General features: G+C 43.2%; 49 protein-coding genes and 1 other annotated feature. Of the genes, 42 read left to right on the plus strand and 7 right to left on the minus strand.

Annotation, left to right across the window (positions count from 1 at the left end):
• Together J7E32_RS18405 and comER are read right to left on the minus strand one after the other, a co-directional pair.
• A partial coding sequence (locus J7E32_RS18405; protein WP_214910497.1) for a hypothetical protein occupies positions 1-215 on the minus strand: 215 nt, incomplete at its 3' end.
• A gap of 12 nt (positions 216-227) precedes the next feature.
• Positions 228-1,049, minus strand: coding sequence for a late competence protein ComER (gene comER / locus J7E32_RS18410; RefSeq protein WP_214910499.1), 822 nt, complete (start codon positions 1,047-1,049; stop codon positions 228-230).
• Between the two features lie 88 nt (positions 1,050-1,137).
• Here comER and J7E32_RS18415 point away from each other — a divergent pair, with 88 nt between their 5' ends.
• The 3 genes from J7E32_RS18415 (at position 1,138) to J7E32_RS18425 (ending at position 4,636) form a co-directional block, all read left to right on the plus strand.
• Complete coding sequence (locus tag J7E32_RS18415; RefSeq protein ID WP_214910501.1) at positions 1,138-1,755, plus strand: helix-hairpin-helix domain-containing protein; 618 nt, start codon at positions 1,138-1,140, stop codon at positions 1,753-1,755.
• 100 nt (positions 1,756-1,855) lie between these two features.
• The gene (locus tag J7E32_RS18420; protein WP_214910503.1) at positions 1,856-2,269 is read left to right on the plus strand and encodes a deoxycytidylate deaminase; all 414 of its coding nucleotides are present in this window, start codon (positions 1,856-1,858) and stop codon (positions 2,267-2,269) included.
• 21 nt (positions 2,270-2,290) lie between these two features.
• On the plus strand, positions 2,291-4,636 hold the full coding sequence (locus J7E32_RS18425; protein WP_214910505.1) for a DNA internalization-related competence protein ComEC/Rec2: 2,346 nt from the start codon (positions 2,291-2,293) through the stop codon (positions 4,634-4,636).
• Between the two features lie 107 nt (positions 4,637-4,743).
• On the opposite strand, the gene J7E32_RS18430 is transcribed toward J7E32_RS18425, so the two are convergent.
• Positions 4,744-4,878: a YqzM family protein gene (locus J7E32_RS18430; RefSeq protein ID WP_023627242.1), complete on the minus strand. Its 135-nt coding sequence runs from the start codon at positions 4,876-4,878 to the stop codon at positions 4,744-4,746.
• A gap of 350 nt (positions 4,879-5,228) precedes the next feature.
• On the opposite strand from J7E32_RS18430, the gene holA reads away from it, so the two are divergent.
• Positions 5,229-6,251: a DNA polymerase III subunit delta gene (gene holA, locus J7E32_RS18435; RefSeq protein ID WP_214910507.1), complete on the plus strand. Its 1,023-nt coding sequence runs from the start codon at positions 5,229-5,231 to the stop codon at positions 6,249-6,251.
• 60 nt (positions 6,252-6,311) lie between these two features.
• Here holA and rpsT read toward each other — a convergent pair whose 3' ends face one another.
• The gene (rpsT, locus tag J7E32_RS18440) at positions 6,312-6,572 is read right to left on the minus strand and encodes a 30S ribosomal protein S20 (RefSeq protein WP_035209610.1); all 261 of its coding nucleotides are present in this window, start codon (positions 6,570-6,572) and stop codon (positions 6,312-6,314) included.
• Between the two features lie 226 nt (positions 6,573-6,798).
• On the opposite strand from rpsT, the gene gpr reads away from it, so the two are divergent.
• The 12 genes from gpr to mtaB all read left to right on the plus strand — a co-directional run bounded on the left by gpr (position 6,799) and on the right by mtaB (position 21,836).
• Complete coding sequence (gene gpr / locus J7E32_RS18445; protein ID WP_214910509.1) at positions 6,799-7,923, plus strand: GPR endopeptidase; 1,125 nt, start codon at positions 6,799-6,801, stop codon at positions 7,921-7,923.
• A 106-nt stretch (positions 7,924-8,029) separates the two neighbouring features.
• Entirely contained in the window at positions 8,030-9,235 is a 1,206-nt protein-coding gene (gene spoIIP, locus J7E32_RS18450) for a stage II sporulation protein P (protein WP_214910511.1), read from the plus strand.
• A 33-nt stretch (positions 9,236-9,268) separates the two neighbouring features.
• The gene (locus J7E32_RS18455) at positions 9,269-9,589 is read left to right on the plus strand and encodes a YqxA family protein (protein ID WP_483297619.1); all 321 of its coding nucleotides are present in this window, start codon (positions 9,269-9,271) and stop codon (positions 9,587-9,589) included.
• A 772-nt stretch (positions 9,590-10,361) separates the two neighbouring features.
• The gene (lepA, locus tag J7E32_RS18460; protein ID WP_214910515.1) at positions 10,362-12,197 is read left to right on the plus strand and encodes a translation elongation factor 4; all 1,836 of its coding nucleotides are present in this window, start codon (positions 10,362-10,364) and stop codon (positions 12,195-12,197) included.
• A gap of 118 nt (positions 12,198-12,315) precedes the next feature.
• Entirely contained in the window at positions 12,316-13,449 is a 1,134-nt protein-coding gene (gene hemW, locus J7E32_RS18465; RefSeq protein ID WP_214910517.1) for a radical SAM family heme chaperone HemW, read from the plus strand.
• Between the two features lie 76 nt (positions 13,450-13,525).
• The gene (gene hrcA, locus J7E32_RS18470) at positions 13,526-14,557 is read left to right on the plus strand and encodes a heat-inducible transcriptional repressor HrcA (protein ID WP_214910570.1); all 1,032 of its coding nucleotides are present in this window, start codon (positions 13,526-13,528) and stop codon (positions 14,555-14,557) included.
• Between the two features lie 161 nt (positions 14,558-14,718).
• Positions 14,719-15,294, plus strand: a complete 576-nt coding sequence (grpE, locus tag J7E32_RS18475) for a nucleotide exchange factor GrpE (RefSeq protein ID WP_214910519.1) — start codon at positions 14,719-14,721, stop codon at positions 15,292-15,294.
• 117 nt (positions 15,295-15,411) lie between these two features.
• Positions 15,412-17,244 carry a molecular chaperone DnaK gene (gene dnaK, locus J7E32_RS18480; RefSeq protein ID WP_214910522.1) on the plus strand — a complete coding sequence of 611 codons (1,833 nt, stop codon included), beginning with the start codon at positions 15,412-15,414 and terminating at the stop codon, positions 17,242-17,244.
• Positions 17,245-17,508: 264 nt separating this feature from the next.
• Positions 17,509-18,636, plus strand: coding sequence for a molecular chaperone DnaJ (gene dnaJ, locus J7E32_RS18485; RefSeq protein ID WP_214910523.1), 1,128 nt, complete (start codon positions 17,509-17,511; stop codon positions 18,634-18,636).
• A gap of 19 nt (positions 18,637-18,655) precedes the next feature.
• Positions 18,656-19,594, plus strand: a complete 939-nt coding sequence (prmA, locus tag J7E32_RS18490) for a 50S ribosomal protein L11 methyltransferase (protein ID WP_214910525.1) — start codon at positions 18,656-18,658, stop codon at positions 19,592-19,594.
• Positions 19,595-19,728: 134 nt separating this feature from the next.
• Positions 19,729-20,478 carry a 16S rRNA (uracil(1498)-N(3))-methyltransferase gene (locus J7E32_RS18495; protein WP_214910528.1) on the plus strand — a complete coding sequence of 250 codons (750 nt, stop codon included), beginning with the start codon at positions 19,729-19,731 and terminating at the stop codon, positions 20,476-20,478.
• A gap of 5 nt (positions 20,479-20,483) precedes the next feature.
• A complete protein-coding gene (mtaB, locus tag J7E32_RS18500; RefSeq protein WP_214910530.1) occupies positions 20,484-21,836 on the plus strand; it encodes a tRNA (N(6)-L-threonylcarbamoyladenosine(37)-C(2))-methylthiotransferase MtaB in 1,353 nt (450 codons plus the stop codon).
• Here the strand turns inward: mtaB and J7E32_RS18505 are convergent, their stop codons facing one another.
• From J7E32_RS18505 to J7E32_RS18515, 3 genes are all read right to left on the minus strand, one after another.
• Complete coding sequence (locus J7E32_RS18505) at positions 21,837-22,001, minus strand: hypothetical protein (RefSeq protein WP_214910532.1); 165 nt, start codon at positions 21,999-22,001, stop codon at positions 21,837-21,839.
• 94 nt (positions 22,002-22,095) lie between these two features.
• Positions 22,096-22,281: a hypothetical protein gene (locus J7E32_RS18510; protein ID WP_214910534.1), complete on the minus strand. Its 186-nt coding sequence runs from the start codon at positions 22,279-22,281 to the stop codon at positions 22,096-22,098.
• 3 nt (positions 22,282-22,284) lie between these two features.
• Positions 22,285-23,208, minus strand: a complete 924-nt coding sequence (locus tag J7E32_RS18515) for a Na/Pi symporter (protein ID WP_214910536.1) — start codon at positions 23,206-23,208, stop codon at positions 22,285-22,287.
• Positions 23,209-23,418: 210 nt separating this feature from the next.
• Here J7E32_RS18515 and rpsU point away from each other — a divergent pair, with 210 nt between their 5' ends.
• The 26 genes from rpsU (at position 23,419) to J7E32_RS18645 (ending at position 49,251) form a co-directional block, all read left to right on the plus strand.
• Positions 23,419-23,592 (plus strand): 30S ribosomal protein S21, encoded by a 174-nt coding sequence (gene rpsU / locus J7E32_RS18520; protein ID WP_015595024.1) that lies wholly within the window; start codon positions 23,419-23,421, stop codon positions 23,590-23,592.
• Positions 23,593-23,609: 17 nt separating this feature from the next.
• Positions 23,610-24,056 carry a GatB/YqeY domain-containing protein gene (locus J7E32_RS18525; RefSeq protein WP_214910538.1) on the plus strand — a complete coding sequence of 149 codons (447 nt, stop codon included), beginning with the start codon at positions 23,610-23,612 and terminating at the stop codon, positions 24,054-24,056.
• Positions 24,057-24,296: 240 nt separating this feature from the next.
• Positions 24,297-25,589 (plus strand): NfeD family protein, encoded by a 1,293-nt coding sequence (locus tag J7E32_RS18530; RefSeq protein ID WP_483297620.1) that lies wholly within the window; start codon positions 24,297-24,299, stop codon positions 25,587-25,589.
• 154 nt (positions 25,590-25,743) lie between these two features.
• On the plus strand, positions 25,744-26,739 hold the full coding sequence (gene floA / locus J7E32_RS18535) for a flotillin-like protein FloA (RefSeq protein ID WP_041966898.1): 996 nt from the start codon (positions 25,744-25,746) through the stop codon (positions 26,737-26,739).
• A gap of 34 nt (positions 26,740-26,773) precedes the next feature.
• The gene (locus J7E32_RS18540) at positions 26,774-27,328 is read left to right on the plus strand and encodes a hypothetical protein (protein ID WP_214910540.1); all 555 of its coding nucleotides are present in this window, start codon (positions 26,774-26,776) and stop codon (positions 27,326-27,328) included.
• Between the two features lie 110 nt (positions 27,329-27,438).
• Complete coding sequence (gene yqfC, locus J7E32_RS18545; protein WP_214739368.1) at positions 27,439-27,723, plus strand: sporulation protein YqfC; 285 nt, start codon at positions 27,439-27,441, stop codon at positions 27,721-27,723.
• 15 nt (positions 27,724-27,738) lie between these two features.
• A complete protein-coding gene (yqfD, locus tag J7E32_RS18550) occupies positions 27,739-28,977 on the plus strand; it encodes a sporulation protein YqfD (RefSeq protein WP_214910542.1) in 1,239 nt (412 codons plus the stop codon).
• On the plus strand, positions 28,928-29,887 hold the full coding sequence (locus J7E32_RS18555) for a PhoH family protein (protein ID WP_214910544.1): 960 nt from the start codon (positions 28,928-28,930) through the stop codon (positions 29,885-29,887). Before yqfD ends, J7E32_RS18555 begins: the two co-directional genes overlap by 50 nt.
• Before the next feature lie 633 nt (positions 29,888-30,520).
• Entirely contained in the window at positions 30,521-32,704 is a 2,184-nt protein-coding gene (locus J7E32_RS18560; protein WP_214910546.1) for an HD family phosphohydrolase, read from the plus strand.
• The gene (gene ybeY / locus J7E32_RS18565) at positions 32,701-33,171 is read left to right on the plus strand and encodes an rRNA maturation RNase YbeY (RefSeq protein ID WP_214910547.1); all 471 of its coding nucleotides are present in this window, start codon (positions 32,701-32,703) and stop codon (positions 33,169-33,171) included. Before J7E32_RS18560 ends, ybeY begins: the two co-directional genes overlap by 4 nt.
• Positions 33,149-33,541 carry a diacylglycerol kinase family protein gene (locus tag J7E32_RS18570; RefSeq protein WP_214910549.1) on the plus strand — a complete coding sequence of 131 codons (393 nt, stop codon included), beginning with the start codon at positions 33,149-33,151 and terminating at the stop codon, positions 33,539-33,541. Before ybeY ends, J7E32_RS18570 begins: the two co-directional genes overlap by 23 nt.
• A gap of 256 nt (positions 33,542-33,797) precedes the next feature.
• The gene (gene era / locus J7E32_RS18575) at positions 33,798-34,727 is read left to right on the plus strand and encodes a GTPase Era (protein WP_214910551.1); all 930 of its coding nucleotides are present in this window, start codon (positions 33,798-33,800) and stop codon (positions 34,725-34,727) included.
• A 170-nt stretch (positions 34,728-34,897) separates the two neighbouring features.
• A complete protein-coding gene (locus J7E32_RS18580; protein WP_084135511.1) occupies positions 34,898-35,041 on the plus strand; it encodes a YqzL family protein in 144 nt (47 codons plus the stop codon).
• Between the two features lie 31 nt (positions 35,042-35,072).
• Positions 35,073-35,825, plus strand: a complete 753-nt coding sequence (recO, locus tag J7E32_RS18585; protein WP_214910553.1) for a DNA repair protein RecO — start codon at positions 35,073-35,075, stop codon at positions 35,823-35,825.
• Positions 35,826-35,934: 109 nt separating this feature from the next.
• Positions 35,935-36,106: a binding site (T-box leader), on the plus strand.
• 137 nt (positions 36,107-36,243) lie between these two features.
• Entirely contained in the window at positions 36,244-37,134 is an 891-nt protein-coding gene (glyQ, locus tag J7E32_RS18590) for a glycine--tRNA ligase subunit alpha (protein ID WP_213369560.1), read from the plus strand.
• Complete coding sequence (gene glyS, locus J7E32_RS18595; protein ID WP_214910555.1) at positions 37,127-39,202, plus strand: glycine--tRNA ligase subunit beta; 2,076 nt, start codon at positions 37,127-37,129, stop codon at positions 39,200-39,202. Before glyQ ends, glyS begins: the two co-directional genes overlap by 8 nt.
• A gap of 437 nt (positions 39,203-39,639) precedes the next feature.
• Positions 39,640-40,269, plus strand: coding sequence for a transcriptional regulator CcpN (gene ccpN, locus J7E32_RS18600; protein WP_214910574.1), 630 nt, complete (start codon positions 39,640-39,642; stop codon positions 40,267-40,269).
• A gap of 30 nt (positions 40,270-40,299) precedes the next feature.
• A complete protein-coding gene (locus J7E32_RS18605; RefSeq protein WP_214910557.1) occupies positions 40,300-41,118 on the plus strand; it encodes a pyruvate, water dikinase regulatory protein in 819 nt (272 codons plus the stop codon).
• Between the two features lie 319 nt (positions 41,119-41,437).
• The gene (locus tag J7E32_RS18610) at positions 41,438-41,839 is read left to right on the plus strand and encodes a DUF188 domain-containing protein (protein WP_353654070.1); all 402 of its coding nucleotides are present in this window, start codon (positions 41,438-41,440) and stop codon (positions 41,837-41,839) included.
• 39 nt (positions 41,840-41,878) lie between these two features.
• The gene (gene dnaG / locus J7E32_RS18615) at positions 41,879-43,687 is read left to right on the plus strand and encodes a DNA primase (protein WP_214910559.1); all 1,809 of its coding nucleotides are present in this window, start codon (positions 41,879-41,881) and stop codon (positions 43,685-43,687) included.
• 43 nt (positions 43,688-43,730) lie between these two features.
• Positions 43,731-44,861 carry an RNA polymerase sigma factor RpoD gene (rpoD, locus tag J7E32_RS18620; protein WP_214910560.1) on the plus strand — a complete coding sequence of 377 codons (1,131 nt, stop codon included), beginning with the start codon at positions 43,731-43,733 and terminating at the stop codon, positions 44,859-44,861.
• 112 nt (positions 44,862-44,973) lie between these two features.
• Positions 44,974-45,504: a hypothetical protein gene (locus J7E32_RS18625; RefSeq protein ID WP_214910562.1), complete on the plus strand. Its 531-nt coding sequence runs from the start codon at positions 44,974-44,976 to the stop codon at positions 45,502-45,504.
• Between the two features lie 98 nt (positions 45,505-45,602).
• A complete protein-coding gene (locus J7E32_RS18630) occupies positions 45,603-46,742 on the plus strand; it encodes an acyl-CoA dehydrogenase family protein (RefSeq protein ID WP_214910564.1) in 1,140 nt (379 codons plus the stop codon).
• Positions 46,743-46,927: 185 nt separating this feature from the next.
• On the plus strand, positions 46,928-47,290 hold the full coding sequence (cccA, locus tag J7E32_RS18635) for a cytochrome c550 (RefSeq protein ID WP_214910578.1): 363 nt from the start codon (positions 46,928-46,930) through the stop codon (positions 47,288-47,290).
• Between the two features lie 138 nt (positions 47,291-47,428).
• A complete protein-coding gene (locus tag J7E32_RS18640; protein ID WP_214910566.1) occupies positions 47,429-48,139 on the plus strand; it encodes a tRNA (adenine(22)-N(1))-methyltransferase in 711 nt (236 codons plus the stop codon).
• On the plus strand, positions 48,136-49,251 hold the full coding sequence (locus tag J7E32_RS18645; RefSeq protein ID WP_214910568.1) for a Nif3-like dinuclear metal center hexameric protein: 1,116 nt from the start codon (positions 48,136-48,138) through the stop codon (positions 49,249-49,251). Before J7E32_RS18640 ends, J7E32_RS18645 begins: the two co-directional genes overlap by 4 nt.
• Positions 49,252-49,318 lie beyond the last annotated feature (67 nt).

Consider the following 49,318-nt stretch of genomic DNA (forward strand, 5'->3'; position numbering starts at 1 on the left):
TTTCTGGGCAGTCGGCTATACATTTCAATTTCGGTCCGCCCAATGAAGTCAAAGAACGACTTCATCGGTCGGCCCTCCGAGGCACAGGACGTGCTAGACCCGCCAGCCACACGAAGTGGCGTTTCAGGCGGGCAGCGCTTGTCGGGGCTGAACGAGGCGCTTGCGCTTTTTGTTCTAAATTTGTCACATTTATATAGAAGGATTATAAAGGCCAATAGCGAAATCTTTTAGGGACCGAATTGTTCCTTCGTTTTTTCCAGTTCTTCTGCAAATTTTTTATGTGTAGCCTGAAATATCTTTTCAAACATATCTCCCGTTTCACTTTCAAGCACCTTGATTCCTTCTCCTGTTATGCCGCCTTTAACGCAAACCTTTTCCTGTAAAGTCTGTAAAGTATAATGATTTTGACTCAACAATTCTCCTAAACCAATTAGCATCTCACTTGATAGTTTGGTGGCAGTTTCCTGATCAATTTCCGTTTCCTTGACCGCTCCATTGATAAAACTCTGGACAAGATGACTGAAGAAAGCTGGACCGCAGCTGACAATATCTGATGCAACTCTTGTGATATTCTCCTCGATTTCCAGTGGAACAGATACCTTTTTAAAAAGGCTAAATAATGCTTCCCTCCATTCCGTCGTGCATCGAGTTCCAAACGAGAAAAGTGAAATACCAGCAAGCGCTCTGTTTGTAATGCTTGGAATGATTCTCATGACAGAACAATCTACTTTGCTTTCTATTTGCCCTACACTAATAGGGCTTGTTATCGAAATTACACATTTATCCTTTGTGAGCACAGGATTAATGGTCTCAAGGACTCCTAAAACATGATGGGGCTTAACGCATACGAAAATAGCATCAGCGTTTTCAGCAACTTCTATCGCGTTCTTGCCAACTGATAAGCCAGGATATATTTTTTGAATCTCTAAAGCTTTTGATAATGTCCTATTTGTGATCATCATTGAAGAAGGGGAAACGGCATTCCCATCAATGAGAGCTTCGGCGAGAATTCTCCCCATATTCCCTGTGCCTATAATCCCTATTTTCATAACCCTTCCCTCCTTCGTACATTTATTCTCCTATATCCATATGATTTCAAGTTTTAGTTTATGACATATAGAAAGGTGTTGAACGTTTGTGGACTGGATCAAAGAAAACAAAATCTATGTTATTGCAGGAATAGCGGCTGTATTATTTTTATTTTATTCATCCTTTGATAAAGAAGATGAACTGACTGAAATGAATGAAGCAACTTTAGCAATGGTTGCAGATGTCGAAGCTAACAGTGATGAAAAAGATGAATCAAATGCCGATGAAAAAATAATGGTCATGATGGCTGACATCAAAGGCGCAGTCGTAAACCCTGGCGTTTACGAAATCAATGAGGGAGGAAGGGTGGTTGACCTAATTGAACTGGCAGGAGGGCTTGCTGAGGACGCCGATCCGGCTGCCATCAATTTCGCGTTATATGTAGAGGATGAAATGGCCATATATGTGCCGCGAATCGGCGAGAATGTTAATGCTGTCGTACCTGTACAAGTGGGAGAGACTGAAACAAATGGGACAGTGAACTTGAACTCTGCCGGGTCCAGTGAGCTCCAGACTTTGCCGGGGATAGGGCCTGCCAAAGCAGAGGCAATTATTGAATACCGCGAAACGAACGGTCCGTACAAATCAATCGAGGATTTAAAAGAAATCAGCGGAATTGGTGATAAAACGTTCGAAAAATTGAAGGACTTGATTTCGGTGAAATAGCTGCATTGAAATTGACTCTTTGATGATAAGTATTAAAATTAGAGATATGGAAATTAAAATACATGTACATTTTTTGAGCTTTTAAAAGGGGGATTACAGCATGGAACGAAAGAGTTGGGATGAATACTTTTTGGATATCGCTGAAGAAGTTGGGACACGCTCTACCTGCCCCAGGCTGCATGTAGGCTGTGTCATTGTAAAGGACAAGCATATTGTATCAACTGGTTACAACGGCTCCATACATGGCCATGACCACTGTGAGGATGTCGGATGCCTGATTAACGAACAGGGAAGATGCATAAGGACCCTTCATGCTGAAGAGAATGCCGTCCTCCATGCCGACAGAGGGCTTTTAAAGGGAGCGACAGCCTTTGTTACCCACGAGCCTTGCGAAAAATGTTCAAAGACACTCGCACAGTCAGGGATTACCAGAATCGTATACCGCAGCGCCTACCCTAACAAGTATAATGAACTGTTCCTAAGGGATGTCGAGGTTGTCCACTTATCAAAATAACTTAATAAAGGAAAATAGAATATGTTGCCAAATCGATTTTGGCCTATTAAAGGGCAGCTGTTTTACCTTGCAGCTGTCTCCTTGCTGGGTCTTCTGACCATTACCGAAAACAAGTTCATATACGGGGGACTGTTCCTGCTTACCATGATTCTGTTAAAAAAGCTGAAAAAACTCCCTGCTTCCACACTTGTGCTTATGGCGGGCTGCTACCTCATTTTTATGGCCGCGGGATATTCGGAGTCACATTCTGCAACAATTTTAACTGGCACTGAAAAAAACTTCCTGATCTTATTTGACGATGAAATCAAACTGGACGGTGACTTGCTTTTTGCATACGGGAAAGCATTGCCTGCTAATGAAAAACTGGTTGTCACATACAGGATCAAGTCAAATACCGAACAACAAATTATTCAAACACTTCTTACTCCTGAAATGGCATGTGCTGCGTCCGGAATCCTCAATCGTCCATCTCCTGCCCGAAATCCCAATGCATTCGATTACAAAGATTATCTTCAGCTGAACGATATCTTCTGGATCTTTGAGGCCGACAAACTGTCTCTGGAAACTTGTTATCAACAATCCGATGGAATTTTAACCGCATTAAAAGCAACAAGGCACAACGAAATTGCCAGGATAAAAGACACTTTGCCAGAAGAAACCTCCGCCCTTGCTGCAGCGCTGGTTTTTGGGGAAAGAAGTCTCTTCAATCCCGAAACAGAACGTTCTTACCAGAAAATAGGCATTGTTCATTTGCTGGCTATTTCAGGCCTGCATGTTGGGTTGCTTACAGGTATGATTTACTTTATTTGTATCAGGATAGGGATGACTAAGGAAAAAACTGAAATATTGTTAATGGTCTTCCTGCCTGTTTACGCAGTTATGACCGGGCTGGCTCCTCCGGTTGTCAGGGCAGCGGCGATGCTGGTCATATTGATTGGCTCGCGGCGAATATCGCTCCGCATGACGCCCATTGACGCAGTTTCAGCAGCCTTTATGCTCATGGCACTTATCCAGCCGAGTATCATCTTTGATATAGGGTTCCAACTCTCTTTCACCGTCAGCTTCTCCCTGGTCATTTCAGCACCGGTTATTCTTAAAAGTCTTACTTCGTTTGTAAAGCAGACAGCTGCAGTCTCTTTTATAGCTCAGCTCTCAAGCCTTCCTGTCATCCTTGCTGCATTCTATGAAGTCTCTGCCATATCGATTTTCGCCAATCTCCTCTTCGTGCCGCTTTTCTCTTTCTTATTGCTTCCGCTTTTGTTGGTATCCTATGTGATTTTGTTGTTTCTGGGAGCGTTGCCGTCCTTTTATTTGCACTTTCTCGAGAACCTTGTACACCATGTAAATCTTTTGGCCATGAAACTGTCTGAGCTCCCGATGTCAATGATCATTATTGGTAAACTTGAGCCATTTTTACTTATTGTGCAAATCATTTTGATTCCACTATTTTTTTTCAGATGGGAAGGTTGTATTGTTAAAAAGTTAAATCCTCCTCTATGGCTTTTTACCTTGCCGTTACTTCCTCTATTACTGCAAGTATTTTTGCCGTATCTGAATCCATATGGGCAGATTACCTTCCTGGATGTCGGGCAAGGTGACAGCATCTTCATCAGAATGCCGTATAATCAGGGCAATTATCTTATAGATACAGGCGGTGTCATGCCTTTTGAAAAAGAAAAATGGCAGCAGAGAGGCAGCACCTATGATCCCGGCAAGAAAATCGTCGTTCCATATTTAAAAAGTGCAGGGGTCAGGACTATTGATAAATTAATTTTGACCCACGGAGACACGGATCATATAGGTGGAGCTGTTGCTTTGTTGGAGGAAATACGCGTAAAACAGCTGCTAGTACCGCGTGCAGAAGAGAGGTCAGAATTGGAGTTGGACATCATGGAAATCGCCAATGACAAGGGAGCAGATATTTATGTAGCTGGTTTAGGCACTGGATGGACAACGGCTGAGGGAGATTTTAGGATACTCAATCCAAGCGAAACTGTTGGGGAGCGAAACGACCAGTCAATTGTGCTGCATGCCGCTATTGGCGGAAAAAAGTGGCTTTTTACAGGGGATCTGGGGATTGAAGGAGAAAATTTAATGGCGAGGAAAATGAAGGACATTGACATAGGTGTTTTAAAGATCGGACATCATGGCAGCAAAAACTCCAGTTCAGAACTTTTTCTGGAAAGAACGAATCCAGATTTTGCAGTCATTTCTGTAGGAGAGAATAACCGGTATGGCCATCCTGGCGAAGAAGTCATCAAAAGGTTAGAAGAACGTGGCACGCAGATTTTCAGGACCGATGAAAATGGTGCAATCATTTACAGGTTTAAAGACAATTCAGGAACGTTTATGACACAACTTCCATAGTATATAGCAAGAACAAATAGTTCTCTCCCCCAAAAATCACAAGAACATGATAAGAGACTGCATTTTGTTAAATGCAGTCTCCAAAAGTTTATCCTATGTAGCCGTGATTAACTTCCGATTAACTGCACGACTGTCGCAATAATGAACATTGTTGCAAAGAATCCAAAAGAAACGATGAATCCAACACCTGAGTCAACAGCGTCATTGCGATTACTTTGGACATTTTCTTCGAATTGATTCACAGTCAATCCCCCCTAATAATTCTATAATAGTATAAGCGATTCAAATTAAAAAATCCAGTGTTCTCTGCGCAGCATTGTATTTGAAAAATTAAACCGAAGTTTGCTGTCTTCCTTTATGTGTGTCAATGTACCAAGAGTTGTCACAAATACTTTTCCCGTCTGCGGCTAAAATAATCTTACCATGATGCACCGTTGATATATAAGTATCCTAGGCCTTATATTTCAGCGTTCAATATAAATAGGGGAATTGGTCCGGATAGGGGGCCAATTCCCTTAGAATGCTTGTCAAAATGTCCAAGCTTCTTTACGATAGATATATGGCAAAAATGGATTGAACGGAGCGGAAAAAAGTGGTATTGGACATTTGGAAAAAAATAAGCAAAAAACAGGTGGATCCTGTTTATTTAATGTATGGAACAGAAACCTTTCTAATAAATGAAACAAAACAGCTTCTGGTGGATCATGTTTTGGATGACGAAGAGAAAGATTTCAATTATTCGGTTTATGACTTAGAAGAAGTGCCAATCGAAGCAGCGCTGGAAGATGCAGAAACTTTCCCGTTCATGGGAGAAAAACGATTGGTCATCCTCCAGAATCCCGTATTTTTGACATCGGAAAAGTCAAAAGGAAAGGTGGAGCATAATTTAGCGAAACTGGAGGAATATCTTTCACAGCCTGCGCCTTACTCAATCGTTGTCTTTTCTGCACCTTACGAGAAACTGGACGAACGGAAGAAAGTGACTAAGGAGTTAAAGCGGAAAGCTACGGTCATCGAAGCCAAGAAGCTGAGTGAACAAGAAACCAAAGTCTGGGTAAAAGAACGCGCTCAGGTAAACGGAGCGATTATTGATAATGATGCAATCGAGCTTCTATTGACGCTTGCGGGTACGAATTTGTTCATGCTGACTTCAGAAATCGATAAACTTGCGCTTTATGCGGGAGAAAACGAGCCAATCAGCAGGGAGATTGTCGACCGACTGACTGCAAGGTCGTTGGAACAGAATATTTTTTCTCTGGTCGACAAGGTTGTCCATCGAAATGTTGAGTCAGCTTTAAGGATTTATTATGATTTATTAAAGCAGAACGAAGAACCGATTAAGATTCTTGCCGTGATTACAGGTCAATTTAGGCTGATATACCAGGTGAAGGAGCTTGCTCGAAAAGGGTATGGACAGCAGCAGATTGCTGGGACCTTGAAAGTCCATCCATTCAGGGTGAAATTGGCAGCGGGGCAGGCAGGAGCGTTTTCAGATGAGGAATTGACTAGGATCATGAAGCTTCTCGCGGATGCGGATTATCAAATGAAAACAGGCGGCATGAAAAAAGAAATGCTGATTGAAATGATCCTTTTTCAGATAAATGGAAGGAAATAAATAGAGAGCAAAATAAAAAAACGACCTTCAGGAAGGTCGTTTTTTTATTTGCATTTAGCATTAGCCATTAGCGTTTAATTTTTTCATTAAACGGGCTTTTTTGCGGGAAGCTGCGTTTTTGTGGATAAGACCTTTAGCTGCTGCTTTGTCAAGCTTGCTAGCTGCTTCAGCGAAAGAAACTTTTGCTTCAGTATCGTTGTTCACGATTGCTGCTTCTGCTTTTTTAACTGCTGTACGCATAGAAGATTTCACAGTAATGTTTTGAGCTTTGCTCGCTTCACTAGTTTTTACGCGTTTGATTGCAGATTTAATGTTTGGCATTCCGTTCACCTCCTAAAAAAGCATCGAGATTTTATGGAACTCGACATTTCCAGTACATTTCTTATTTTATTAAGAACAAATGATATTTTATCAAACAGGGGTTAATAATGCAATACTCTCCTTAAACTTAAGTCTAGTGTATCGTGAATGTTTTTTTATGTAAAAGGAAAAGATAGGCAATAGTATGCTGTAGTGCAGCCAAACTGTTATTGGGAGGAATGCGAAAATGAAGGAACCAGTAGACTTGAGCATGTATTCAATCAGGACTGACCTGGCTGTGGAAGCGAGGGAGATGGTGCTGGCAGATCAGGCAGCAACTGTCCATACCCAGGAAAATCTCTCCCATATTGAAGGCGTCATTATAAAAGAAAAAGAAGAAAATGATATAAAGATTTCTCTAGTAGAGGTAACAGCGGAGGGTGAAAAGAGCATTGGCAAAAAACAGGGGCAATATTTGACAATCGAAGTGGTCGGTATTCGCCAGCAGGATACCGAGCTGCAGGGAAAAGTAGAAAAAGTATTTGCAAATGAATTTGCCCATTTTATCAAACAATCCGGCATCCAGGAAAATGCATCCTGCCTTGTTGTTGGTCTGGGAAACTGGAATGTTACACCCGATGCTTTAGGGCCTCTCGTCTGTGAAAACCTGCTTGTTACCAAGCATCTTTTCGATCTCCAGCCTGAAAGTGTCGAAGAAGGGTATCGTTCTGTTAGCGCGCTTTCTCCGGGAGTCATGGGACTAACTGGGATAGAGACCTCTGATATTATTTTTGGCGTCGTCGAGAAAACGAAGCCAGATTTCGTCATTGCAATCGATGCACTTGCTTCGCGTTCTATTGAAAGAGTCAATTCGACGATTCAGATTTCGGACACAGGTATCCATCCTGGATCAGGCGTAGGTAATAAAAGGAAGGAAATAAGCAAAGAAACATTAGGCATTCCAGTGATAGCGATTGGAGTTCCAACAGTGGTTGATGCGGTTTCGATTACAAGTGATACGATTGATTTCATTTTAAAACATTTTGGCAAGGAAATGAGAGAAGGGGATAAGCCTTCGAGGTCACTTGTCCCGGCCGGAATGAGTTTTGGCAAAAGAAAAAAGCTGACAGAAGAAGACCTGCCAGAAGCTGAACATCGTCAAACCTTCCTTGGAATGATCGGAACGCTTGAAGACGAAGAGAAGCGTAAGCTTATTTATGAGGTTTTATCACCTTTAGGCCATAACCTGATGGTGACGCCAAAAGAAGTCGATGTATTCATAGATGATATGGCCAACCTGATTGCCAGCGGCCTTAATTCTGCTCTGCATACGAATGTTGACCAGGACAATACAGGCATGTATACACATTAAGATATTCTATTGAATTTATTTCAAATTCGTTACGGAAGGATTCGGAGTTCTATCTTCTCTAGCAAAGTCATAACATTTACTAGACTTGCATTAGAGAGGTGGAACAATGAGATTTAATAAACGATCTGGAATAATTGTAGCCGTCCAAGGGACTCAAGTAGTAAAAGCCGCATTAGCATTTGTGTTCTTTCTCATTGGGATTTTTTCCATAAGTGGAGTGATGACTTCGCTAAAGCCAGAATACAGAATCACCTCGGATTCCGTTAATCAGGCCGCAAACAATCTGAATGGCCAGCTGCTTTTCAGTTTAATGGGTTGGGAAAACCATCAATTCCTTCAGGCGCTCCCAGAGGAATATGAGACACCGAAGCTAACGAATGTCATGTTCAAGCTTTCTACCAATATCAATCTGGATGATCCTCGGAGCTTACTAGGCAGGGAGCTTCCGGGTTTCTCGCTTTTTGACGGGAAGATACTTGTTGCTGGTGAAGGAACGAATTATACGAACATGCCAATGGAATCAGCTCCCCCTGTCGATGTATTGAAAGCAGAGCAGGAGGCGGCGCTCCAAAACACAGAAGGTTTAGATACGGGTAATTCTGAAGATACGGCAGCACCTCCGCTATCCACTGGAGACCGTAAAGCCGTCTATATTTATTTTACACACACAAGGGAATCCTATCTCCCTTATCTCAAGGGTGTGACCGATCCGAATAAGGCCTATCACTCACAAGTGAATGTCACGAAGATAGGTGACCAGCTGAAAAAGAGTCTTGAACAGCGTGGCGTGGGAACAACGGTAGATAAAACCGACGTAATGGCCAATCTCAGCAAGAAAGGGCTTGGGTTTGGTAAAGCCTATCAGGAATCACGGCCAGTTGTAGAAGCCGCGATGGCTGGGGACCGGAACCTACAATACTTTATTGATATCCATCGAGACGGATATCGCAAAGATAAAACGACGATCCAGATAAATGGCAAGCCTTATGCCAAACTCGCATTTGTCATTGGAGGGGAAAATGCCAATTATGAAAAAAACCTTGCTCTCGCACGAGAACTGCATAACCTCCTCGATAAAAAATACGGCAAGGGATTAAGCAGGGGCATCATCGAGAAAAAGGGCGCCTCAACAAATGGCAAATTCAATCAGGACTTGTCCGGAAACGCACTGCTAATAGAGTTTGGCGGCGTTGACAACACATTTGAAGAACTAAACAGGTCTGCCGATGCACTTGCAGATGTTTTCAGCGAATTCTACTGGCAGGCAGAAAAAGTAGGAGCGCCAGCTCAGCAGCCTCCTGACAAACAATAAAAATTCGGTTAGGTGATTGAAATGAAAATGTTCATGCTTAAAAGCTTTATGCTAGCTTCTTTAATGTTCATATCCGTATTGTTCGGCATGCAACAGGCAAATGAAGGCATCCTTAAAATGAAAGGCTATGAAGACCCTGAATTCAAAAGTGCGTTCAACATTGAAGAAAAGGAAAACGGGACCTTCGAAACAGCCATATTAGGAAATGACGTCTCCAGCCATGACTTGGAACAAAAGCGGAAAAAACTAGAAGAAATGAAAGCATATAACCTCTTTTCATCTATAGGAAAAAACCTGGCCGATGGAGTCTCCACGATCGTCGAGAAAACTGTTGAATTAATAACTGGGAAGTAAGTAGAGCAGCGGGCTTAGGCCCGCTGTTTTTAGCTTAAAGATTTATTTGCATTGCAATTATGAGATTGATTTAGCAGCAGAAAGAGACCCTTATGGGGAAAGAAACCCACTCATAAGGGTCTCTTTAACCATGAAAGGTGCCCTTATGCGGTAAGAACCCCACTCATAAGGGTCTCTTTATCCCTGAAAGGTGCCCTTATGCGAAAAGCCCCCACCCATAAGGGCCTCTTTACCGAAGAAAGGAGCCCTTATACGTAAAGAACCACGCTCATAAGGGTCTCTTTATCCCTGAAAGAAGCCCTTATGCGGCAAGAACCCCACTCATAAGGGTGTCTATAATCATGAAAGGAGCCCTTATGCGGTAAGAACCCCACTCATAAGGGTCTCTTTAACCATGAAAGGAGCCCTTATGCGGTAAGAACCCCACTCATAAGGGTCTCTTTATCCCTGAAAGGAGCCCTTATGCGGCAAGAACCCCACTCATAAGGGTGTCTATAACCATGAAAGGAGCCCTTATGCGGTAAGAACCCCACTCATAAGGGTCTCTTTAACCATGAAAGGAGCCCTTATGCGAAAGGAATCCCCCTCATAAGGGTCTCTTTACCGAAGAAAGGAGCCCTTATGAGGTAAGAAATCCACCTATAAGGGTACCTTTATGCTTGGCAGACACCCCTCCAATGCCAATCTTCCACTATTATTTATTGAATCTTGATATTCCTGCTGATATAATCAACAATAGTGTACATGCGCGAGTATAGTAGGAGTGAACGCAATGAGCAGAGAAGAAAGACTGAATAGACAAAGCAAAATACGAAATTTTTCGATTATCGCCCATATTGACCATGGTAAGTCGACGCTGGCTGACCGTATCCTTGAAAAGACGAATGCGTTGACTGCACGTGAGATGAAGGATCAGCTTTTGGATTCGATGGACCTTGAACGTGAGCGTGGAATCACGATAAAACTGAACTCAGTACAATTGAAGTACAAGGCGAAAGATGGAGAAATCTATACTTTCCACCTTATCGATACTCCAGGACACGTAGACTTCACCTATGAAGTTTCCCGAAGCCTGGCAGCATGTGAAGGTGCCGTCCTTGTTGTCGATGCGGCACAGGGAATCGAGGCACAGACCTTGGCGAACGTTTACCTCGCAATCGATAATGACCTGGAAATCGTGCCGGTCATCAATAAAATCGATTTGCCAAGTGCGGATCCTGAACGTGTCAGAAATGAAATTGAAGAAGTGATCGGTCTGGATGCTTCTGAAGCTGTTCTTGCTTCTGCTAAAGCGGGAATCGGAATTGAAGATATCCTGGAACAAATCGTCGAGAAAGTTCCTGCTCCACAAGGGGACCCTGAAGCTCCTTTGAAAGCATTGATCTTCGACTCCTTGTACGACGCATACCGCGGCGTAGTCGCTTATATCCGTGTCGTCGATGGCACCGTAAAAGTTGGCGACAAGGTCAAGATGATGGCAACAGGCAAAGAATTTGAAGTAACGGAAGTTGGAGTATTCACTCCAAAAGCTACTCCTGCAGGTGAATTGACAGTCGGGGATGTAGGTTTCCTTACTGCGGCAATCAAAAACGTTGGCGACACACGTGTAGGTGATACAATTACCAATGCGAAAAACGGCGCATCCGAACCGCTTCCAGGTTATCGCCGCCTAAACCCAATGGTATATTGCGGACTATATCCAATTGACTCAGCTAAGTTCAACGACCTGAGGGAAGCTCTTGAAAAATTGGAGCTGAACGATTCAGCTCTGCAATTCGAGCCTGAAACTTCGCAGGCACTTGGCTTCGGTTTCCGCTGTGGATTCCTTGGACTTCTTCATATGGAAATCATCCAGGAGCGAATTGAACGTGAATTCAAGATTGATTTGATTACGACAGCGCCAAGTGTAATCTATGATGTTATCATGACTGATGGTACTGAATTGAAGGTAGACAATCCTTCTAACATGCCTGATCCTCAAAAAATTGACCGTGTTGAAGAGCCTTATGTAAAAGCAACGATGATGGCGCCGAATGACTATGTTGGGGCAATCATGGAGCTTTGTCAGGAAAAGCGCGGCATCTTCATTGATATGCAATATATGGACGAAACTCGTGTCAGCATCGTGTATGAAATTCCGCTGTCGGAAATCGTTTATGATTTCTTCGATCAGCTAAAATCAAGCACGAAAGGCTATGCGTCCTTCGATTATGAACTGATCGGGTACAAGACTTCCAAGCTTGTGAAGATGGATATCTTGCTGAACGCTGAAAAAGTGGATGCTTTGAGCTTCATCGTTCATAATGATTTTGCCTATGAAAGAGGAAAGGTCATCGTTGAAAAATTGAAGGACCTAATCCCTCGTCAGCAATTCGAGGTGCCAATCCAGGCAGCCATCGGCCAGAAAATTGTTGCGCGCTCGACAATCAAGGCGATGCGCAAAAACGTATTGGCGAAGTGTTACGGTGGGGATATCTCCCGTAAACGTAAGCTCCTTGAGAAGCAAAAAGAAGGTAAAAAGCGCATGAAGCAAGTCGGATCTGTAGAAGTTCCGCAGGAAGCCTTCATGGCAGTCCTGAAAATGGACGACAACAATACGAAGAAATAAAATAGCAGGGGAGGCTGGATGTGCTTGTTAAAGCAAGCGATTCTGGCCTCTTTTTTCAATAAATTCATGAAAATGGATCTAAATTCTGGCCTGAAAAACCACTTTAGGAAGTGAAAAAATGAAAGCAGCATACATCCATATTCCTTTCTGCCACCATATTTGCCATTACTGTGATTTCAATAAGGTATTTATGAAGGGTCAGCCGGTTGATGAATACCTGGAGGCACTTGAAAAGGAAATGAGCTTGCCGGTAAACAAAGAAGTAATGCAAACGGTATTTGTCGGTGGCGGCACACCTACGGCCTTAAATGAAAAACAATTGGATAAGCTTGTTTCAGCGATCAACAGACAGCTAAATATAGACAACAATACGGAATATACCTTTGAAGCGAACCCTGGCGACCTTTCGAAAGAAAAACTTGCGATCCTCAAGAATGCTGGTGTCAATCGTCTAAGTTTTGGAGTGCAGACTTTCAATGATGAACTTTTGAAAAAAATCGGGCGCAGCCATCGGGCAAAGGATGTATTTGAATCAATTGAAAATGCGAAAACAGCTGGTTTCGATAATATCAGCATCGACTTGATATACAGCCTTCCTGGCCAGACGAAGCAGGATTTCATACAATCAATCCAAACAGCCCTCGGATTAGGACTCGTCCATTATTCAGGGTATTCGTTAATCATTGAACCGAAAACAGTGTTCTACAACTTACTGCAAAAGGGCAAGCTCCCACTCCCAGGTGAGGATGCAGAAGCAGAAATGTATGAAACCCTAATGGAGCAAATCGAAAACGGTGGTCTTAGGCAATATGAGATCAGCAATTTCGCTGTCCCGGGATTCGAAAGCAGACACAATCTTACCTATTGGAACAACGAAGAGTATTACGGGTTTGGTGCCGGGGCTCATGGGTATGTCGATGGCATCAGGCAGTCCAATTTCGGACCGCTAAAAAAATATATGGAACCTCTATCCAAAGGGGAACTTCCGATCATGGATGCGCATAGAGTGACCCTTGAGGAAAAAATGGAAGAGGAAATGTTCCTCGGACTGCGAAAAACTGAAGGTGTCTCAATTCGACACTTTGAGGAAAAATTTGGCCGGAATCCGCTCGAATTATTTGCGGGTCAAATCAAGGAGTGGTCTGCGAAAGGCCTTCTGAAAAGTGATGGAGATAAAATCTCACTAACAAGACACGGCCGCCTTCTCGGCAATGAAGTTTTTCAATCATTCATCGGGGTATCAAATCATTGACATCCTCAACGATTATTGATAAATTATTTTTAGAATTAGCACTCGTTCTTATAGAGTGCTAACAGAGGTGATGATGTTGTTAACAGATCGTCAGGTGCTCATTTTGCAGGTGATTGTTGATGACTTTATTCGTTCAGCTCAGCCGATAGGTTCGAGGAGCTTGTCGAAAAAGGAAGAAATTAATTTCAGTTCGGCTACAATCCGAAATGAAATGGCGGATTTGGAGGATATGGGATTCATTGAAAAAACCCATACATCCTCTGGAAGGATTCCGTCCGAAAAGGGATATCGGTTTTATGTGGATAACCTTCTGCTGCCTCAAAAAGTGAATCATTCAGATATGGCGGCGGTGAAATCGATTTTCGCCGAACGGATATACGAGCTGGAAAAAATCGTGCAGAAATCAGCGAAAATCCTGTCTGAAATGACGAATTATACTTCGATTGTGCTAGGTCCGGCTGTTAAGGACAACAGATTGAAGAAGCTTCAGATCGTTCCGTTGACAAAGGACACTGCGATTGCCATTATCGTGACGGACACTGGGCATGTAGAAAACAGGATGTTCAATTTCCCTACAAGTGTCGATCCTTCTGATGTTGAGAAAATGGTCAATATCCTGAACGAACGCTTGGCAGGAGTCCCGCTTACAAGCCTTAACTCTAAGATTTACAAGGAGATAGCCATGCTGTTGCGCCAGCATATAAGCAGTTATGATACTCTCCTGCACTCGATTGCGGACACGCTCAATCTGCCTTCGCATGAAAAAGTATTTTTTGGCGGCAAGACCAATATCCTTAGCCAGCCAGAATTCAACGATGTTGAGAAAATCCGCAGCCTTATGAACATGATTGAGCATGAGGACGGTCTATATCAACTGCTCAAACAAAATCCGGCAGGGATTAACGTAAGGATCGGCACGGAGAATGATAATTCAGCGATGGAAAATTGCAGTCTGATCACTGCAACCTATGCAATTGGCGAAGAGAAATTGGGAACAATTGCGGTTTTAGGTCCAACCCGTATGGAGTATTCACGTGTCATCAGCTTGCTGCAATTGATCAGCACAGATTTGTCCAAGGTGCTGACTGACCTGTATCAAAATAAATAGGCATGGAAATATTGATTAAGGGTGGAGCAGCCTGTTCCATCCTCAATCGTTATGTGTTTTCTACTGAAGCATGTTTGCTTCGTTGAAATATAAAACCAATCCAGGAATTTTGGAACATTGTGGCATTAGTTGCCGCGTTACTTTGAGGGAGGTGAGTTAACGTGACAGAAGAGAGAAATACTGAGCAAGAATTAAACAGCCAGACGGAAGAAGAAACGGTTGAGGAAGTTTTTGCTGAAAATGAAGCTTCTGAAAATACTGAAGAGATGCCAGCTCAAGATCCAATGGAGCAAAAGGTGGCTGAACTAGAAGGGAAGCTTGAGGAAGCCGACAACCGTTACTTGCGCCTTCAGGCTGATTTTGACAACTTCCGCCGCCGTTCAAGAATTGAACTTGAGGCGAGCGCTAAATATAGAGCCCAAAGCATTATTTCCGATTTGCTACCAGCAATCGATAACTTCGAGCGTGCTTTGAAGATGGATGTGGATAATGAACAGGCTAATTCCCTTAAACAGGGAGTGGAAATGGTGTACCGCAGCTTGCTTGACGCCCTTAAAAATGAAGGCGTTGAAGTGATTGAAGCTGTTGGCAAGGAATTTGACCCACATCTTCACCAGGCCGTAATGCAGGCTGAAGATGAAAATTTCGGTCCCAACATTGTTGTTGAAGAGTTCCAAAAAGGCTATATGCTGAAAGACCGCATCATTCGTCCAGCAATGGTGAAAGTGAACCAGTAATAATGGAATCAGGACTCTTTTCAAGGAGACTATTGAATAAAGATTTAGATGTGCTTTGAGCAAGCAGCAAAGTTTACGGAAAAGAGCCTACATAATTGAACCAGGAGGTATTTGAAAATGAGTAAAATCATCGGTATTGACTTAGGAACAACTAACTCTTGTGTTGCCGTACTAGAAGGCGGCGAACCAAAGGTAATCCCAAATCCAGAAGGAAACAGAACGACTCCTTCTGTTATCGCGTTCAAAAATGGCGAGCGCCAGGTAGGTGAGGTGGCAAAACGCCAGGCAATCACTAACCCTAACACAATCATCTCTATTAAGCGTCATATGGGTACAGACCATAAAGTTGAAGCGGAAGGCAAAGAATTTTCACCGCAGGAATTATCAGCAGTCATTCTTCAATACTTGAAGTCTTATGCTGAAGACTATCTTGGTGAGCCTGTAACAAAAGCAGTTATCACTGTACCTGCTTATTTCAACGATGCAGAACGTCAGGCAACTAAGGATGCTGGAAGAATCGCAGGTCTTGAAGTTGAGCGTATCATCAACGAGCCAACAGCTGCAGCACTTGCTTACGGCCTTGATAAAATGGATGAAGACCAGACGATCCTTGTTTATGACCTTGGCGGCGGTACTTTCGACGTTTCCATCCTTGAACTTGGCGATGGTGTATTCGAAGTTAAATCAACTGCAGGTGACAACCGTCTTGGCGGTGACGACTTCGACCAGGTCATCATCGACTACTTGGTAGAACAATTCAAAAAAGAAAATGGCATTGACCTTTCAAAAGATAAGATGGCTCTTCAGCGTTTAAAAGATGCTGCTGAAAAAGCAAAGAAGGATCTTTCTGGTGTAACTTCTACACAGATTTCCCTTCCGTTCATCACTGCTGGAGAAGCTGGTCCTCTTCACCTTGAAGTGAACCTTACTCGCGCTAAATTTGAAGAGCTTTCTGCAGATTTAGTAGAGCGTACAATGGGACCAACTCGCCAGGCGCTTAAAGATGCAGGCTTAAGCCCATCAGAACTTGATAAAGTAATCCTAGTCGGTGGATCTACACGTATCCCGGCTGTACAAGAAGCTATCAAAAAGGAAACTGGAAAAGACCCTCACAGAGGCGTAAACCCTGATGAAGTGGTAGCAATGGGCGCAGCGATCCAAGGTGGCGTTATCTCTGGTGATGTAAAGGATGTCGTTCTTCTTGACGTTACTCCGCTTTCACTTGGTATCGAAACAATGGGCGGCGTATTCACAAAACTGATCGATCGCAATACAACAATCCCTACCTCAAAGTCACAGGTATTCTCAACTGCTGCTGACAACCAGACTGCTGTTGATATTCACGTGCTTCAAGGGGAGCGTTCAATGGCATCTGCCAATAAGACGCTGGGACGGTTCCAATTGACTGATATTCCACCAGCTCCACGTGGAGTACCTCAGGTAGAAGTAACATTCGATATTGATAAAAACGGTATCGTAAACGTACGTGCGAAAGACCTTGGCACAAACAAAGAACAGCAGATCACAATCAAGTCTTCTACAGGATTATCTGATGAAGAAATCGACCGCATGGTAAGAGAAGCGGAAGAGAACTCTGAAGCCGACAAAAAACTCAAAGAAGAAGTAGAACTTCGCAACGAAGCTGATCAGTTAGTATTCACTGCTGAAAAGACTTTGAAGGACCTTGAAGGCAAGGTAGATGAAGAAGAAGTCAAGAAAGCAAACGAAGCTAAAGACGAGCTGAAAGCTGCAATCGAAAAAGGTGAAATTGAAGAAATCCGCACCAAGAAGGATGCTCTTCAAGAAATCGTTACAAACCTTAGCGTCAAGCTTTACGAAGAAGCTGCCAAGCAACAGCAGGCACAGCAAGGCGCAGAAGGTCAAGAAGGAACGAAGAAAGACGACAATGTCGTAGACGCAGAATTCGAAGAAGTGAATGACGATAAATAAACAATCATAACACCAAAAAGTCAAAGTCAGGTCATACTTGGCTTTGGCTTTTTGTCTGTATGACCCAAACGCCCATCGACAGCCTGGCTGTTCAGAGGGTGTAGTTTTAGAAGTTATTTCAAAACAATAGTTATATATAATTATTTTACAAATGAATTAAAAAGAGAGACAAAATAACGCATATCCAGATATTTTAAATATTGCGTATGAATGTACGGGAATGTTAGAATTATCTTTATGTGAAAAGATTCGGGAGTGGTAATCATGAGTAAACGGGATTACTATGAAGTCCTCGGAGTCAGTAAATCGGCTACGAAGGATGAATTAAAGAAGGCTTACCGCAAGCTTTCTAAACAATTCCATCCGGACATCAACAAAGAGCCGGGAGCAGATGAAAAGTTCAAAGAAGTAAAAGAAGCGTATGAGGTATTGAGTGACGATCAAAAACGCTCTCATTACGACCAGTTCGGCCATGTCGATCCTAATCAGGGATTTGGCGGCGGAGGCGATTTCGGCGGCGGTTTTGGCGGTTTTGAAGATATTTTCAATTCCTTCTTCGGCGGCGGAGGCGGCAGACGCCGTGATCCAAACGCACCAAGACAGGGTGCAGACCTTCAGTACACAATGACCTTGAAGTTCGAGGAAGCTGTATTCGGAAAGGAAACAGATATCGAGATTCCTCGAGAAGAAGAATGCGATACTTGTGACGGAACCGGTGCAAAACCAGGTACTAAAGTGGATACATGTAAACATTGTCACGGCAGCGGCCAGATAAGTGTAGAACAAAATACACCTTTTGGACGTATTGTGAACCGCCGTGTGTGTCATTACTGTAATGGGACTGGTAAGGAAATCAAGGAAAGATGTAAAACATGCTCAGGTTCTGGGAAGGTTACCAGAAGGAACAAGATTCATGTTAAAATCCCGGCTGGTGTCGATGATGGCCAGCAGCTGAGAGTAGCAGGTAAAGGGGAAGCCGGTACCAATGGCGGCCCTGCAGGTGACCTTTATATTGTCTTCCATATCAGGTCGCATGAATTCTTTGAGCGTGACGGCGATGATATTTATTGTGAAATGCCAATCACATTTGTTCAGGCAGCGATTGGTGATGAAGTGGAAGTCCCTACACTGCATGGCAAAGTAAAATTAAAAGTTCCTGCTGGAACACAGACAGGTACAAAATTCCGACTTAAGGGCAAAGGTGTACCAAATGTCCGCGGATATGGTACCGGAGACCAGCATGTTCTGGTTCGAATCGTTACTCCGACAAAGCTTTCTGAAAAGCAAAAGCAGCTATTGCGCGAGTTTGCCGAAGTAAGCGGACAGTCTCCTATTGGAGAACAGGAGGAAAGCTTTTTTTCAAAAGTAAAACGTGCCTTTAAAGGTGATTAATCGAATGGAGTTGGTATAAATGAAATGGTCTGAAATCAGCATTTTAACTACAAATGAAGCGGTTGAGCCGATTTCCAATATTCTGCACGAAGCAGGCGCGAGCGGAGTTGTTATCGAAGATCCGCTGGAGCTTGAAAAGGAGAGAGAGGACCAGTTCGGAGAGATATACCAGCTTAATCCAGACGATTATCCGGAAGAAGGAGTCATTGTAAAAGCTTATCTGCCGGTAAATAGCTTCCTTGGAGAGACGGTAGATGAAATAAAAGAAGCGATCAATAACCTGATGATCTACAATATTGATATCGGGTTGAATAAAGTATCGATCAGTGAAGTGAATGAGGAAGAGTGGGCAACTGCCTGGAAAAAGTACTATAATCCTGTTAAAATTTCCGAGAAATTCACGATCGTGCCAACCTGGGAGGATTACACTCCAGTCAACACGGATGAATTGATCATTGAGCTTGACCCTGGTATGGCATTCGGTACAGGAACTCACCCAACAACGGTAATGTGTATCCAGGCGCTGGAAAGAACAGTCAAGCCGGGCGATCGCGTCGTGGATGTTGGAACAGGTTCAGGTGTACTCAGTATTGCAGCGGCTAAGCTGGGTGCCGGAAAAGTGGAAGCGATGGATCTGGATGATGTAGCAGTTCAGGTTGCAAAACTAAACCTCAAACTGAACAAAGTCCACGATGTTGCAACCATTTCACAAAACAACCTTCTGGATGGTGTTGCAGAAGGAGCGGATATTGTGGTTGCGAATATCCTGGCAGAAGTTATCTTGCGTTTTGCTGACGATGCAGGCAAGGTCGTGAAAAATGGCGGGTATTTCATTACATCTGGAATCATTCAGCAGAAGAAAGAAGTCGTCAAGGATGCAATGATCAATGCAGGTTTTGAAATAGAAGAGATTATTTCTATGGAAGACTGGGTTGCAATCATCAGTAAAAAGAAATAATGTGGAAAAAAGGGGAAAAGCTTAACCCCTTTTTTCTGTCTTTTTTTAATCATATGTCTTAAATCTGAGAAACTAGCTCCAGCGCTTGTCAGGGATGACCAAGGGCTTGCGCTTTTCAGAAAGCAGGTGCTGTGGTGCAGCGGTATTTTATTGATGAACAAGATAATATGGAACAATTCAATATCAGCGGCGATGATTATCATCACATTGTACGTGTTATGAGGATGAAGGCCGGGGACGAAATCATCTGTGTCACGCTCGCGGGCAAAAGTGCTGTTTGCCAGATTGAAGAAATTACCGATGAAATCGTTGTGGCAAACGTTGTAAAATGGGAGGAAGGGACTACTGAGCTTCCGGTCCATGTCGTGATAGCGAGCGGTCTGCCCAAAGGGGATAAGCTCGAATTGATTATCCAGAAGGGTACTGAACTCGGTGCCTATGAATTTGTCCCTTTTACCGCATCCCGCTCAATCGTTAAATGGGACGGCAAAAAAGCTGCCAAAAAGGTTGAACGCTGGCAGAAGATTGCCAAGGAAGCTGCCGAGCAGTCCCATCGCAGCTATGTTCCAGAAGTGAAAGAACCTGTCAGTCTTAAAGAACTGATCAAGGCAAGCGATGAGTATACTTATAAGCTGGTTGCCTATGAGGAGGAAGCGAGGGAAGGCGAAGCTTCGGTCCTTTCTTCTACTCTCGCGAAATTGGGGAAAGGCGACAGCCTCCTGATTGTATTTGGTCCCGAGGGAGGACTTACCTCGGAGGAAGTTGACCTTTTTAATAAGAACGGATTTTTATCTTGTGGTCTCGGGCCGCGCATCTTGCGTACAGAAACAGCACCGCTATATGCTTTGTCTGCTGTTTCCTATCATTTTGAATTATTGGGGTGAAGATAATGCCTACAGTTGCTTTTCATACATTAGGTTGCAAGGTTAACCATTACGAAACAGAAGCCATTTGGCAGTTATTTAAGGAACAAGGATACGAGAGAGTAGAGTTTGAATCTACTTCAGATGTTTATGTCATCAACACATGTACAGTAACCAATACAGGGGACAAGAAGAGCCGCCAGGTCATCCGCCGGGCTGTCCGTAAGAATCCGGACGCTGTTATTTGTGTTACAGGCTGCTACGCGCAAACTTCGCCAGCAGAAATCATGGCGATTCCTGGCGTTGATATTGTTGTCGGGACACAGGACCGCGTGAAAATGCTACAGTATATCGAACAGTTCAAGCAAGAGCGGCAGCCAATCAATGCTGTTGGCAATATCATGAAGAACCGTGTCTATGAAGAGCTTGATGTACCTGCATTTACAGACCGTACAAGGGCTTCATTGAAAATACAGGAAGGCTGCAATAATTTTTGCACTTTCTGTATCATCCCTTGGGCACGCGGTTTGATGAGATCCCGTGACCCGCAGGAAGTCATCCGCCAGGCTCAGCAGCTTGTCGATGCAGGGTATAAGGAAATCGTTCTTACAGGCATCCATACCGGCGGCTACGGAGAAGATATGAAAGACTACAACCTTGCTTCACTGCTTAGAGATCTAGAGGCACAAGTTAAGGGCATAAAGCGCCTGCGCATTTCTTCTATTGAAGCCAGCCAGATTACGGACGAAGTAATCGAGGTTATTGATCAATCCAATATTATCGTCCGCCACTTGCACATCCCGCTGCAATCTGGTTCTGACACAGTGTTGAAGCGCATGCGCCGCAAATATACGATGGAGTTTTTCGGAGAGCGCCTTGACAGACTGAAGGAAGTATTGCCAGGTCTTGCTGTTACATCTGATATCATTGTCGGTTTCCCTGGTGAAACGGAAGAAGAATTCATGGAAACTTTTAATTTCATCAAGAAACATCAATTCTCAGAGCTGCACGTCTTCCCTTATTCAAAACGGACAGGCACTCCTGCTGCGAGAATGGAAGACCAGGTGGACGAGGACGTGAAGAACGAACGCGTTCACAGATTGATTGAGCTTTCCAACCAGCTTGCAAAAGAATATGCTTCTCAGTTTGAAAATGAAGTGCTTGAAGTGATTCCTGAAGAAGTCTACAAGGAAGAGCCAGATAGCGGACTTTATGTAGGTTATACAGACAACTATTTGAAAGTTGTTTTCCCTGCTTCTGAAGAAATGATCGGTAAAATTGTGAAGGTCAAGATTGTAAAAGCAGGCTATCCTTACAATGAAGGGCAATTTGTCCGAGTGCTTGAGGATGAAATTGCAGCTGAACAAGCTGTTATGTAGTTAAATGTGAAAGAGCTGGCATATTGCCAGCTCTCTTTTTATAGTTAAGGAAATTATAAAATTATTTAGGTGTGGATAACTGCATGTAGTTTTCTTAATCCAGCTCCAGCGCCTAGCCCCTCGAGTCGCTTCGATCCGTCCATTGAAGTCAAAGAACGACTTCATTGGGCGGCCCTCCAGCGCTTGTCGGGGCTGAACGAGGCGCTTGCGCTTTTTGTTCCTGTATAAGAAAGTATAAATTTTTCACTTAGATTAGTGTCTAGCTCCAGCGCCTAGCCCCTCGAGACGTTTCGGCCCTGCCAATGAAGTCAAAGAGCGACTTCACTGTCAGGCCCTCCAAAGCTTGTCGGTGCTGAACAAGGCGCTTGCGCTTTTCTAATCTAATGGTCGATTTAGTTAGATATCGACCACATTTCCTGTTTCTTCGTCCAAATGAGATTTTCAACCACTAACTGCGCCCATGAATGAGTTCAATCATTTTACCGAATTTCTCGGCAACTGGGAGAACGAGTATCGAAGCGATTACGTTGTAAACAACACTGACATGTGCCAGCTGGACTTCTGGTCTTATGGCTGTCATTGGAGCCAGTGCAGCTATTTGTTCAATGAAAGGATAGAAGATTGCCGCGCCTGTGATATTCAGCCATACGTGAGCAAACGCTGTGAGCCTGGCTTCTTTGCCGGCACCAATGGATGCTAGCATGGCGGTAATGCAAGTACCTATATTGGCACCAAGCATCGCAGCTATTGCTGAATCCATGCTTAAAGTTCCTTCTGATAGAAATCCCATGATGATCCCAGTCATCGCGGTACTTGATTGGATCATAGCGGTCACAACTGTGCCTGTGAAAATGCTGATTAAATGGCTGTTGTTCAGGTTGGTAAGTGCTAGCTCCACAATTGGCAGGCTGGTCACAGGGTCGGCGAGGAAAGTGAAACCGCGCATGGCAGCAAAAACAGCAGCCATCCCAAAGGCAATCGCCCCGATGTTTTGCCATGTTCTGTTTCTTGATACCATTAAAATTGCACCTATAACAGCAAACGGAACGATAAAAGCATCGATGTTGAAAGTAATGATTTCAAGAGTGAAGGTTGTCCCTATATTTGATCCAAGAATGATTCCGATTGATTGCGAGAATTTCAGCAGGCCTGCTGAAATCAATCCAATCGTGATGACCATGACAGCGGAACTGCTGTGCAAGAGTGCGGTCACTACCATTCCTGCAATCAACCCTTTTAGTGGTGAATCGGTCATGACGGTCAGCCAGTTTTTCAATCTGGTGGCAGAAAGCTCGAACAAGCCTTTTCGAAGCAATGTCATGCCGCCGATGAAAACAGCGAGAAATAATAGGAAAAATAATAGATAGACCATTGGACTCCCCCTCCAATTTAAATGTATGAAAAGGAGGACAGGACATGCTAACAAAATTTGTTGCCTGTATGTTATCCTGCAAAAGTACATAATGTAAAAACAAGGGCTAATTACAGTTGACCTCATGCCAGTGTTATATTATAATTGCAAGGTACATGGTTTCCATGTGTTTTGGTGTTAGTGTGTTGTGCTCGGAGGGAGGGAAAGAGAATGTCTAAAACTGTCGTTCGTAAAAACGAATCGCTTGAAGATGCTCTTCGACGCTTCAAACGTACTGTATCTAAATCAGGTACTATCCAAGAAGCTAGAAAGCGCGAATTCTACGAAAAACCTAGTGTAAAGCGTAAGAAAAAGTCTGAAGCTGCTAGAAAACGCAAGTTCTAAGAGAGGGTGGAATCTAATTGAGTCTACTCGAGCGTTTAAATAATGATATGAAACAAGCGATGAAGAACAAAGAAAAGGACAGACTCACGACGATTCGGATGGTCAAAGCATCTCTGCAGAACGAAGCAATCAAGTTCGGCAAGCAGGAATTATCCGAAGAAGAAGAGTTAACTGTACTTTCTCGTGAAGTGAAGCAACGCAAAGATTCCCTCCAGGAATTTGAAAAGGCAGGTCGACAAGACCTCGTTGAAAAGATACAAAATGAATTAAAGCATGTCGAAATTTACATGCCACAGCAGCTTAGCGAAGAAGAAGTGACTGAAATTGTCAAAGAAGCTATCGCGGAGACCGGTGCGGCATCGAAAGCCGATATGGGTAGAGTAATGGCTGTCCTTATGCCTAAAGTAAAAGGTAAAGCAGACGGATCTCTCGTTAATAAACTTGTACAACAACACCTTTCATAAAAAGCTCGAAGGCCGCGGGATATTCTTGCGGCCTTTTTAGCGTATAATAAGAAGTGTCTTCAAATAGTATTTTGTGTTTCATTGAACTTAAATACATAATCTTTACACTGCAGCTGGATTCTTTTTTTAAATCTGTTAAAAATCAATGAAACCTTTTACTGTGCGAATGCGTATTACCAATATGGCCTTATTTTATAGAATGGAGGTGCCGAATTGAAAATCAAATCAGTGATTGCGAGCATCATTATCCTCTTGTCACTGGCCAGTCTGATCAATCCATTCTCTGCAGCTGCGGATGAAAAGGTTGTCTACGTGGTGCCGATTGAAGAAACAGTCGAAAAGGGATTGCTTGCTTTCCTGGAAAGAGCGGTGGAGGAGGCTGAAGAGGCTGGTGCTGAAGCAATCATTTTTGACGTGCATACACCCGGTGGAGTCGTTGATGCCGCTGATGGGATAGGGAAACTTTTGACAGGCACTGACTTGAAGACAGTTGCCTTTGTCAACAAAAAAGCGTTATCCGCGGGTGCATATATTTCACTGAATACAGATGAGATTTATATGGTTCCCGGAGCTACGATGGGATCGGCTGCGATCATAGACCAACAGGGCAATACTGCTGGAAAGAAAGCGGAGTCATACTGGTTTGCTGCCATGAAAGCGGCTGCCGTTGAGAGTGGAAGAGATCCGATTTATGCCCAGGCGATGGCTGATGACAGCATAGATCTTCCGGAATTAGGGGCAGGCAAGGGTAAGCTGCTGACTCTTACGGCAAATCAGGCCCTTGAAGTGGGCTATTCAGAAGGAACGGTAAAAAACCTCAATGAGGTATTGGAAAAAATCGGTTTAGAGAATGCGGAGATCAGGAATGTGAATGAAACTTTCGCTGAAAAGCTGGCGAGATTCATAACGCATCCAGTTGTGATTCCGATTCTGATGACAGTCGGAAGCCTTGGTTTGGTGCTGGAACTTTATTCTCCTGGGTTTGGACTGCCGGGTATAGCGGGATTATCGGCACTGCTATTATTCTTCTACGGACATATGGTAGCTGGACTCGCTGGCTTTGAAACGCTGATCTTGTTCGCGCTTGGCGTTGGACTTATATTGCTTGAGTTATTCATTCCAGGAGGAATAGCTGGAGTTATTGGTTTATTAGCTATCTTTGCAAGCTTTTTTATGGCATCTGATAATGTGGTGCATATGGGTATTTCGTTACTGATCGCCTTGACTGCGTCCATCGTATTATCTATTTTAATGATAAGGGTGTTTGGAAAAAAGATGAAATTTTTCAGAAGAATCATACTGACAGATTCAACAAGCACTGAAAAGGGATATGTATCCAATAAAAACCGCCTTGAACTGATTGGCGTAGAAGGAATCACATTGACTCCCCTCAGACCATCAGGAACAATCGTTGTTGACGATGAACGCATTGATGCTGTCAGTGAGGGTGGATTTATTGCAAAGAATAAGAAAGTTAGGATTGTAAAAACGGAAGGCTCGAGAATTGTGGTTAGAGAGGTTCCAGAGATCTAATTTGTTCTTTCATTGTATTGTTCGTTGAGGTATTCTTGCCCGACGAGTCGATGAAGTAACAAGTAGAGATAAATACCAATGGTCTTTGAGCTTATTTGGTAAAATAAAGAAGATTCAAAGAACATGGAATAATATTTTTTAGGAGGCAGTTCATATGGACGCAAGTACAGCTTTTGTTTTAGTAGCGATTGCACTTGGGATTATTTTCCTTGGTGTTTTGCTGACATTTGTGCCGGTAATGCTATGGATTTCAGCATTAGCAGCAGGTGTCAGGGTCAGTATTTTCACGCTGATTGGGATGAGGTTAAGAAGGGTTATCCCAAGCAGGGTCATCAATCCGATGATCAAGGCTCATAAAGCAGGGTTAAATGTTACAACAAACCAGCTTGAAAGCCATTATCTTGCTGGAGGTAATGTAGATAGGGTTGTAAATGCCCTGATTGCAGCACACCGTGCGAATATTGAACTTTCATTCGAAAGAGCGGCAGCGATTGACCTTGCCGGCCGTGATGTATTAGAAGCGGTACAAATGAGTGTAAATCCAAAGGTAATTGAAACACCATTCATCGCTGGTGTGGCTATGGATGGGATTGAAGTAAAAGCTAAAGCAAGGATTACCGTAAGAGCAAACATCGACAGACTTGTCGGGGGTGCTGGTGAAGAAACGATCGTTGCCCGTGTTGGTGAAGGGATTGTATCGACAATTGGTTCTTCCGGTAATCATAAAAAAGTGTTAGAGAATCCGGATATGATTTCACAAACGGTTCTTTCAAAAGGACTGGATGCAGGTACAGCTTTTGAAATTCTATCGATTGATATTGCGGACGTTGATATCGGCAAGAATATCGGTGCAGAGCTTCAGACAGAGCAGGCGGAAGCGGACAAGAAGATTGCCCAGGCAAAAGCCGAGGAGCGTCGCGCTATGGCCGTAGCTCAGGAACAGGAAATGAAAGCGCGCGTCGAGGAAATGAGAGCGAAGGTCGTCGAGGCCGAAGCAACTGTACCATTGGCAATGGCGGAAGCGCTGCGTGAAGGCAATATTGGTGTGATGGATTATATGAATATCCAGAATATCGAAGCGGACACAGATATGAGAGGGTCGATTGGCAACCTTTCAAACAATAAAAAAGATGATAAAAATAATAACTGATGCGAGAACCCGTTAAAAGAAAGGGGGGCTACTCATGGAAATTTTATTTGAATTGTTCAGTAACCCTATAGCCCTGTTTATTCTGATCGGGGTCATCTCAAGTCTTTTCAATAAAAAGAAGCAGGACGGCCAGCAGCCGCAGCGCCGTCCGGTCAGGCCCCCAGGACCGATACAACAGCCTGGACCAGCAAGGCAGCCTCGTCCTGCGCCTGCCAGGAGACAGCCGGCGGAGGCAAGGGTTGAGCCTCAATCTGAAATTGAAAAAGGTAATCGCAGAGAATCAGAGAGAACCCGGAATTCAGAAAAGAAGTTCTCTGGTGATACTGGTGTGGAAATCATTAATGATCTCCAGAAGGTTTATCTGGAAAGAAAGCTTCAGTCTGAAGAGCAGATGAACAAACAGAGCTCAAGTAAAGGTCGCATGTCTGCTGGTGAATCATCAGGACGATTAATGCAAAAAAGGGAACAAAAAGAACCAGAAGTTGTCTTCCAGCCAGACAGGGACACCCTAATAGAGGGGTTGATTTGGGCTGAAGTCCTTGGTAAACCGAGGGCTAAAAGGCCATACAACCCGCTCAGAAGATATTAGGTATAATAATTCGCCCTCGTTTTGGAAGAATGCGTATCCATAAAGTTAAAAATGGTGCTAGAACCTCCTTTTTTCTCATACATATGAGATGAAAGGGGGTTCTTTTTTTTATGGCAAAAAAATGGGGCCAGTATGTACGTAAATGGATGACGCAAAAAATGGATCTTCCTCAAGATGTCATGATGGATCTCCCTAGAATCACGATGATTGGGCATGTCCATATTTATATAGAGAATCACAGAGGTCTGCTTGCTTTTTCCGATGGAGAAGTGCGATTGATGATTAAAGGGGGGCAGCTTCTTGTTAAGGGAAAAGCATTTGTGATCAAGACAATATTGCCTGAAGAAATCTTGCTCGAAGGAAAAATAGATCAGGTTATTTATATAAATGATTGATTGAGGGGGAGACGAATGAAAAACCAATGGATTCACACTTTTTCTGGCACAGTAAAAGTGAAATTGACTGGAAAGGGTATAGAAAGATTTTTAAATCAGTTGACACGCAGTGGTGTTTCAATATGGAACGTGAGAAAACATGGATCCGAAGCCGTCACCTTTTATGTTAATCCTCAGAATGTAAAAAAGCTGAGAATTCCAGCAAGGGAGAGCAACTGCAAAATCAGGTTTTTAGAGAGGGCAGGCGGCCCTTTCTTTTTAAGGAAATTATGGACAAACAGTGGATTTTTGGCGGGTGCATTTTTATTTTTCGCATTAATGATGCTTCTTTCAAACATGGTTTGGGGTATTGAAATAAAAGGGGCGAGCCCGGCGACCGAACACCAGATTCGCAAGGAACTGGACAGGATGGGGATTGGCGTCGGGAAATTGCAATTTTCTATAGATAGTGTGGAGAGTATCCAAAAGGAACTGACAGATAAAGTTGGAGCCCTGACCTGGATAGGTGTGGAGCTGAAAGGGACGACCTATCATTTTCAGGCTGTTGAAAAGAGTGAGCCGGAAAAAGCAGAAGTAATTGGGCCGAGGAACCTGGTAGCAAAAAGGAAAGCAGCCATCGTCAAGATCTTTGTGGAAAAAGGGGAACCGGTTGTTGAGGTGAATGACTATGTTATGCCAGGGCAGCTTCTAGTGTCCGGTCTGTACGGAAAAGAAGATGATCTGAAGGTTGTGGCGGCTGAAGGTGAAGTCCTTGGCGAGACTTGGTATTCAACAAATGTGGAGTTGCCTTTAAAGAGTACGTTCCAGGTCTTCAATGGCAATGAGAAAAAGAAATATTCTCTCATGTTGGCCGGTAAAGCTTTAACCGTCTGGGGATTCGGAAAGTCTGATTTCAGTGAATATGAAATCGAAGTGACCGAACAGCCTGTGAGATTTTTCAAATGGGAACTTCCTGTTAAAGTTGAAAAGAAGACCATCAGGGAGCGGGAACAGGTGACGCGGATCTATTCAAGGAAGGAAGCAATAGAAAGTGCAAAAGAATTAGCAAGAAAGGATATAAAAAACTACCTTCCTGAAAATGCTATCATTAAAGGGGAAAAAATTTTACATCAGTCAATTGAGAATGATAAAGTAAAGCTAACCACACATTTTACAATCATTGAAGATATAGCAGAAGGACAACCAATTATCAAGGAGACTGAGAATGACAGAAGACTTAAAAACGATGGAAATACAACTAGCGAACCCAACTGAAGCCATTTCATTATTCGGCAATGCAGATATGAACCTTAAGCTGATTGAACAGGAGCTGGGTGTCTCGATCGTGACCCGGGGAGAAGCAGTAGGAATCTCAGGACCTGAGGACAAGGTTGAGTTAGCCCAGGCTGTTTTGGACAATCTGCTTGCCGTTATCCGGAAAGGAATCAGCATAAGCCAGAGAGAAGCAGTTTACGCAATTCAAATGGCCCAAAAGGGTACCTTGGAATATTTCAAGGATTTATATGATGAAGAAATCAGTAAAAACGTTAAGGGTAAATCAATCAGGGTCAAGACTCTTGGTCAAAGACACTATGTTAATGCCATCAAAAACCGCGATCTTGTTTTTGGCATAGGACCTGCTGGTACTGGTAAAACGTATCTTGCGGTCGTTATGGCAGTCACGGCACTAAAGAATGGTGCTGTGTCCAAAATTATTTTAACCAGACCAGCAGTAGAGGCAGGAGAAAGCCTTGGCTTCCTTCCAGGGGACTTGAAGGAAAAGGTAGACCCTTATCTCCGTCCATTATATGATGCCCTGCACGATATCCTTGGTACTGAACATACTTTGCGCTTGATTGAGAGAGGGACAATTGAAATTGCGCCTCTTGCCTATATGAGGGGAAGGACACTCGATGATGCCTTTGTGATCCTGGATGAGGCGCAGAATACGACTCATGCACAGATGAAGATGTTTCTGACTCGCCTCGGATTTGGGTCTAAAATGATCATTACTGGGGATACATCACAGATTGATCTGCCAAAGGGAGCAAAATCAGGATTGGTTGAAGCAGAAAGAGTCATAAAGGATGTCTCCGGAGTCTCTTTCGTGCACCTTGAACAAGCTGATGTTGTTCGGCATCCGCTTGTCGGACGGATCATAGAAGCATATGGTAAAAATGAATAAACATCTTAGTCCGCTCTTGGTAAACGAGAGCGGACTTTTGCTTCCGAAGGGGTATGAAAGCAATAAAAGGAGGCTTAAAACCTTTGCTTCCTCCCTTGGCTTGCCCAGCAGGTGGGGCTAATATTAAATAGGGATGAAAGTTTAGAGAAAAACTGATATGATGGTACATAAAGTTAGGTATATTTCCCAGTTATTCTCAAACTGGCTCTATTTGTTTAATAAATATTTGTGTCAAAGCGCTTGCGCTTTTCATTCTAAATAAATATATTCTTTTGAAATTAGATTAGTGTCTAGCTCCAGCGCCTAGCCCCTCGACCGTTTCGGTCCGCCCCATGAAGTCAAAGAGCGACTTCAATGGTCGGCCCTCTGAGGCACACGACGTGCCAACCCGCCAGCCACACGATGTGGCGTTATAGGCGGGCAACGCTTGTCGGGGCTGCTCAAGGCGCTTGCGCTTTTCGTTCTAAATGAATATATTTTTTTGAACTTAGATTAGTGTCTAGCTCCAGCGCCTAGCCCCTCGAGACGCTTCGGTCCTGCCAATGAAGTCAAAGAACGACTTCACTGTCAGGCCCTCCAGCGCTTGTCGGGGCTGGTCAAGGCGCTTGCGCTTTTCAAATAGGAGGGTTGTAAATGGATAAGCTGCAGGTCCAATTAACTGCCATTTTGAACTTGTTGAATATAAAGATATTCCGGGTTTTATTATTTTTGCTGATAGGCGTTGTGATGTATTCAGCGATGTACAGCAATGTAAAACCTGAAAAGCTCAATTTGGAGTTACACTCTTTGGCGGAAAAAACCATCCGTTCCCCTGTTACAGTTGAGGATAAGGAGAGCACGGAAGCGAACCGCAGGGAAGCGCTCGAGCGTGTCAATGATGTATACAGGGTCAAGAGGGAATATGCACAGAACAGGGTTGATTTAGTCACTTCCATTTTTAGTTCGGTTTCAGAAGTGAATAATGAAGTGCAGAAAGAGATCGACCAGAAGAGAAAAACAGCAGAAGAGTCAGGTGTGGAGGATGCTCCTGATCCTGAAGGTCCTTCGAAGGAAGAAAAGCTGGCAATGTTAAAAACAAAGTTGACCGAGAGTGAAACGAAAAGCTTATCTGACGAAGTGTTCATTGCTTTACTTCAAGCGCCGAATGAAGAGCTGCTGGTTGCCAAGGACCTAACGGTTACGGCTATTAATAATACGATGAAGCATAGTGTTCCCGCGGATGAAGTGGAGAATGCAAAGTTAAATGTAGAGGAAGAATTGAAGTATACGAGTTTAAGCAGCAGTTTAAAGAAAGCTGTTATTGAACTCGGCCGCTATGCAGTCGTCCAAAATGAGTTTTACGATCCAGAAGCAACGGAAGATCAGCGCCAGCAGGCCATGGACAGTGTTGAACCCGTAAGGATCCTTGAAGGGCAAATTCTTGTGGATGAAGGACAGCTTATCAGCCGGGATGTATATAAAAAGCTTCAGCTTGTAGGCCTGTTAGAGAGTGAAAACTCCTATAAGCCTTTTGTCGGGCTTGCTATGCTTGTGGCATTGATCCTTTTTTCCTTGTATGTCATTTTCAACGAAATGGAAAACGGTGATAAAAAGCAGAAGAACCTTTTGATATTCAGCATCATATTTATTACCTCCATATTGTTGATGAAGCTCGTTAGTTTATTCGAAGAATTCGAATACTCGGAGATTGGCTATCTTTTCCCTGCTGCAATGGGAGCAATGCTAATCAAGATGCTGATTAATGAAAGACTGGCATTGTTTCAGATGGCAATCCTGGCCGTTACAGGATCGATCATCTTTAATGAAGGTATTACAGGAACCCTGAATGTTACGATAGGCTTATATATTTTAATCAGCGGTCTGGCGGCAATTTTGTTCCTTCAGAAACAGAATCGACGTTCGAAAATCCTCCAGGCGGGGATGTTTGTGTCGGTGGTTAACCTGGTTGTGATTCTTTCGATTTTGTTTTTAAGGAACAGCCAGTATTCAGGACTGGAATACGGTTTTTATTTTATTGCAGCGTTCGTGTCAGGGATTGTTTCAGCAGTCTTGACGATTGGTTTGCTGCCATTTTTTGAAGCGGGATTTGGCATCCTTTCAACTTTAAGGTTGATCGAACTGTCCAATCCAAATCACCCGCTTTTAAGGAAAATCCTTACAGAAGCTCCTGGAACATACCATCATAGTGTCATGGTAGCTAATCTATCAGAAGCGGCATGTGAGGCGATAGGTGCTAACGGGCTTCTTGCCAGGGTCGGGTGCTATTACCATGACATCGGAAAGACAAAACGTCCGCAGTTCTTTATTGAAAATCAGATTAACATGGATAATCCGCATGATAAATTGCCGGCATTGACAAGTAAAAATATCATCATCGCCCATGCGACTGACGGAGCGGAGATGCTGCGCAAGCATCGGATGCCAAAAGAAATCATTGATATTGCAGAACAGCACCATGGAACTACGTTGTTAAAATTCTTCTACCATAAAGAGAAGCAAAGCGGTCACGAGGTAAAAGAGGAGGATTTCCGCTATCCTGGACCGAAGCCGCAAACGAAAGAGTCTGCGGTCATTGGAATTGCGGATAGTGTTGAAGCTGCTGTGCGTTCGATGCAACATCCTACCCATGAACAAATTGAAAATTTGGTACACAATATAATCGGGGATCGGCTTCAGGATGGACAGCTAAGTGAGTGTGATATTACGCTGAAAGAGCTGGATACCGTCGCTGATACACTTTGTGAAACGTTAAAGGGAATCTTTCACTCAAGAATAGAATATCCAGAAATGAATAAGCAGAAGGTGAAGCAGGCATGAGTATAGAGATCGATTTTTTGGATGAAATAAAAGAACTTAATCAGGAAGAGATAAGTGAAATAGAAAAACTGTTGAACTATACGGCAGAGAAAGAAAATGTCCAGGAGGGGAGCGAACTATCCGTAACCTTCGTGTCGAATGAGAGGATCCAGGAGATAAACCGCGAATATCGAGACAAGGATCGTCCGACAGACGTCATTTCTTTCGCACTTGAAGAGATGGGCGAAGGGGAACTGGAAATAGTCGGGGAAGGGATACCGAGGATACTGGGCGATATCATCATTTCCATTCCAAAAGCAAGGGAGCAGGCTGAAGAATATAACCATTCTTTCATGCGGGAACTTGGTTTCCTTGCTGTACACGGTCTACTGCATTTATTAGGCTATGATCATATGAATGAGCAGGATGAAAAACAAATGTTTGACAGACAAAAAGAAATTCTGGATGGATATGGGCTTGGCCGCTGATAAACAGAGGAAGCATCCATTGGCTTCCTCCTTCAAATTTGGCTTCGAGGGAATTGCGGCAGCGGCAGCAAAGGAACGGAATGTACAAATCCATCTGGCTATATCCCTTATCGTCATTTTATCAGGATTTATTTTTTCGATTAATAAGTACGAGTGGATTGCAATCATCCTATCCATTGGAGGAATGATCTCGATGGAAATGATGAATACGGCAATTGAAAGAACAGTTGATATGTACACAAAAGAATATCACCCGCTTGCAAAACAGGCAAAAGATATTGCGGCCGGTGCCGTCCTGGTGTTTGCGATAGCCAGTGTCATGATAGGAATAATCATTTTTCTGCCGAGAATATTAGCTTTGTTTAATTAGTTGTCCGTTTCAGGGCAACTTTTTTGTTATGATTAGTCCATCGAAACAGATTAATCTTTTAAGAAAATCCGCAGTTTTGTTCCTTATGTTTGCACCAATTTGAAAACAAGGGAAAACTTAAGTAAAATATCATCACAGTGTATAAACAGTGCTTGTATGTTTTTAGAAAATTTAAAATTTTATATTTCATTTTTGCTACAAACGGTGAAATCACACTGAAAATAAGTTAAAATATAGTGGAGAAGGGAAATACAGTATGAACTTTAATAATCAAGGCAATAACAACGAATCTCACAAATCTGGATTCATCTCAATCATTGGAAGGCCTAATGTAGGAAAGTCAACCTTTCTTAACAGGGTAATCGGGCAAAAGATTGCGATTATGAGTGATAAGCCGCAAACGACCCGGAATAAGGTTCAGGGTGTCCTGACACTTGATGATTCGCAGCTAATTTTCATAGACACTCCAGGGATCCATAAACCAAAGCACCGTCTTGGCGATTTCATGATGAAGGTTGCGCAAAATACATTAAAAGAAGTCGATCTGGTACTGTTTATGGTCAATGCTCAGGAAGGATATGGACGCGGGGAAGAATTTATCATTGAGAAACTTCAAAATGTAAAAACACCGGTCTTCCTTGTCATTAATAAAATCGATTTGATCCACCCAGATCAGTTGATGAAATTAATTCAGTCCTACAATGAAAAGTTCAATTTCGCTGAAATTGTGCCGATATCTGCTCTTGAAGGAAACAATATCGAAAAGCTCCTGGAACAAATCAAGGAGAAAATGCCGGAAGGGCCACAGTTTTATCCCGCTGACCAGGTAACAGACCATCCAGAACGTTTTATTGTTTCCGAACTAATCAGAGAAAAAGCGCTTCATCTGACGAGGGAAGAAATTCCACATTCACTTGCTGTTGTAATTGAAAAAATGGAACGCCAGCCTGAAAAAGAAATGGTGCATGTCATGGCTACCATCATTGTCGAGAGGGATTCGCAAAAGGGCATCATCATTGGCAAGCAGGGCGGTATGTTGAAGGAAATTGGCAAAAGGGCACGTCATGATATCGAAAATTTGCTCGGTACAAAAGTGTTTCTGGAATTATGGGTAAAGGTTCAGAAGGATTGGAGAAACAAAGCCACACAGCTTCGTGATTTTGGTTTCAGGGAAGATGAGTATTAAGCCTGTTTGGCAAATGCTCCCTCATTAACATATTAATGGGTTGCAAATATTATTCATAAGCAGGATTAACAATTTTTATGTAACATGAAAATCTGATTGACAGGCTATGATATTCATAAGGATTTGGGATAAATAAATTGCTAGTGAAAAATTGAAAGGTGGGGTTTTCGATGTTGGATTTTACCTGGAAGGTGTTTTCTCAGACAGGTAACATTGACACATATCTTCTCTTTAAGGAATTAGAGAAAGACGATCAAGAAATACCCGGTTATCAGGAGGAAGAACTAGCAGGAATTGATTTTCCAATCTCATAGGTTTGTCTGTAGTAATGGATGGTGACAGAAGATGCTGCAGAAATGCGAAGGCATTGTCATTAGAACGACGAATTATGGCGAAAACAATAAAATTGTTACCTTATATACCAGGGAATTCGGAAAAGTTGGTGTGATGGCAAGAGGTGCTAAAAAGCCTAATAGCAGGCTTGCTGCTGTCACCCAGCTTTTTACTTATGGACAGTTCCTTTTCCAGTCAAGTTCTGGGCTCGGCGGTCTTCAGCAGGGGGATATGATTTCATCGATGAGGTCGATTCGTGAGGATATCTTCCTTACAGCACATGCCAGCTATATTGTTGATTTGACGGATAAGGTGACAGAGGACAAGAAGTCCAATCCATTTTTGTTCGAATTGCTTCTCCAGACGCTAAAACTTTTGAATGAAGGCTACGATATGGAGATCCTTACGTTCATTTATGAAATGAAAATGCTGAATGTCCAAGGGTTGTACCCGGTTTTGGACAAGTGTGCAAACTGCGGAAGTACAGAGGGGGATTTCAACTTTTCGATCAGAGAGGGCGGGCTGCTCTGCCATCGATGCTTCGGAATGGATCCATACAGGATCAAAACCTCGCCAGGCACGGTCAGGCTGCTTCGATTATTTTATTTACTAGACCTAAGCCGACTTGGCAATATTTCAGTGAAGCCAGAGACAAAGCTTGAACTGAAAAAGGTGATTTCCGCTTATTATGATGAGTACTCAGGACTGTATTTAAAAACAAGAAAATTTCTTGATCAAATGGATTCATTTAGGGATCAACTGTAACTATTGACATTGCTGCTTCTTTTCGCTATTATTCAAATCAAAAGCTTGTAGCTTTCAACCGATATGCGGAAAGCATTCGCATCGCTGAAAAGGTTGATCAAAAATTACATATGTTGCGGTGAAGGAAAAGAGTACTTAAAACCCTCTGTATAAGCGAGTCCGGAAATGGTGTGAGCCGGATTGCAGAAATTAAGGAAGGCGTTCCGGAGCGACATCACTTTTAAAGTGGCTGCCATTTGCAGCAAATAGGGTGGAACCGCGGGTAATCTCTCGTCCCTATGCATGAAAAGATGCATAGGAGGCGGGAGTTTTTTTGTTTTTAAATTCAGGTTATCAGCGTTCTAATTAATGTTACTGTTTGAAAAGAAACAACAAATGATCTTAGTAAAACTGATTCAAAATTTTCGGAGGTGTAATGATGAATATCCAAAATATGATTTTAACACTGCAACAACACTGGTCTGAACAAGGATGTGTCCTTATGCAGGCTTATGACACCGAAAAAGGTGCAGGAACAATGAGTCCATACACATTCCTGCGGGCGATTGGCCCGGAACCATGGAATGTCGCTTATGTAGAGCCATCACGCCGCCCAGCTGACGGCCGCTACGGAGAGAATCCAAACAGGCTTTATCAGCATCATCAATTCCAGGTAATCATGAAGCCTTCTCCTGACAATATCCAGGAACTCTATCTGGATTCTTTAAAAGCCTTAGGAATCGACCCACTTGAGCACGACATTCGCTTCGTGGAGGACAACTGGGAGAATCCATCCCTTGGCTGTGCAGGACTAGGGTGGGAAGTCTGGCTGGATGGCATGGAAATCACGCAATTTACCTATTTCCAACAGGTAGGCGGACTCGACTGCAAACCAGTTTCCGTTGAAATTACATACGGAATTGAACGACTGGCGTCCTATATTCAGGATAAAGAAAATGTCTTTGATCTTGAGTGGACAAATGGTTTTACCGTAAGGGACATTTTTGGGCAGCCAGAATACGAGCATTCAAAGTATACTTTCGAAACATCTGACAAAGACATGCTTTTCAACCTTTTCAATATTTATGAAAAAGAAGCAAATCGCCAGATGGATGAAGGGCTTGTACACCCTGCATATGACTACGTCCTGAAGTGTTCTCATACTTTTAACATTCTTGATGCACGAGGAGCTATTTCCGTTACTGAACGGACAGGTTATATTGCCCGTATCCGTAACCTCGCCAAGAAAGTTGCGAAAACGTTCTATGAAGAACGAGAAAAGTTAGGCTTTCCAATCATTAAACGGAAGGAGCAGGTGGAAAATGACTAAACGTAATTTATTGCTTGAAATCGGTTTGGAAGAAATGCCTGCAAGATTTATTACTGACTCCATGAACCAGCTGGCTTCCAAGGTGGAGAATTGGCTGAAATCGAATAATATTGGTTTTGAAGCAATCCAGCTTTATTCCACTCCGCGCAGGCTTGCGCTACTAGTCCTGAATGTTGATGAGCGCCAGGAAGACAGCGAGGAAGAAGCGAAAGGTCCTGCTAAGAAAATTGCACTCTCCGAGGACGGAGAGTGGTCAAAAGCAGCTATTGGCTTTACACGCGGCCAGGGACTGACGGTTGAGGATGTATATTTTAAAGAGATCAACGGTGTTGAATATGCTCACGTGAAGAAATTCATCAAAGGAAAGGATACCTTTGAGCTGCTTGTTGAACTGAAAGCAATCATTTCTGGGTTGACATTCCCGAAAAACATGCGCTGGGCTGACCTAGAGATTCGTTATGTCCGGCCAATCAAATGGCTTGTTGCCATGTTCGGAAATGATATCATTCCATTTGAGATTGCTGGTGTCCAAACTGGCAACATAACAAGAGGCCATCGATTCCTTGGAGAAAGTGAAATCCAGTTAACTCATCCTCAGGAATATGAAGAAGCGTTGTTAGGGCAATATGTTGTTGCTGACGCGCAAAAGCGTAAGGACGCCATTACTTCTCAGCTTGAAAAAATCGAGGAGGAGAACGGCTGGGTAGTCCCTGTCGATGAAGACTTGCTTGAAGAAGTCAATAACCTTGTTGAATATCCAACTGCGTTATATGGCCGTTTCGAGGAAGAGTTTCTGGAAATTCCCAGTGAAGTCCTGATTACTTCGATGAAGGAGCACCAAAGGTACTTTCCTGTGAAATCCAGCAGCGGGGAATTGCTGCCCCATTTCATTACCGTAAGGAACGGTGATCACCTCCATATTGAGAAGGTTGCACGCGGTAATGAGAAAGTACTAAGAGCTCGACTGGCGGATGCAGCGTTTTTCTATAAGGAAGACCAAAAAACGACAATCGACGCAGCATTGGAAAAATTGACAAATGTTGTGTACCACGAAGATATCGGTACAATTGCGGAAAAATCAGAACGAGTGCGCAAGCTTGTGGGCTTGGTTGCTGAAAGGTTAGAATTCGCCCCAGATGTTATAAAATTTGCGGATCGGGCGGCCCAAATCAGCAAATTCGATCTAGTTTCACAAATGGTATACGAGTTTCCGGAATTACAAGGAATAATGGGAGAAAAATACGCCTTGCAAAAGGGTGAAAGCCCAGAAGTGGCAGTGGCTATCAATGAGCATTATATGCCTCGTAATGCAGACGATTCAATTCCAGGTTCACCAGCGGGAGCGTTGGTTGCAATTGCCGATAAACTCGATACAATCGTTGCGTTCTTCTCGCTCGGCATTATTCCTAGCGGTTCTCAGGATCCATATGCATTGAGGAGACAGGCGACTGGAATCGTGCAAACCCTGATTGAAAAGAAATGGAACATCTCACTTGAGAATCTAGTCGGCCTTTCACTTAATCTTGTTTCAGAAGCAGGAATTACAAAGCGCACTGACGAAGAAGTTTACCATGACCTTATCCAATTCTTTAAATTGAGAGTCAAGCATTTGTTGCAGGAGCGAGGAATCCGCTACGATTTAATTGATGCCGTACTCGGAGGAGAAATTGGTATTGTATCGGGACTGGTTGAAAAAGCAGAAGCACTCCAGGCTGCCAGCAGTGAGGAAGGCTTTAAAGAAAGCATGGAAGCATTGAGCCGGGTTCTTAATATCGCTAGCAAGAAAGACGTGCAGGGCGATATTGACCCAGAACGATTCGAAAACGAGTATGAACAAAGTTTGTATGAAAAGTATCTTGATCTCGGAAGGAAGGCCGAGGACGGTATGGATGCTGCTTCATACTATCAGCTTTTAGTTGACATTAAACCTGAAATTAATGATTATTTCGAACATACAATGGTCATGTCTGACCAACAGGATGTACGAGAAAATCGCCTGAATCAGATGGCTGCACTGGCAGCTTTGATCATGAAGCTTGCAAAAGTAAATGATATCGTCGTAAAGTAAGCAACGTTATCAAGAAATGCCTTATCTGAGTGCCTTCCTCCACAGGAAGGCACTTCAGCAAGTAAGGAAAGGCAGTACAGATGCCTGCTCGCATAAATCTTCATGGACTTAAGTAAAGACTATTTATTCTTATTTATTACCTTGTGTAGTATATAATAAATTCTGTTGATTGTAGTGGAAGGCGCGAAGACTCCTGCGGGCTTAGCTGGTCAGATGAGACCCCGCAGGAGCGAAGCGACGAGGAGGCTCATCGCCAGCCCCGAGGAAGAATTGAACATGAAAAAGACGGTAGTTGGTCTTTTTCATATTCTTCCCGCGGAAAGCGAAGCGCCTGGAACGAAACTCAACAGTTTAGTTTAACAGAGCGAAACTTATAAATAGCCTATACTTAATATCCGATGCGAGAACAGTTTATTATAAAAATCTCCCGATGGGTGGTGAGGACAATCGAACTGAATAAACGCCAGGAGCATATTCTGCAAATCGTGAAAGATAACGGACCGATCACTGGTGAGCATATTGCTGAAAAATTAAATCTGACAAGGGCTACCCTTAGGCCTGACCTTGCCATCCTGACGATGTCGGGTTATTTGGATGCCAGACCTCGTGTAGGTTATTTCTACACAGGCAAATCTGGAAATCAGCTGCTTTCTGAGAATCTTAAAAAAATCCTTGTCAGGGATTATCAGTCCATTCCTGTAGTTGTTCCAGAAAATGTATCTGTATACGATGCGATCGTTACAATGTTCCTTGAAGATGTAGGCACTTTATTTGTGGTCGATAAAGCTTCAAGGCTAGTAGGTGTCCTTTCTCGCAAAGATTTATTGAGAGCAAGCATTGGAAACCAGGAACTGACTGCCTTGCCAGTTAATATCATCATGACAAGGATGCCAAATATAACCGTATGCCGTCGGGATGACCTGCTCATTGATGCTGCCAAGGAATTAATTGAAAAACAGATTGATGCCCTTCCAATCATCAGAGATGCAGATGATGGGTACGAGTTAGTGGGAAGATTGACAAAGACAAACATTACAAAGGCTTTTGTGGCCTTGGCAGAGGAATAAGAAGCAAATAGAGAAGGGGTTGGTTAAAAGATGATTAAAACACCTATTATTTATGTGGTTTCTGACTCTGTCGGCGAGACAGCAGAGCTCGTTACGAAGGCTGCTATCAGCCAATTCGAAAATTTGGATGTTTCACTTAAAAGGTTTCCTTACGTAGAAGATAAGGTACATATTGATGAAGTCATTTCACTTGCTAAGCATGATGGCGGAATGATTGCCTACACATTGGTCAAGCCAGATATAAGCAGCTATCTTCAAGAGTCTGCTTCCAATGAGGGGATCTATGCTTGTGACATCATCGGGCCGCTCATGCAGCTGGTTCAACAACTAAGTGGTGAAACACCTTTATACGAACCCGGACTTGTCCGTAAACTGGATGAAGATTACTTCAAAAAAGTTGAAGCAATCGAATTCGCAGTAAAATATGATGATGGCCGCGATCCAAGAGGCATACTGAAAGCGGATATCGTCCTGGTGGGGGTCTCAAGAACATCCAAGACACCTTTATCACAATACCTCGCCCACAAGCGATATAAAGTTGCGAATGTACCGCTAGTTCCTGAAGTAGATCCGCCAGAAGAATTATTCCTTGTTCCCAAGGAAAAATGCTTTGGACTCAGGATAACTCCGGACAAGTTGAATCAAATCCGCCGTGAGAGGTTGATCTCACTTGGATTGAACGATCAGGCGATCTATGCCAATATCGAGAGAATCAAGGAAGAGATAGAATATTTTGATGGGATTGTAGAAAAAATAGGATGTCCAGTCATCGATGTAACCAACAAAGCGGTGGAAGAAACAGCAAATGTCATTCTGAATATGGTCCGAAATAAGAAAATGGACGATTAGCACATATTTTGTATGTGCTTTTCTTTTTGACAGTTCTTTAACTAATTAATGCAATCGCAGAGAAAAAATAATGGAAAAATAGGCTTTCTTATACTATAATAAAAAATTGTGATAAAAATGTATCTGTTTAGGTTTAGACTGGACAGATTACGAATAAACTATTTACTATCAGTTGTCAAGATGTTGACCACGAAAAAATTCGACAAAATTCCCTTGAAAAAATACAATCCTTAAGAAGGAATATGCGGAGTGATGTAGAATTAATACTAGTAAAATCAACAGTCAGACCCTTTTTGTTGATGCAGACTCTTGCCCGGTCATTAAGGAAATTGTCGAAATTGCTTCGAAGTTTTCCATCGAAGCTGTTTTTGTGGCTTCTTATGCCCATATGAAGAACGATCTTCAAGGGCAGAACTGGGTATTTGTCGATTCTCATAAGGAGGCTGTAGACCTTTATTTAATGAATCACGTTAAGAAAGGTGATTTTGCGGTGACGCAGGACATCGGTCTTGCATCTACCCTCATTGCGAAAGGGGTTTATGCCATCTCTCCTAGGGGAAATTTATTTGAAGAAAAGGACATTCAGACTGCCCTTGACTTAAGGTATCTTTCTGCCAGGGCTAGAAGGCAGGGATCCTATGGAAAGGGACCAAAACCCTTTACAGAAAAAGACAGGGAAAAGTTTATAAAGGAATTGAACATGCTTTTGTCGAATTTTTAGAAATGTTCAAGTAATCACAACTAATTAGAGGTCATGCTTATGGCAGAGAGGATTGCCGAGGAAAAAGTAAATGAAATCCGGCAGGCGGTTGAAATAGTCGATGTCATTGGTGATTACGTCCAATTGAAAAAACAGGGCCGGAATTATTTTGGGCTTTGTCCATTTCATGGGGAAAACTCTCCATCATTTTCAGTTTCACCTGATAAGCAGATTTATCACTGCTTTGGTTGTGGTGCCGGCGGGAATGTTTTTTCATTCCTGATGGATATTGATGGCCTGTCGTTTCAAGAAGCAGCAGTGAAGCTCGCGGAAAGTGCGAACATCGAACTGAAGCTGGAAGGACCGGCTTCGGGCAAAAACCCACAACTGCCTGAAGGCTCGAAGCAAATGATCGAAGCGCATGAACTATTGCGTAAATTTTATCATCATTTGCTTGTAAACACAAAAGAAGGTCAAGAGGCACTGGAATATCTGCTGAACAGGGGATTTACACAGGAGTCCATTGACACATTCCAAATAGGCTATTCACTGCCTTCATGGGACTTTGCAGTGAAACTGCTTGAAAAGCGGGGATTTCCCCTGGATTTAATCTCGAAAGCGGGACTTGTCATTCAGCGGGAAAACGATGGGACATACTTTGACAGGTTCAGGAACAGGATTATGTTTCCGATCCTCGACCATCAGGGAAATACGATTGCGTTTTCTGGGCGGGCACTAGGGGGCGAAGAACCCAAATATCTAAACAGTCCCGAAACGCAAATCTTCAACAAAAGTAAAATTCTATATAATTTCCACCTTGCTCGCGGCGTGATACGTAAGCAGCAGCAAGCTGTACTTTTCGAAGGATTTGCCGATGTAATTTCGGCTAACCGGGCAGGGGTAGAAAACGGTGTCGCCACGATGGGGACATCGTTGACTGAAGAACATATCTCCTTGCTGAAAAGAAATGTGCAAGCTGTAACGATTTGCTACGACTCGGACAAAGCCGGTATTGAAGCGGCTTTCAGGGCATCTAACATGCTGTCAAAAGCGGGATTCGCAGTCAGGGTTGCCACAATGCCAGATGGCATGGATCCTGATGATTTCATAAAGGTGCATGGCGAGGAGAAATTCAGGAACGATATTATTGGCTCCAGCGCCACCTTGATGGCTTTTAAATTAATATATTATCGTCGAGGGAAAAACCTTCAGAATGAAGGAGATCGCCTTCAATATATCGAAGAAGTACTTAAAGAAATCAGTACGCTCGATAAAGCAGTAGAAAAAGACCTTTACTTGAGGCAGCTTGCGAATGAGTTTTCGCTTTCACTAGACGCATTAGCCCAACAGCTCAATCAGCTGGTTCAGGCTTCGGGCCAAAAGAGGGGGCAAAATCAACCGCGAGCGGAATCAAAACCTGTAAGCTACGCCAGAAAATCAGAACTGAAGCCGGCATACCACACTGCGGAAAGGCGAATGATCTTTCATATGATGAAAGACGCCGATGTCGCATATAAGGTACAGGAAATGCTTGCAGGAAGTACATTGAACATTGATGAACATCAGGCTATTATTACTTATTTATTTGCATACTATGAAAAAGGACATGATCCTGACCCAAGCGCGTTCTTAAATTATCTCCAGGATAATAAGCTAAAAAGGGTCGTTGCAGATATAGAAATGATGCCTCTTAACGAGGAAATCAGTGACCAGGAATTATCTGATTATATCAAGCAGGTCTTGAATTATCAAAAAATGTTAAAAATAAAGGAAAAAATGGCAGAACAAAAACAGGCAGAACGACAAAACGATTTCTTGCGCGCAGCGACTATCGCAACGGAAATTATCCAACTGCGCAAGACCTTATAAAGCTAATGCTGATTGTTTTTGATTTTTGGAAGGAGGGGGACATATGGCTGAAAAGTCAGCCCGTTCTAAAGAAGTCACTGAAAATGAAGTGACAGTGGAACAAGTGAAAGACCAGTTAACGGCAATTGGCAAGAAAACAGGTGTCCTTGCCTATGATGATATCGCGGAAAGGCTATCAAGCTTCGATCTTGATTCCGACCAGATGGATGAATTCTATGAGTTCCTCGGTGAACAAGGGATTGAACTCGTAGGTGAAAGTGATGAAGCTGAAGACCCAGATATCAAACAGCTTGCAAAAGACGATGAAGAATTTGACTTGAATGACTTAAGTGTCCCGCCGGGAGTCAAAATCAACGACCCTGTAAGGATGTACTTAAAAGAGATTGGCCGAGTTGACTTGCTCTCAGCTGAAGAAGAGATCAACCTGGCAGAAAGAATCGAGCAAGGCGATGAAGAAGCGAAAAGACGTCTTGCCGAAGCAAACCTACGACTCGTAGTAAGTATTGCGAAACGCTATGTTGGCCGTGGTATGTTATTCCTTGACCTCATTCAGGAAGGGAATATGGGTTTGATCAAGGCGGTTGAAAAGTTCGATTACCGCAAAGGTTTTAAATTCAGTACCTATGCTACCTGGTGGATCCGTCAGGCGATCACTCGTGCTATCGCTGACCAGGCAAGGACGATCAGAATCCCTGTCCATATGGTGGAAACCATCAATAAATTGATCCGTGTACAGAGACAGCTCCTTCAAGACTTAGGACGCGAACCTACACCTGAAGAAATCGGTGAAGATATGGATCTGTCCCCTGAAAAAGTGCGTGAGATCCTGAAGATTGCCCAAGAGCCAGTATCCCTTGAAACACCAATCGGTGAAGAAGATGATTCCCACCTTGGTGATTTCATTGAGGACCAGGATGCTACCTCTCCTTCTGAACATGCTGCATATGAGCTTTTGAAGGAACAGCTGGAGGACGTCCTTGATACACTTACTGACCGTGAAGAGAACGTCCTTCGACTCCGTTTCGGTCTTGATGATGGCCGCACTCGCACATTGGAAGAAGTGGGCAAGGTATTTGGCGTTACGCGCGAACGTATACGACAAATAGAAGCTAAGGCACTTCGCAAGCTGAGACACCCAAGTCGCAGCAAACGATTGAAAGACTTTTTAGAATAGGATTGCCAAGGAATAGTTTACTTTTTAAAATAAAAGTAAATTATTCCTTTTTTTACTTACTTTCCGGCTGACTTCGAGCTCGGATAACCATTAAGACAGGATGTGCCTACATATGGATGACCATCGCAGGAAAATCATCACCAATGAGATTAAGTACTGGAAACAAAACAGGATGCTTCCTGAGCACTATTGCGATTTCCTCTTGAACCTGTATACAGAGGGTAGCTTGGAAGCTGACTCGGCCCGAAGAAAAATGCCGAACAGGACTAAGGGATTTTTAGGTTTAATACTAATTGGATTGTTATCGCTTTCAGTATTTTTATTTTATTTTACTGAATTGTCGCTCTTTTTGCAAACTGCCCTTATCATTTTTTTTGGCATGACTACTCTTTCAGCAGCCTTTTATATGTTTAGAAAATCTTTTTTTGATTTGATCCCATTACTTACTGCTGCACTTCTTTTACTAATCACATCTGTTCAGGCAGCTGAAATAATATTCCCAGACCATCCAGTCATTCTTTACATCGTAGCCGGCCTGAACTGCTTGTTATGGATAACAGTTGGGATGAAGTGGAAGTTGGTGAGCTTTAAACTATCAGGAGTCATAGGGGTAATCGTTTTGTTAATTACTATATTTATATAATTTTTAACAATTTAAAAGTTTTTAAATGTTGAGAAAATTGTTTCTTCCCCTTTATAATGAAGAATGTAAACGCATTCAATGTTTTAAGGGGGATGGAAATGAATTTTGATTTAACATCAGAACAGGCAATGATTAAAAGGACAATTAGAGAGTTTGCGGAGGAAGAAGTTGCTCCAGGAGCGATTGAAAGAGATAAAACAAAACAATTCCCGACTGAAATCTTCAAAAAACTAGGAGAATTAGGAATGCTGGGCTTGCCGTTCCCCGAGGAATATGGCGGAGCAGGAGCTGATACAGTTAGTTTTGCGATTGTCACCGAGGAATTGAGCAGGGCTTGCGCCTCAACTGGGATCACATATTCTGCCCACATATCTCTTGGTGGCGCTCCTATCAATCTATTTGGTACAGAGGAACAGAAACAAAAATACCTTGCTCCAATCTGTACAGGCGAATCGCTGGGAGCTTTCGGACTGACCGAACCTAATGCAGGCTCGGATGCTGGAGGTACTCAGACGACGGCCAAAGAGGTTGATGGGGAATATATTATCAACGGCAGCAAGAACTTTATCACGAATGCAAGCTATGCCAAACATCTTGCAATGACGGCAATCACAGGTAATGTGGATGGAAAAAAGGAAATCAGCGCCATTATCGTTCCAACTGATGCCCCAGGGTTCTCTGTCATTGATAATTATGAAAAGATGGGATTAAATGCATCGAATACTACTCAGCTAGTGATGGAGGATGTCCATGTTCCGGTTGAAAACCTGCTTGGCAAGAAAGGGGAAGGGTTCAAGCAATTCCTTGTGACGCTGGATGGCGGCAGGATCGGTATAGGCGCTATGGCTGTCGGAGTGGCTCAGGCTGCATATGAAAAAGCCTTGCAGTATGCTAAAGAAAGACAGCAGTTCGGCAGACCGATATCACAGTTTCAGGCTATTCAGTTCAAGCTTGCTGACATGGCAATGAAGATTGAACTTGCACGCAATATGGTCTATAAGGCTGCCTGGCTGAAGGATCAAGGGCGCCCCTTCTCCAAAGAAGCTTCGATGTGCAAGCTTTATGCTTCAGAGATCGCGATGGAAGTGGCTGATCAGGCTGTTCAGATCCATGGCGGCTATGGCTATATGCGAGAGTACGAAGTAGAAAGATACATGAGGGATGCGAAGCTGCTGGAGATTGGTGAAGGCACTTCAGAAGTACAAAGAATGGTGATTGCCAGATTAATTGGCTGCTAAAAGGGTATCCTAAATATGCCTTGTACAAAAAAACTTCATCTAACGATGGAGTTTTTTGTCTAAATTGTGAACAAGTGTGACAAAGTTTGCTTTTTTACTTTCCCTGTAAACGTTTTTCAAGTAAAATAATATCTGTGTGAAATCATTATTTAAGATTTGATGTTGTACATAAAGGAGGGTATATGATGAATCGTAATCCAATTATCCCGTTCGTGTTGATCATGGTGATGGGGATCGGCTTGATGTTCCTGCTTTCTTTCAAGGGTGTAGGAGATTCCAAGGATCTTGCAAAGGAAAAAGAAGGCGGCGAAAAAACCGAAGAAACAGCTGAAGTAAACCCGGAGGATTTCTACCAGCAATCATGCGCAGCTTGCCACGGCAACCAGTATGAAGGTGTATCTGGTCCAGCGTTAAAAGGTGTTGGCAGCAAGTATTCCAAAGAAGAAATTCAGGACATTTTAGTTAATGGTAAAGGCAACATGCCACCAGGAATGGCTGCTGGCAAGGAAGCAGAAATGGCAGAATGGATTGTCAATGAATTGAAGTAATCTTTAAAGGCTCTTTGCTTTTGCAAAGGGCCTTTACTTTTGCAAAGGGCCTTTACTTTTTACCCTGCATAATTGGACAAGAGGCTCGCCGTTTTCATATACTTATAAAAGCAAAATAAGATTTAGTAGGTGACTTGTATGAATGCAGAAAAACTATCAGACCGGCTTGAAGCCGTTGCAAATAATATTCCTGAAGGCGCAAGACTAGCCGATATTGGTTCTGACCATGCCTACCTTCCTTGTAATGTGGTAAAGAAGGGAACTGTTCCAATGGCAATTGCAGGCGAGGTCGCCGAAGGACCATTCCAATCTGCCCTTGACCAGGTTCGGGAGGAAAGCCTCACAGATAAAATATCAGTCAGAAAAGGTGATGGACTTGAAGTGATTCAACCTGGAGAGGTTGATTGCATTACCATCGCTGGTATGGGCGGTACATTGATTTCAACGATTCTGGAACAAGGGAAATCGAAACTTGAAGGAGTCAGCAGGCTTGTCCTTCAGCCGAATGTGGGCAGCTTTGCGGTACGAAAGTGGTTGATTGATAACGGCTGGGAATTGGTCAAAGAAGAAATTTTGGAAGAAGATCGTAAAATATACGAAATCCTTGTCGCTGAGAAGGGCGAACCAATGAAGCCGTATCAGCATATCAACTTTGAAATTGGGATACTATTTGGTCCATTTTTGCTGAAGGAAAAGTCAGAAGTGTTTACAGAAAAGTGGAATGCTGAAAAACGAAATTGGGAGCGAATCTTAAAGCAGCTCGATGAGGCTGTGCAGAATGATGATACAGAAAGCAAGAGACAGGAACTGAAAACGAAACTAATGATGGCAGAGGAGGCGTTACGGTGAAAAAAGTGAATGGACATGAAGTTGTTCAGCTTTTTGAACAATTTTCGCCTAAGGCGTTTGCGATGGAAGGCGATAAGGTTGGCTTGCAAATAGGTGCATTGAACCAATCAGTCGAAAACGTTCTGATTGCTCTTGATGTAACCGAAGAAGTGGTGGAGGAGGCAATCGCCAAGAATGTTCAATTAATCATTGCTCACCATCCGCCAATCTTCCGGCCATTGAAAAAGATCGCGACCGACACTCCTGCAGGACGTATGATTGCCAGGCTGATCAAACATGACATTGCTGTTTATGCAGCGCACACGAACCTGGATGTGGCAAAAGGAGGCGTAAATGATCTGCTGGCTGCTGCACTCGGTTTAAAGAACCCTCAAGTGCTGGTGCCAACTTATGAGGATCATTTGAAGAAACTCGTCGTTTTCGTACCGGAGGAGGCTGCTGAGACTCTCCGTGAGGCATTAGGCCGTGCAGGAGCAGGTGCAATCGGAAACTATAGCCATTGTTCGTTCTCCGGGGCGGGTGAAGGACGTTTCCTGCCGGGGGAAAATACGAATCCACATATTGGCGAACAAGGAAAGCTTGAAGTGGTAAATGAAGTGCGTGTAGAAACTGTTTTTCCTCAAAGCATTGAAAAAAAGGTCATCCAGGCTATGATCAAAGCCCATCCTTATGAGGAGATCGCCTATGATATATATCGACTTGAAAATACCGGAGAACAACTTGGACTTGGAAGAATCGGGCAAGTCGAAGAAACGACCCTGTCTGCATTTGCCAAAGTAATAAAGGAAGCTTTGGGAGTGGATAAAATCCGTGTTGTCGGAGACTTGAATGCTAAGGTGAGAAAGGTAGCTGTCCTTGGCGGTGACGGAAATAAGTATTACTCGCAGGCGAAATTCCGTGGAGCAGATGTTTACGTTACCGGTGATATTTACTATCACACAGCACACGACGCGCTGATGGCCGGATTGAATATGATTGACCCGGGACATAATGTCGAGAAGGTCATGAAAAAGGGAGTCGCCACGGTGATGGAAGGACTATGCAAGGAAAAAGGGTATGATGTAAAGTTCATTCCTTCTGAAATAGGGACAGATCCATTTACTTTTATCTAAGCCTTTGTGCTTGATCAGAAGAAAATAAGAAAGCAGCCTGAATTAATGAACTATACCCCGGATAGCG

Source organism: Bacillus sp. ISL-55, assembly GCF_018613155.1.
Lineage (GTDB): Bacteria > Bacillota > Bacilli > Bacillales > Cytobacillaceae > Mesobacillus.

Coding starts and splice junctions, on each gene's coding strand:
- dnaG (WP_214910559.1), top strand. CDS start 41,879: ATGGCAGAGAGGATTGCCGAGGAAAAAGTAAATGAAATCCGGCAGGCG.
- rpoD (WP_214910560.1), top strand. CDS start 43,731: ATGGCTGAAAAGTCAGCCCGTTCTAAAGAAGTCACTGAAAATGAAGTG.
- J7E32_RS18640 (WP_214910566.1), top strand. CDS start 47,429: ATGAATGCAGAAAAACTATCAGACCGGCTTGAAGCCGTTGCAAATAAT.
- prmA (WP_214910525.1), top strand. CDS start 18,656: ATGAAATGGTCTGAAATCAGCATTTTAACTACAAATGAAGCGGTTGAG.
- J7E32_RS18540 (WP_214910540.1), top strand. CDS start 26,774: ATGGAAATTTTATTTGAATTGTTCAGTAACCCTATAGCCCTGTTTATT.
- dnaK (WP_214910522.1), top strand. CDS start 15,412: ATGAGTAAAATCATCGGTATTGACTTAGGAACAACTAACTCTTGTGTT.
- era (WP_214910551.1), top strand. CDS start 33,798: ATGAACTTTAATAATCAAGGCAATAACAACGAATCTCACAAATCTGGA.
- recO (WP_214910553.1), top strand. CDS start 35,073: ATGCTGCAGAAATGCGAAGGCATTGTCATTAGAACGACGAATTATGGC.
- J7E32_RS18580 (WP_084135511.1), top strand. CDS start 34,898: ATGTTGGATTTTACCTGGAAGGTGTTTTCTCAGACAGGTAACATTGAC.
- spoIIP (WP_214910511.1), top strand. CDS start 8,030: ATGAGATTTAATAAACGATCTGGAATAATTGTAGCCGTCCAAGGGACT.
- cccA (WP_214910578.1), top strand. CDS start 46,928: ATGAATCGTAATCCAATTATCCCGTTCGTGTTGATCATGGTGATGGGG.
- rpsU (WP_015595024.1), top strand. CDS start 23,419: ATGTCTAAAACTGTCGTTCGTAAAAACGAATCGCTTGAAGATGCTCTT.
- yqfC (WP_214739368.1), top strand. CDS start 27,439: ATGGCAAAAAAATGGGGCCAGTATGTACGTAAATGGATGACGCAAAAA.
- J7E32_RS18455 (WP_483297619.1), top strand. CDS start 9,269: ATGCTTAAAAGCTTTATGCTAGCTTCTTTAATGTTCATATCCGTATTG.
- hemW (WP_214910517.1), top strand. CDS start 12,316: ATGAAAGCAGCATACATCCATATTCCTTTCTGCCACCATATTTGCCAT.
- J7E32_RS18630 (WP_214910564.1), top strand. CDS start 45,603: ATGAATTTTGATTTAACATCAGAACAGGCAATGATTAAAAGGACAATT.
- lepA (WP_214910515.1), top strand. CDS start 10,362: ATGAGCAGAGAAGAAAGACTGAATAGACAAAGCAAAATACGAAATTTT.
- ybeY (WP_214910547.1), top strand. CDS start 32,701: ATGAGTATAGAGATCGATTTTTTGGATGAAATAAAAGAACTTAATCAG.
- glyS (WP_214910555.1), top strand. CDS start 37,127: ATGACTAAACGTAATTTATTGCTTGAAATCGGTTTGGAAGAAATGCCT.
- gpr (WP_214910509.1), top strand. CDS start 6,799: ATGAAGGAACCAGTAGACTTGAGCATGTATTCAATCAGGACTGACCTG.
- J7E32_RS18605 (WP_214910557.1), top strand. CDS start 40,300: ATGATTAAAACACCTATTATTTATGTGGTTTCTGACTCTGTCGGCGAG.
- J7E32_RS18505 (WP_214910532.1), bottom strand. CDS start 22,001: ATGAAGTCGTTCTTTGACTTCAATGGACGGATCGAAGCGACTCGAGGG.
- J7E32_RS18515 (WP_214910536.1), bottom strand. CDS start 23,208: ATGGTCTATCTATTATTTTTCCTATTATTTCTCGCTGTTTTCATCGGC.
- floA (WP_041966898.1), top strand. CDS start 25,744: ATGGACGCAAGTACAGCTTTTGTTTTAGTAGCGATTGCACTTGGGATT.
- J7E32_RS18420 (WP_214910503.1), top strand. CDS start 1,856: ATGGAACGAAAGAGTTGGGATGAATACTTTTTGGATATCGCTGAAGAA.
- glyQ (WP_213369560.1), top strand. CDS start 36,244: ATGAATATCCAAAATATGATTTTAACACTGCAACAACACTGGTCTGAA.
- J7E32_RS18570 (WP_214910549.1), top strand. CDS start 33,149: ATGGATATGGGCTTGGCCGCTGATAAACAGAGGAAGCATCCATTGGCT.
- J7E32_RS18425 (WP_214910505.1), top strand. CDS start 2,291: ATGTTGCCAAATCGATTTTGGCCTATTAAAGGGCAGCTGTTTTACCTT.
- mtaB (WP_214910530.1), top strand. CDS start 20,484: ATGCCTACAGTTGCTTTTCATACATTAGGTTGCAAGGTTAACCATTAC.
- J7E32_RS18560 (WP_214910546.1), top strand. CDS start 30,521: ATGGATAAGCTGCAGGTCCAATTAACTGCCATTTTGAACTTGTTGAAT.
- J7E32_RS18555 (WP_214910544.1), top strand. CDS start 28,928: ATGACAGAAGACTTAAAAACGATGGAAATACAACTAGCGAACCCAACT.
- rpsT (WP_035209610.1), bottom strand. CDS start 6,572: ATGCCAAACATTAAATCTGCAATCAAACGCGTAAAAACTAGTGAAGCG.
- dnaJ (WP_214910523.1), top strand. CDS start 17,509: ATGAGTAAACGGGATTACTATGAAGTCCTCGGAGTCAGTAAATCGGCT.
- J7E32_RS18625 (WP_214910562.1), top strand. CDS start 44,974: ATGGATGACCATCGCAGGAAAATCATCACCAATGAGATTAAGTACTGG.
- comER (WP_214910499.1), bottom strand. CDS start 1,049: ATGAAAATAGGGATTATAGGCACAGGGAATATGGGGAGAATTCTCGCC.
- yqfD (WP_214910542.1), top strand. CDS start 27,739: ATGAAAAACCAATGGATTCACACTTTTTCTGGCACAGTAAAAGTGAAA.